Genomic DNA, 47,539 nt, shown 5'->3' with positions numbered 1-47,539 from the left:
AATGTCGCATAAAAAAACTGCACTCCTAAAGTTTTGTGTCCAACTTTTGGGGTGCAGTTCACATCGACTTTTTGAGGGGGATTTTGTAGCATAGAGGCTTTCGGTAAGGAGTGTGTTAGTCCCAATAGTGGCTTATTCCCCTTTTATTATGGCTTCCAATAAATTCTCGCATTAATGAAACTTAAATCTGTCAGTGGTAAATGAGCGGTTGATTGGTGGCGGTCAAGCACCTATTTAGCACCTATAAGCATCCCTATACTTTTGCGGCATCAACTTTAATACGAAGAAAAAATGGCTTATAAAGTAAATTCATTGGAGGAAATGCCGAATGCGCTGTCCTACCTGATTGAGTCCGTAGAAGCACTACAATCCAAAGTAAATGCCTTGCAGCATAAGCAGGCAAGTAATTCACCTAAGTGGATGGATATAGACGAACTTTGCGCTTATCTTCCATCGCATCCAGCCAAACAAACGGTTTATGGATGGGTATCAACCAAACAGATTCCCGTACATAAAATAAATAAGGCGTTGGCTTTCCTGCAATCGGAAATTGATGATTGGTTGAAGAGCAAATCGCATAAGACACAGGATGACTTAATGGAAGAAGCCAGACGATTTGTCGAATCTAAAAAGATTATCAGATGATGGAAACGACAGACTATTGCTTTTCATTCTTTCGCAAGCCCATTCAAAACATCGAACCGATAAGGGCGGTAGGTATTGTGGATGTGTATCGTTATATTATCGGACATTATGCGCAACCGCAAACCGAGGCCCTGCGTTTGATGATGTCTTCTCTCGAAGCCAAAAGATATAAAGCCACTCATTTCGACTATTGTACTTTTTCGGGATTATTCCGAAAACGGAATGAAAAGGAACTGATTATGCACTCAGGATTGATGTGTTTGGATTTCGATCATGTGGAGAACATTGGGGAGTTAAAGCAACAATTACTCAACCATGAGTATTTTGATACGGAACTGTTATTTGTCAGTCCATCCGGTAATGGATTGAAGTGGATAATATCTGTTGACTTGAAAGGCTGGGAACATTCCCGGTACTTTAAGGCTGTTGCCAACTGCATCAAAGCAACAGGTTTGCCATTAGTGGATATGTCCGGCAGTGATGTAGCTCGTTCATGCTTCTTACCTTATGACCCACAAGCATATATTAACCATAAATACAAAGATGATGTCGAAGAAAATATTTTTCGCCCAAGATTGGGAGAATCTCCCTTCTGAAATACAGCAGACATATACAGCAAGTATTACCCCTATATGTAATAAGGTAGAGGAAGATGTGGAATGTGTTGTTCGGGAGATAGAACAACGTGCCATTGATATAGCACCCAGTTATAAAGATTGGGTGGAGTTGGGATTTGCACTTGTGGACGGATTGGGAGAGAATGGACGGGAGTATTATCACCGCATCAGCAGGTTTTACCCTACCTATCAAAGGGAAGAAACGGACAAACAATATACGCAGTGTTTGCAATCCAAAGGACAAGGCATTACTATCCGTTCTTTCTTCCATTTGGTAAATCAAGCTGGAATCTCATTGGCTCCGTTCTGCAAAGAGCATTTATCCATTTTGCCAAATATCCAAAATGGTAAAACGGGTAAATGGATAAAATTAGAAGAAGAACTTCCTGCATTTCCTGAATGTGTGTTTGAACATCTTCCCCCTTTTCTAAATGAGGTTGTCAATAACTCCATTTCGGTAGATGACCGTGATACAATATTGATTGGGGCTATTGTTTCTTTATCTGTCTGCTTCCATAATGTTTGTGGTGTGTACGATGAGCGCATTGTTTATCCGAATCTATATCTGTTCGTGGTGGCAGATGCCGGTATGGGAAAAGGAGCATTGACCTTATGCCGAGAACTTGTAGCTCCTATCAACCGCCATTTGCATGAACTTTCAAAACAATTGGAACTGGAATACAAAGAAGCGATGAATACTTATATCAAAGGCAAGAAAGATAGCAGAATGTCTATGCCAGCCGAACCACCCATGCGAATGCTTGTTATTCCTGCCAATAGCAGCGCAAGTTCCTTCTTGAAGATATTGGGAGATAATGACGGAATCGGACTGTTGTTTGAATCGGAGGGCGACACATTAAGCCAAACATTGAAGTCTGACTATGGTAATTATTCCGATGTGTTGCGAAAGGCATTCCATCATGAACTGGTAAGTTTAAGTCGGCGCAAGGACAGGGAGTATTGCGAAGTAGCTAATCCGAGAGTTTCGGTAGCTTTGGCTGGAACTCCAGAGCAAGTAAGAAGATTGATACCTGATGCGGAGAACGGATTGATGAGTCGCTTTTGTTTTTATATTATCCGCTTCAAACGAGGTATAAGAAATGTATTTGCCACAAGCGACATTTCTCAATCCAAGAATGCCATGTTCAAACTGTTGGGAGATAAATTCTGCCATTTGCATGAGGAATTTGTACGGCAGGGTAATTATTCCTTTTCTCTTCCCTCTGATTTACAGGAACACTTTATTGAATATCTCAGTCGGGTGAATGAGGAATGTTGTGACGAAGTGGATAACAAGATACAAGGAGTAGTCAGACGGATGGGACTGATTGCTTATCGTATAATGATGGTGTTGACCGCTGTCCGACATTTGGGTAATGTGATTCACGAATCTTCTTCTGACGAGACTGTACAATTGGTTTGCCATGAGTTCGACTATTCTATAGCCATGAGTATTTGCGACACTCTGCTTTATCATGCCGTATTCATTTATCAGAATTTGTCAGGAAATCAGTCAAAACGATTCAATACCGCTACGCCAGAGACAGGCGTTTATGCACGAAGGAGTATCCTTTATAATATGTTGCCTGGCACTTTCACAAAGAAAGATTATGATGTGGCAGTTTCAGCTTTGGGTGAGAATGGAAGCACGGCAAACAAGTGGATAGAAGCCTTTATTAAAGATGGCAAGCTATGCCGAATAGAGCAGGGGAAATATAGGAAGATTTTTTGAGTGGCAAGTTTGTGTTTTAGTGTCACTAAAACCTATGCGGAAAACGGATAAAACTGCCACTCTCAAAAAATCAAATTATCAATATCGAAAGTCAATATGAGTATGAAGGAAAAGAAACTTGGTGGTCGCCCTAAGTTGGCGAGTTATCAGAAACGCACGAAATGTTTTCGGGTAATGTTTACTGAGAACGACTACATTTATATCCAATCCAAAGCGGAACAGGCAGGATTGTCTGTCAATGAATTTTGCCATCAGGCGGCAATGGGCTGCCAAGTCGGTCAGCGCATCAGTCCGGAAATGGTATCGGCAATTCGTGACCTTTCCGGTATCGCCAATAACGTCAATCAGATTGCCCATCAGATGCACATCTATGGATTGGAAACAGTCAAACAACAATGCTTTTCAATTATATCAGAAGTCAGCAGAATCATCACCCAAGTAAAGAATAACAATCATGATAGCGAAGATTAAAACAAGAACGGATTTTGGAGGAATAGTGAATTATGCCAATGACCAAAAGAACAAGAAAAAGAGTGCCACACTTTTGGCACACGAAGGAGTTTGTGCCATTAGCAATAAAGCCATAGCTGATTCTTTTCAGATACAAGCGTCTATGCGCCCGAAAGTAAAAAGTCCGGTGAAACACGTATCGCTTGCTTTCTCTTCGCAAGACATTAGCCGTTTTCCCGATAACGAAGAAGGAGATGCACTGATGGTAGAGATTACCAAGAAGTGGATGGAACAAATGGGGATTCGCAATACTCAATATATCATAGCCCGGCATCACGACACGAAACATCCTCATTGTCATTTAGTATTTAACAGGATAGACAATGATGGCAATCTCATTTCTGACAGCAATGAAAGAATACGTAACACTAAAGTCTGTCGGGCTTTGACTAAAGAGTATGAATTGTACTTTGCCCCTAAAAATAGCAAAGCCAGAAATAAGAGCCGTTTGCGTCCTTACCAATTGCGAAAATATAATCTACGTTCTGCAACTCTTGATGCGTTGGCTGTATCTCGTTCATGGCATGACTTTCTTCGTATTCTCAAAGATCAGGGTATAGATATGCGTTTTAATCGTGCTGAGAACTCTGATAAAATTCGTGGTATATCATTCTGTCAAAATGAGTATAGTATAGCCGGTTCTAAACTTGACCGTGATTTGAGCTTTAACAGCCTTTGCGTTACGTTGGGCAATGTGGCATCGGAACTGATTGTTCAACCTCATCAAGCCATAACTTCCGGTGGAGGTGGAGGAACAAATAATGAACAAGGATGGCGAGACGACAAAGACAAGGATAACCAAAGAAACGAACCTTTTTATAAACCCTCAAAACGTAGAAGATAATGAAAGAAGATGTAGTAGCTGCAAATCTTACAAATTTGCGTCAAAGTATTAGTGAATTGAAGGAATGCATTGATAGGCAAAATGTCACTGCTACTCAGCCGGAGCAATTTATAAAAGTGAATTTAGATGAAAAGACCATTTATAATGGAGTCGCCAAAAGTTTCTGTACTTGTTGGAACGATGCGCTATCAGTAGTAAAGAAACATATTTGGAAACAACAGCCGGACACATTGCCGTTTTCACTGTGGTTCCCGAAACTCATTGAACTTTTCAAGCAGAAGTACAAACTTCTTGAATATCTTTATAGGCATGTTTGTGATTACAATCTCAACCGTATGACTATTGAGACAAATACCGAAAGCATATTAAAACGGCAGAATGAGATACTTACGAAAATTAATGAACTGAAAAATCCAGTAACCATTATTCCACCCAATATCAATGGGATGTTTATACGTGGTTATCATATTAAACTCCGATATATTGTAATCTTTATTATCGCTATTATGATGTGGGCAGTTGCTGCTTCTATTAGTAGTATGAAGTATAAAGAAGAATCCTTTGCGCATTATTCAATGTATCGGGCTGTAAAGGAACAATCTGAATTTATATTTAAAATACTGGAGAACTCAAAATAAAGAAATAGAATCTATTACATATAAAAATACTGCTTATTAAGAATTTATTCTTTTATATCTTTATAAATATGGCTAAAAGGATTTTTCTTGTTATTATGGGAAAGTATAAATAATAAAAAAATGAGAATTATGATTTACGGATACATTAGAGTAAGCAGCGATAAGCAGACAGTAGAGAATCAGCGTTTTGAAATTAATAATTTCTGTGAACGTTATAAACTTGTAATTGATGGTTGGATTGAGGAAACCATTAGTGGTATGAAATCATACAATAAACGTGAATTGGGTAGGCTTTTGCTACAGATTCAGAAAGATGATCTCATTATCTGTGCAGAATTATCACGCTTGGGAAGAAATCTGTTCATGATTATGGAGATATTAAATATTTGTATGACCAAAGAATGTCGTGTGTGGACTATAAAAGACAACTATCGTCTTGGTGATGATATCCAAAGTAAGGTTCTTGCCTTTGCTTTTGGACTATCTGCTGAGATTGAACGTAATCTTATTAGCCAGCGCACGAAGGAGGCTTTGGCAAGAAAAAAAGCTGAAGGTGTGACGCTGGGACGACCAAAGGGAAGAAAAAGTTCTGTAGAAAAATACAAACTTCATGGAAAAGAAAATCTTATCCATGAACTTTTAAAGGCAAAAGTCTCTAAGCGTAAAATTTCAAAATTATGTAAAGTTGATAGAAATACGCTTGACCGTTTTATAAAACAGTTTTTGACGGAATGAAACCGAGCGTTTTCGTGCAGCAACAAGGCTTTGCTTGTAATTTCGGAGGCTCTGATTCGTGGGTGATTCTCTCGCCCATTGAGCAGAATATCAAACGCAAGATTGAGGCTACGGGAATACCCTTAAAGGATTGGGACATCCAAATAAACTATGGGATAAAAACTGGCTTCAATGATGCTTTTATTATTAGCACAGAAAAACGTGATGAAATATTAGCGAATTGCCAAACAGAAGATGAACGTGGAAGAACGGCTGAAATTATACGACCGATTCTGCGAGGCAGAGATATAAAGAGATATGGTTATAACTGGACTGGTTTGTGGCTAATCAATACTCATAATGGAGTTAAGGGGAAGCTACCTCGCATTCATATAGAGGATTACCCTGCAGTAAAGGCTCACTTGGACCAACATTGGGATGAAATTTCCACACGTACAGACAAAGGCGATACACCATACAACCTGCGCAACTGCGCATATATGGAGGATTTCTCGCGGCCAAAAATTCTCTATCCAGATATAATGAGGCTACCACGAAGCAAAGAACGAATGGAACAATATCCCTATTTTGCCCTTGACACAGAAAAGTTTGTTCCTGAAGCCACGCTTTTTATGATGACAGGCAATCACATAGAACAGATATGCAGGTTCTTGTGTTCAGAAATAGGATTCTTCGTTTTCGTAAGGTTTTATATGGGCCCTGTATTCGATAATACCGGATTCCGTTATAAGAAAGAATATCTCATGAAACTGCCCATACCTGTGATTCCGGAGTATGCCGAACCTGATTATGAGAAATTACTAGAGAAAAAGCTGGAACTGTCTGATGAAGAAAAGAGTCTTATATACTCATATAAAAACCAGCTTGTTTCAGAGTCACCCAACTCAGAATTGTGAATTGTTCAACTCAACGAGTCGGACAACTCACGGAGAATAGATATATCCAGTGTTGTGCTTTCCTCTACAAGCAGTTTCTCCTCATCGGTCAAGCCATAAAGAGAATACACCGTTTTGTCTATGGCCGTTTCATCTGAAGCATCCACGCATGCCTCAATAAAAAGCATGGTTTCTTTACTGCAATTAGCGGGCACAGGTAATTTCTCCACAAACATGGGCTTATACTCAAAGTAACCGCCATTGCGTGTAACACCGAGTTGCCTAATGTAGTAATCTGCCAACTTAGAGTTGAGTACAGCCAATAGATATTTGCTTGCTGGCACTATCATGGGAGAAGGGGCATTGATGAAACTGTCGTCTTCAACCAGCGCATAACTTGCCGTTAGATTAAGGTTTCCCCACACGATTTTTGGCCGCGAGAAATCCTCCCAATAGCTGATGCTGTCTTGGGTCTCAAACCACTTATTATTAGTTTTTTTACGCGCTTTCACTTTTTCGCCATTGATGATGTGTGTCTCGCCTGTTTGCTCAAGTCTCTCAATACCGAAAGTTAGGAGATAATTCTTTACCGCAGGGTATTGCTCTATGTCATAATGGCGAGATGGGAATGTAGCAATGAGGTATAAACCAGTCCAGTTATAACCATATCTCTTTATATCTCTGCCTCGCAGAATCGGTCGTATAAGTTCAGCTGTCCGAATACGTTCTTCTTCCGATTGGCAGTTGACAAGAATTTCGTTACGCTTCTCTGTGGAAATGATGAATGCTTCATTATAACCAGTAAGCACACCTCGATAGATATTTATATCCCAATCTTTAAGTGGAGTTCCCACCGCTTCAATCTTCTGCTTGATGCTCTGTTCAATGGGAGACAATATCACCCACGGGGCAGAGCCTGCAAAGTCGCACTCCACGCCTTGTTGCTGCACGAAAACGCTCAAATTCTTAACGCTGTCTTTATTCTGTTTGTTAGTAACAGCACACAGCGTCTTATGCTCGTTTGTTCCTTTGTCAAAAAGCAATATATTCGTGTCAACAGTTGCACTTTCAAAGATTTTTACTCCAGCGAAATCAATAAGCAGTTGTGGATTAGTATTCTTGGCAAAAAAATCGCGAGTCTTCTCACCATAACCAGCACGCATCCACTTATTGGATGTTATATAACAAAGGTGTCCATTCGATTTGAGCAACTGCCAACCGCGTTCATAGAAAAGACAATAAATATCTCCTGTTTTGGCATATGTTTTGTATCCACATGTCTCATAAAGCTTTGCTAATTCACCGCCGTTGTTCTGTAACTGGATGTAAGGAGGATTACCTATTACAATGTCAAATCCATCCTTCACATTGAACATCCATTCTGGGTCAAAAAAATCCGCTACAGCATTTTGGTCATAGGGATTCCAAGCAGCCAATTGTTTTGCATCTTCCGGAGCAAAATTTTCATCATCAGCAAGTAATTTTGCTAACTTTTCACGAAGAGATTTATCCTGCTCACGCAGAGTGCTTTTACGGTTAGCTGTCTTTGCAGAAAAATGCTCATGACGTACTCTTGTCAATTTTTCCTTTGTTGGCTGAATTTCTTGATTTTCAAATAAATTTCTTTGTATGTTGCGTTTCTTTTTTGCAATTAAAGAATTAGCAGCCACGAACTTCGTTTCCAGATTAGGCAATGTCGGAATACCAAAATTTGGTTGAGATACGTCTTTCTCACAATTGCAAATAAGTGAGATAAAGAAACGTAATTTGGTTATCTGTGCAGCGATGCTCTGAATATCACTACCATAGATGCAATTCTCTATGATTGCCAATTTCAAATCGTATATGTTTTCATTTGGTGATATACGAATGAGAATATCAATTATACGATTAAGCAACCCCATAGGGAATGCACCTGACCCACAGGCTGGGTCAAGAATCTTGATGGCCTTCAATTTCTCAGCAATAAGATTATAATCCTCTGCCTTACTCTTGTCGAAAGAAAAATCCTGCTCAAACAAGGAGCGAATTAAAGGTGCGTCACCTAAGTATGCAATAAGGCTTTCGTCCACCATATAGTTGACAACCTCACGAGGGGTGTAAAACGAGCCACTTTGATTTCGTGCCGTTTCCTTCGTTTCTGGATTGTATGCGCCTAAAAGATTTTCGAAGACCTTTCCCAACAATTCAGGATCAAGGGCTACTTGTTGTTCTTCTGGAGAATTTTCTTCGATAGTGAAATTGTAGCGACTTAGGATTGAAATTAATCCTTTTTCAGGTTCAAAGAACAGATTATTGGGCACTACTGCACGGTTTCGATAGCGTCCGTCAGCGAAGCATTTTTCGTTTCGACTAAAACCATCATAATTGAAAGCTTGTTCGACCCCATCAATAGTCTTAGTTTTATCAAGACATTCAAAAAGTCCTCCATTAAGAAATGGTACTTCTGAAAACAGATTGATGACCTCATTCTCGCTGATATTAAACATTTCTGCATATCGATATAAGGTTTTAATGTCTCTCTTTACATTAGTGGCAAACTTACGCTTGTTTCCCTGTTCATCCTCAATAGCACGGTTAAGTGTAGCAAAGAAAAGATTTTGAAGAATGGCATTATAGTAATTTCCAACTGTTTGATTGTAGGGATCAAACTCTTTCAGAATAGTTTGTAAATACTCTATGTCAAATAGTTTGTTAGGAATTAAATCTTTTTGTTTGATGAACCATACAAACATAATGCGAGTAATCATGCGGATAATTTTTGTTTCTAAATCCTCACGGTCGTCATCTTCTATGGTTGTATTGTTTGGGAAAGATACATGAGAAGAAGGTTCTATTGCCCATTGGTACCATTCAAACAAGTCTTTGTAGAATTGTTTGGTGAGTGCTTCGACAGAAAAAGCAGCTGTAATGTCGCTGAGGGTTTGTTTGCTGTTTTTTAATACACCAAACTGATCAATTGCAGTACGGCATCCACGCCCTTCACCAAGAAGATAGGTGTAACGCTTGGTGTTGGTCGATATTTTCTCATAATCACCTTGCTTATTGAATCCCCACGTTTCACTTACATATGAAAAACGAAGTACACTTTCATTTTTACGGTAACAGAATATAAATGCACCAGCATATCCCATATTACGCCAATCGGAAGTAAGCATATCACGTATACCTCGACGGTTACGTTCTATATCTACTTTTTCTGTAAGTTCTACTTCGTAGATAGCAATAGCTTCACCATCAGAAAGCGAAATCTTACCCAAATTGAGAGCGTCTTTAGCAAGTCTGCTATTTACATGTACTGCTGAAGGACGATTCCAAAAACTTACTTTGTTGAGAAATATGTCGTGAAGTAATTGTTGCCATGCGTCACGGTTATATCGGGATTCTATAACTTCTTTGTAGTTCATATTAATATCTTTATTATTTATGTAAATGATTCTGATAAAATAATTTCAGCTTTAGTCTCCTGCGGATTTAGTAATGCTTCCTGTGCAGTATAATAAGGAGCATACTTTTTTGCCATCTCAATGATTTCAGCAAGTGCTTCATCATGTGTCATACGAGTTTTTCCACCTATGCGGCGTAAGTCTTTTTGTATGCGTTGCAAGCGTTTTGCAATGTAGGTGATAACGCCGCGTTCTGCTAAAGTTTTAAGTTGAACAACTTTTATGTATAAGTCGTTATCATCAATCTCACGGATAAAGTTATTTAATAGGCTTACCGCAGTGCTGACTTGAGCCCCCATGGTTGTTTGTTCATCATGAGCCGTTTCTTGTGAACGCATTTCATCATCTTGTATCGCACGAAACTTCTGTAATGCTATATTTATGTGTTTATGGTGTTGTCCCATACGCTCTACTGGCTGTTCCTCTTTAACAGCCTTGAAATATTTAAGTGCATCAAGCACGGATAACTCTTCTGCTGTTTCAGATACTAAGAAGAATACTTTACGGAAATTTGTTTTCAAAAACACAAGAGTATCATTTGAAAGTGTTACTCCGTCTATTGTTTTTGCTTCACGACCTGTGCGGCTACGTAACGATAATTTGGCTATACGGTTGTATTCCCTCCGATTGGTTTGATAGAGCGTACGGAGTTCTTCATAATAAGGAAGTTCCTGATTACATTCTTCTTTCTGCTGTTTCATTCCTTCATCAAAGAGTTTACTAAGATCACGATCAAGTATTTCTTCTAGTGAATAAATTTGGTTATCTTCTCCAAATGTAGAATGGAAAGTTTGAATTTTACTCAATGCTATTTGATTGAGATTAATTTCACGATTTCCTTCACGTGACGGATAGAATACATAATTATATATATGTTTGGATACAGAGCCAATACGATTTACACGACCAATACGTTGCATTAACCTTGTGCTGTTCCATGGGGTATCATAATTTACAATTACGTTAGCACGATGCAAGTTCACGCCTTCTGCCAAAACATCCGTAGTAAGTATGATGTTGTAATCGTTGAGATTTGCTTTGTAATTCGCATCAAAATTTTCACGAATAGTTTTGAATTGCTTACTTCTGTTATCAGCAGAGATCACTAATACATCTTTACGGTTGATACGACGAGCTAAATATTTCACCGTATCAACAGATTCTGAAAATACAACAAGTTTTTGTTCGGAATTACGTTCTTTCTTAAACAACTCATGCTTAAGTAATTCATTGAATTTTGCAAACTTAGAATCGTCTTCATCTGTTATATCTTTCCATTCTGCATATAAGTTTTCAAGTATCTTTTGGTCGTTATTGAGCATTTCTATGAATTCAGGTTTGAAATCATCTACTGCAAAGATCGCGTTTTTCGGATTATCTTCCGCTTTGGCATTAAGTTTCTCTTCAATTTCGTCATCACTCAAACCTGATTCTAACAGTACGTTAATGTCGAGATCTGGAGCAATGAAAACTTTATTACGGTCGAACATATCAATCATATTTTGATTCGCTTGTCGGAAATTATCTAAAGATACTTGGAAGGCATAGAAACTACTTTCCAAACGTTTTACTAATCCGTTCTTACGAATACCAGCCAAACTACGGCTTATTAACTCCGCATTGTCATATAGTCCTTGCGCTACTTCTGGTTTAAGATAGGCAATGGCTTGATAGCGAGCGTATGCTAGTTTTTTTTCAAGCGTAAGCATAGCATGTTCAAACAAATCTGCAAGATGCTCATTCAATTCATAACGACTTTCATTAGGTCGTTCGACTTTCGGGAATCCGTTTATATCCTTGTTGTAACGAACAACGCTTTCGATATCTGTTCTTGTTCGGCGAACTGTTAAAGGTTTGATGACTCGGTCACGGACATGTTCTGCCAATTTTTTGAAACGGCTAATGTCAAAATCAGGTTCTCTCCTTAACCGCTTAAACTCTTTGATTAGTGGTGCGAAGAATGCTGTAAGGTTGGAAACTCCGTCAATAGTACAGCGACGTGGGTCTTGAAAGAGTTGTATCTCTGTGTATATATCAGCAGGAGTGTTGTTCATAGGCGTTGCAGATATGAGCATCACCTTCTTTTTATAACCAGATATATTGCCATTTTCAATGCGTGGCATCTTGCAGATTTCCTGTAATTGTTCAAAAGCAGAGGTTGTATGTGACCGGAATTTATGTGCTTCATCCACTAATATTAAATCAAATTCGTCTGCATTCCAATAATTATAATTGTCCTCGTCAAGAACTTTAGATAAACTTCCATTAGAAATAAAGTTTGCATACTTATCAATACCGAAATCTTTGAATGTAGCTTTCCAGTTTTGTTCTACAGCAGGTGGATATATCACAAGAATTTTTGTCTTGTCACGACCATTCTCAATTAAAAACTTTTTGGCTATCATGGTGGCGATGACTGTCTTCCCGAGACCAACAACATCTGCGAGAAAAAAGCCATCATAACGTATAAGTTTCTGAAATCCTTCTTCAACAGCATCCATTTGGTAGTCATATTTTGTGTAACCATCAGGCATATCGAAAGGATTATTGTCATCGGTTGCCATTACTCGGTCGGAGAAATATTCCATGAGCATTTTGATATAAAGATCATAAGGCGAAACATCTCCTTTGAGATAAGTTCTATCAATAGAAATTTTAACATCATCTGCGGTAATCTCACATCCTTCTGCTTCTTTCCACAACAATTCAAATTCATCTTTTGCAAATTTAACATCGTCATACCTATCCAATTTTACATTGAATTCGTATTGTCGTTCTTCTGTAATACCAAGTCCATTACCGGATAAATTACTTGATCCAGTAATAGCCATGCTTTGAGTATACTGGTTAAATTCATCAGGGTAGAGTACATAAATTTTCGCATGAATTCTTTTTGAAGGATGAGCCCGCAGTTCTAATTTTCCATCAATAAGGTCTTGTACCATTTGGAACACACCATCTTCTACTTCTTTATGATAATGTGACTGTTCTATATCTTGACGTATTTTGCGAAGACAGTCTTCTTTAACTTCTTCCTCTGCACCAAAAAATATTTTTCCTTGCCTTGCAGCTTGTGCTATATATTTATCTACATCAATACCTATTAGTATTCTTACTTTATTAATACTATTAAGGAATGGGCGCAAGGAAAAATAACCAGATGCTCGTAAGAATCCGACAACAGCATCAAGATTGCAAATATGAGGATTATGGTGTAGTATGCCCTCAAATTCTTTTATAAGGGTGTTGTTATCTCTATTGGTAAAGAAATTAGAGTGGGTATTTACTTTTTCAGCATTATCCATATTCTTAATAAATTAAAGTTCTATTTCTGACTATTTTCTTTTTCCCTTCTTTCCTTAACTTTTTCCAATCCCGGCATCTTTTTAGCCAATGCACTTTCTCCAGCAGGAAAATAGAGAGGAAAGACTTGAAATAAGAAACTCACAATGTCATTGCGCTTCTTGCCCATGTTGAAAAAAGCAGAGCAGATAAAATACATAAGCTCTTGTTGGCTACAAGTGTCTTGTTGTATGACTATTGAAGGAGTTACTATTAGGTCATGTTCTGCAAATGCGTAAGCGCTTGCAAGAATGGATTTCTGTTCTTCTTCAGTGAACATTTTGATTTTTTCAGCCAACCATTCAAGTTCTTCTCTTTGAAGTGCTTGTTGTTTTTCATTTTGGTGTTCCAGTAAAATAGATACTTTTTCTTGTTCTTTTTCGGTCAATGCATTTTCCAATGCTTGATTCTTCCGTTTAAGAACGTTGAATTTCAGCAATGCTGCAATGTACATACAGAAATATCCTACTGCAATATCGAATATTAGGACAAGCAGATAATTGTTGCTTGAATTTTGGGTATTTCCAGCCATATACTCACTGATAGGAATGACGGCTAATAGCATGATGATGGCTATTACATAAAGCACCCTATATCGCGTTTTATGGCTTACCTGCGGCAAGGAGGCAAACAAAAAGGCGATAATCAAAGCGGCAATTATTGCACAGAGTGGTATGAAAGATGTTCCCATAGGTTTATTGTTCTATTTGAGGACTAATTACAATGCGCCAATAGCCAGTCTTATCCGAACCTTCATGAGCCAAAATTCCCATATCCCTAAGGTTCTTGATGTTTTTCTCTATAGCGCGTTTAGTTACACCAACCTTGTTAGCCATATTATCGGCTGTGATTGATGGGTCAGAAATAACGAGGTCGATTATCTTTTGTGCAGTTTTACTGACTTTCTTAGGTATTTCCGATGTGTCTCCGAACATTTTTGCATTTTCACCGAACTTTTTCACCGAACTTTTGCTGTTTATACCGAACATTTTTGCATTTACACCGAACTTTTCGACCGAACTTTCTTCGTTTATAGGGTACTTTTCGAGGGTGCTATTTACCCTGTTAGCCACTTCCTCAACAGGTATTCTTCCGTTATCACCCCAGTTTAGATTATAAAAAGTGGTGAAGAAAGAAGTTGCTTCCGTCTGATATTGCGGTTCTTTTCCTTGCAGGAAGTTGGGTAGTTTTTCTGTAAGCTCTCGCATTTTACGCAAACCGGAACCACGTTTCTCCATATAGTCCAATTGTGTAAATACATCTGCAATGACAGGATTACGACGCATGGACGGCACTTTGTATATATCACGGTCTTGGATTTGTGTACCATCAAGCATCGCACCGGGTGATACCAATTCTACTCGGTCGTCATAGATATCAATATGTACTTCACCACCCATTACAGTATAATCTCTATGGATAAGATGGTTTACTAACCCTTCAAAGATAGCACGGTCTGAATAGTCGGGGAGGTTCAAGCGATAGTTCGGCATCTTCACCCATCCGCTCATGGTGTAGTTCTTAATGAAGTCCATGCCATATTTCAAAAGCAATACAAGATTTGCTCGATGTTCTACGGAACTGATGGCATCGTCTTTATATAGTCCCGTCCAACGGGTACAGAAAATACGTGATTGGAATACGGTACAATTATCCACAAACAGCAATCCGGCATTGGTTAGTTTACCGTCAGATGCGACCAGTCCAAATGATTCCAAATACTTATCGTTCCATTCCTGATGGGTTTGCTCACGGAATGTATTGGCAAGAATGATGAAAGAGTGCTTGTCTGCATCCACTTGTGTAGGCAACGAATCCCAAGTCATGTGCGTGCCCTTTAATACTAACGAAAGAAGTTGTTGCGAATTGCACTCTACACTTTCATTACCGACTCTTGTATAAGCTGTACGTGTTCCGTCTTGATAATAATAATAAGGTGTCAGCGTTCCTGCCTTTACTTTCACTTCAAGCAGGGTACGTCCTTCGTGTTCAATCGGAATAAGCTGTACGTCCGGTACAGGATCAAGTCTTGCTTTTATCATTTCACTGATAAAGTCGGCATCTGCTTGCGGATTCTCCAAACCTACAATCACTCCGTCATCGTTTACTCCATAGAATAAACTGCCACCGTTCGTATTGGCAAAAGCCGATACGGATTTAAGCCATGATTTTACTTTCTTTCGTTCAAGCATTTCCTTGAAATCGTAAGACGAGCATTCAGCTATCAATGTATTGTTATGAATTTGCATCGTTTTCTTTTTGTTGTTTGGGCATAAAGCCCGATTTTATATACAAAGGTAAGGATAAAACCGAATATTCTGTTAAAATCGCCCCATTGATTTGATTATTATGTGTTTATATTTTATTTAAAATGATAAAATCCATATTTTTGTAATTAAGAAATTCTCTTTGCATGAAACTATAATGTTACATGTGTTAGATTCTAATATGTGAATGATAGATAATGTCTTATATCTGATTTAATTTTTAATTGAAATATTTGATATCAGAGTGACTAACAAAATCGTAAAATTATACTAAAAGATAAATTACTTATGACAGCATATAATAATCCATCAGTTGGTGATATTATTCGCGTAAGAATTACCGGTATAAAACCGGATCTCGGAGCATTTGCAAGAATGCCCAATGGAGTTGACGGTTTGATAAGACTTCATGATATATCTTGGTCTAATCAGTCTGTGATTCTTTCTTCATTATCGGAAGGTGATGTTCTTGATGTAAAAGTTATCAAAGAATTATCAGATGGAAAGTTGAATCTAAGCCGAAAAGATCTTCTACCCAATCCAAGAACAGTTGAAAAAGGTACCATATACAAGGTTACTATAAAATCAGTTGAGAGTTTCGGTCTTATTGTAAACTTAGGAGACAGCACGGCACTTGTTCATATAAGTGAACTTCCAACAATAGAGTACAAAGAAGGTGAAGAAATTACTTGTGTTGTAATTGACAACAATTACGACCCAGAGAAGCATCGAAACAAAATTTCGATGAGTGTGTTGGCTCTACATGATTATTATGCAAAAGTACATACTGAGAATGAACGGGTAAAATGTTTGTTTAAAGGTATCATTAAAAATGAAAACTCTACCTCTGCTCTTATTGAAGCAGATGGATTAATAAAGGTAATTGTACCTTCTAAACGTTTTGTTGAACCTTATAAAACTAGACTATTGAACAATGAAATAGAGATTGATGAAGAACTTGAATTTGTTTTCCTTAAATATAATGAAAAGTTAAAAGCTGTTGTCTTGGATATGCGTCCAATCGAGGCCGAGGAAAAGAAAGCTAGAGTTGATTGGTTACGTTCACAACTAAATAAAGGCGATATCATTGATGCTATTGTTAAGAATGTAAACAACAAATTTGCTATTATAGACATTGGTAATACCGGAATCTTAAGCAGTATATATAGAGATGAACTTTCACCAAATAAAGTTATTCGTGCTAGTGATGAAGTTTTTCCAGGAGAACATATCCGTGTTGCATATATGGGAGAAGACAACGGGCAGCTGATTTTTAGTAGGAAGTTTTTTGTTGAAGATAAGTACGAAGAGAGCCTCTACGAACTTAGTCTTACAGATTTATTGGCTACTATGGGATTAACAACCAATCGTTTTATTGGCAAAGTTACAGAGATTAATTCCAAGTATTTTTTCACAGATTTAATGTCTACAGGAGATATTAAAGAAGAAAACAATGGTAAATTACTAGTAGATCCAATTAATGGAAAGTGTCTTATTGCCATCGTTGATGACCGATTGCGTAATTTTTTTGTTTCTGGTAATTATTATGAGATAGAGATTGACATGCCACGCAAAGAATACCGCATAGAACAAGGTTCTCCTTATATGTTTTGTGTGTCATCAAATAAAATTAAAGAAGCAGAAAATCCATATAAGGAGTCTGTTTCCCTTTCCTTTAAGCAACATACAAGTCCAAACACTAATACAAGTGTAGCTAACTTGCTTGAAGAAGTAGGTCAGAACCTCTATACTAGCAAAAAGAGAATGTTTTTTGAACTTCTTCAAAATGCTGATGATGCTGCACCAGAGAATGGCGTTAAAGTAAAGTTACAACTTAGCGATAATCATTTTGTTTTAACACACGATGGATCTGCATTTAATAAACATGACTTTGAATCAATTACATCTGCTGCAAAAAGCACAAAGAGTGCAAACAATAAGAAAACAGGCTATAAAGGTATTGGTTTCAAGTCTGTATTCACAAATTCTGAGTCTGTATTAATTAAAAGTGCCGGCTACAATTTTTCTTTCGACAAAAAATTACCAATCTATAATGATTTCAAAGCCTTTTACTACCATGTTAACGATATTGAGAATGATGTGGAAAAGCAGAAAGAATTTCTTCACAAATATCTAAAATACTTTAGGGAATTCAAAGGTGTAAAGGATATTCCTTGGCAGTTATTACCTATATGGTATGAATCATTAAAAATTGATCCATATGATTCCATTTTCAATCAAAAAGAAAATGTTGCCATTGCATTAAAAATGGATGAAGAAACACTTTCTGAATATCATGAGGCGATTAAAGAAGTGTTTTCTGAACCACGATTTATGTTATTCCTCAGGAACACTAATCGAGTGCAATTGATAGATAAAGATAAATGTCTTACTATTCAAAAAAAAATAGATAGAAAGAACAACATAGTTTCGCTTGTAAATTCTTTCAATGAGGATCATTTATCTGAAGATTTTTGTATTTATTCGTCAGATAATCTTTTAGTAAATGACGATGAATTCAAAAAGGCAGGTATTCAAATCAGAAGAAAAGAAAGGACTAATAATAGGGGTGAAAAAGAAAACTACTTTATTAAACTTGATCAAGATGGTAATGAATTAACAGAAGTTGCAGGTATTCCAGACCGTATTGCATCGGCTAAAGAAACAACTATCTCATTTGCTATCAAGCTTGATGAAGATGGGCTTGTCACACCAATCGGTGGGGATAACCTCTCATTATATGCTTATCTTCCTATGAATGAGCACAGATTCAAATTCCCATTCTATTTGAATGCTGATTTTATTCCCAAGTCTGATAGAGAAGGAATCCAAAGCGACAATCCATGGAATTTCTTCCTGTTCTATATGATTGGAAAGCAAATTGTAAGTATGGTTTCAAACTATGCTTCTGAACTCAATGTAAATTATCTTAATTTACTTCCAACAAAAGAATTCACCTATTTTAGTCAGGATACAGCAGCATTAGTCGATTCGTTTAATCGTGGATATAAGGATGCTTTAACAAATATATCATTTATACTTAATGATAATAATGATATCGTAGGGCCAGATAATATTATATTTGATGCTTCTGGACTATCTTCTGCAATTGGTGCATCTGATTTCTATAAGCTAATAGGTACAACCAAACATTTACCTCATGAGTCTATTGATTCAAGTTCATTGTCAAAAGAAATATTTGGAATAGAAAAGATTACTACTGAAACTGTTATCACAATTCTATTGAATAATATTGATGCCCTAAAAAAATGGATTATTGATTCTTGTGATGATGGGTTACGTACATCTTTCTATGAATGGTTGGCAAAAGAAGAAAAAGCACATTCTCTAATTCCACTTGTTCCCACGTTTATGTTTGGAAAAGAATGGAAAACAACAAATGAAATTAAGTTAGAAGATAAACTCTTGTTTTCAACAGAGAAAATTTCAACCATAAAGGCAGTATTATCAAAACTTGGTTTTAAATGTTCTAATCATTCTGTTGAAGAACACCCATTATCATTGTTTATTGTTAGCCAAGATGAAAAAGCAATTTTTGAAAAAATAAAGGAAGAATCCTTAGATTCACTCACATTTAATGAGAGATTGCATTTATTTGTTAATATTGCAAAATTTGAAAACATTGGGGTTGAAACACTAAAAAAATGGAAAATCTTTAAAAATCAAAATGGTAACTATAGTCCATTATCTTCAATGTTTGCATATAATTCCAATTGTCCGGTTTGGCTATATGATTATATGTTAAAGCAAGAAGAAAGTAATAACTTAATTACTAAATACCTTGTTGCATCGGCAGATATTTATTCAAGCATTATTGAACCATATATTGATGACTTGATAAGTATTACAGATATTTCAGATATTCATAAAACATTCTTGTCATATTGGAGACCTGGGTTTACGATAACATTGTTTTCGAAAAGTAATATACCTACAGCAAGTTTGCTTCGCATTGTAGAGCAATCTGACCCTAATACTCAGGCAGCATATTCAAAGAGCATAAAAGCTATGCCTCTTTTAAGTACGTCGGAATATGACAAAGAATCTTTCGAATATAGATGGATGAAGATGGCATTATCCAACGATACGGCTGTTACTCATGCACGCTTAATAATAACAATTAATGGTAAAAGTTTGTCAGAATATAATCTTAAAGATGATTTTTCAATAAGTATAGGTGTAAATCTCTATACATTCTCGCTTTCGAAAATACTACCAGCATATTCGTCATCTTCTATACTTAGCAATGTAAGTTCAAAGTTTTCAAGTATAGATGGATTCGAAAAGATATTTGCTCAAAGGGAAGTTAACCCTACTGATGTTCGAAATCAGTTGTATAAGGAACTAACTGCATCAACTCAACTGATCACTGCAGAACAATTTTGTTTTCTTATTGTGTATAGAAAGTTTTGTGGTTACAATTATTTCGATAATATGCTAAAATCATGCATTCGTGCTAATGATCAGGATCTTTTCATCAAAATACTTGATAAGAGTATGACACTAGATATTGCAGATATATTAAGTTCTATTATTGCAAATGGAGGAGTTCAATATCCTTTTGATAAATTGATTGGAACATATTTCGATAGTAATGAATTCACTTTACCAATAGAACAAGTGCCTCCGTTTATTGAGAACTGGGCTAATACGCTTGAAAAAAAACAATTCTTGATTCAACTTGGATTGCATGACAAAGAAAGCAAAGAGATACTGCGGAGAAAATCATTTAAAGAGGACAAATTAGAGAATATATGGAATCTTAATGATACTAATATAATAAAATCTTTCTTTAATTGGGTAGCCAACTCATTCCAACTTCCTATAGAATCAGAAAACCAAGCAAATATATTGTCAAATCTATACAAAACATTACGTCTAATTGGTTCATATTATGAAGATGATTTCTGTAAAGCAGCAGAATGGTCAAATCAATTGTATTTAGACTGGAAACAGAATTCAAGAATGTCAATATACATAATTGAAGGAGAGCTTCCGTATAGGGGCATTTATAATAATACTTACTTATTTAAAGGTTATGCGGGCGAATATACATATTTTGCAAACACCAGACATATCTATATATCAGCGAACAGAGAACCAGCATCTTCTCTAGCGGATATATACTCCAATACTACATTAAAATGTCCTTTCTCTAAAGAGGATTGGAATATGATATTTCTCGTATCAGCGGATATTGTTCAAGAAAAGGATAAACGCATAGCAGAACTTGAGCGAATGCTTGAAGAAACAAGAAGTAAAAAAAGAATAGACGGTGATTATTATGAGGATGAAGAAAGCTACGGCAATGTTTCCGATCGAGATAATCTCGACAAGGAATCCCGTATAGAGATGAATTTGGAAGCACGTAATGCTGCAAAAGATTACCTTGACTCATTAGAAGATTATGACTGCTTAGGATGGGATCCTAATCTTGGGAATGGTTTGGTTAAAGGTATTATTAAATTTAAAGGGAAATTAATAACCGTAGTCGTAACCAGTTCTATAGGACGAAAGCTATACCTTCATCCTAGATTATTCTCAGAATTAATGATAGATCCAGATAATTTGCTACTCAATTATGGCTATGACAGAAGGATACATCGTATTAGTTTTAATGATACTTTTAAAGACAATAAGGATGTCAACCTTATATTTGACACGGATATCATAACTCCTAAAGAATTTGCATATCTGGCTAATAGATATATGTACTCAAAAAAGACATGCTTCGTTATAGAAAATATAACATATTCTATTTCAGACCAAATAAAGGGTTTTGGACTTGACGAAAAGATGTCAGATTCTGATGTTTATACAAATATTGATACAGATGACTTGTTTGACTTTTAGAATAGAAATATAATGTATTATACAAGAGAGCAACATAAGAGATTTCTTGATAAAGAACTTATAGCAATAAGCGAAGAATATTTAAAGAAACTCAATTCTAAAGCAATAGCATTATTAACAGATAATGAAGTGTATGTTACACAGTTTGTAAAGTTAGACTTAAAAATGGCTGATTCCAATAATGCGGACCGTAACGTATTGGGTTCTGGGCAACTTATACTTCGTTTTAAGAAGGATAAAGGAATTCCACGCAAGAATGAATATTTTACTGCAGTCGTATTAGAAAAAGAAATGAGTATCCCAAGGTATTGGGGAGAAATCAGTTGGGGTAACTTGCGTCGTCACCAAGTCGAATTTTCGGAAGTACATTGTGTCTGGCAGGGTAAAACAGATGACAATGGTTTCTTACTGTGTGGTTTTACTGGATTGTCAATAGATATGGCTAAATTCCTAGAAAACAAAGAAGGATGTGTAATAGTTCTTGGCCCTCAAGAGCCACCAATGGATTATTATCAGAACCTTATTGATGTCGTTAACAACAACGACACAAATATGGTAGCCAAGGACATCTTGGACTTTGACAAGAAGCTTATTGTATGGAATCCTATTCATATTAATTCAAATAAAGAACAGGTTGAAGAGATAGTCAAGACGTTAGAATCCACTTCTCAACTGATATTTCAGGGCCCTCCAGGTACTGGAAAAACTTATCTTATGGCTGAACTTGTTGCACATTTGCTGAGCCAAAATAGTGGTGTGCTTGTTACTGCCATGACTAACAGAGCATTGATAGAACTTGCAGAAAAGGACAGTCTAAAAAAATACCTCTCTGAGAAGCGGGTAATGAAAACAAATGTATCTTCTGACGAACTTATTACCTGCAAAAATCTTTGTCCTATAGATAGTAAAAAAGTAACATGTATTTCTGGCAATTTGACACTCTCAACATTCTATAATACAAGTGGTTGGGCTAAACAAAGTTATTATGAACAACCATTTGACTATGTAATTATGGATGAGGCAAGTCAGGCTTTGTTTGGAATGATAGCTGCATGTAAGAATCTTGGACAAAAGGTCATATGGATTGGTGATCAAAACCAGATGCAGCCAATCGTATTGTTAAGCGAAGAAACGCTTATGAGGAACGACTTCGCTATGCTTGCAAATGGTTTTGTAACACTTTGTGAGAACTTTAACTACAAGTCGTTTATTTTAACAGAAACACATCGTTTATTGAAAAAATCTGCGGATTTGACAAGTATTTTCTATCATACACCTATTAAATCGGTAGCTGACTTTAAGTATGAATTAGTAAATACTACTATACACTATATTCCTAAGGAAGGTGGTACAGTTCTTGTTCCTAAGGATATGCCTATCGGTGAGAAAGCAGATAAAGGTAGCTGTGATTTCACTATTAGAATTATTAATGATTTATTATCATCTTATCCTAAATTGAATATTGCAGTATTAACAAAATTTCGTGCAGCAGTTAGAATGTTGCAGAATAGTTTTATAAGTAAATATGGTAGCAAAAACAATGTTCTCATCGACACCGTTGAACGAGTTCAAGGTATGACTTGCGATGTTTGTATCTATTATATTCCTAACACAATGATAGGAATGTCTCTTGATAGAGCACTGTTTAATGTTGCAACAAGTCGTGCAAAACAACTGACAATAATTGTTGCGGATAAATCAATACTCAATACGTCATGCCATAGAGATGTTCGCTCGTACTTAGTCAAAATAACTTCTGGTATTATACCAGAAAGAAGGGAAGATGATTCAAATAAACTTGAAGATAGTATAATTGAAGGCAACGGGGTAAGTTTGCATCTAAAAGGGAAAATTGATCTTTCGCAATTTGAGACTTCAAAACAAAAATCTGTTAAGTCAACCACAAAAAAGAATATATATATCATCGACACTAATGTGTTTGTTAATTGTCCAGATATTATTTCTAAGATTGATGGACATTATCAAGTTGTTATGTCTGCAAAAGTTATAGACGAGTTGGACAAACTTAAAATTAAGCTTGATGCGACAGACAAAAAAAATGTAGAAACAGCTTTACGATTGATAAATAAAGCAATGGATAAGCCGAATGTCTCAATGGAGCTTTCTGATCCTGACTTATTGCCAAATGATTTTAATAAAAAATCTCCAGATAATAACATATTAACGGTGGCACTTAAATTTAAAAATGAAAATCCTATTCTTTTAACTTCTGATAATGGCTTACAAGTAAAAGCGAAAGGACTAAGAATTGCAACTATTACACTTAAAGATTTCTTAAAGCATTAGTTATGTATTCGAATTGTATATTCTATAAAATCGCCCATTGATTTGATTATTATGCGTTTATATTACGATATTTATTGGAAAATTTTATATTTTTGCAGTCAAGAGTTGTTGTTGCTTATGGATGCTTATTTTCGGATTTGCGATATAATTGTAACACGTGTACGCAAGTTGCTCATACTGAGATAATGCTGACTTTGAGGAAGTGAAATAAGATCAGTAAATAAACGATTGATATATAAAAAAGAGCTGAAGGTCATTGACTTTCAGCTCTTTTTGTTTTCGATATTATTGATTGCTAATATCAGCCAAAGTCTACTTTATAAGAACAAAGAAACAATAGAATAGATGCCAGCCGCTAGAAGTCCGCTGACCGGAATTGTGAGAATCCAGGCAATCATCAGGCTTTTGGTAACTCCCCAACGAACAGCAGAAAGGCGTTTGGTTGCACCTACTCCGATGATTGCTCCCGTAATGGTATGTGTAGTACTAACGGGGATTTTCAGCATTTCCGTGATGTAGAGAGTGAAAGCGCCTGCTGTTTCGGCAATCACCCCTTCCAGCGGCGTTACCTTTGTAATTTTTGTTCCCATTGTTTTCACTATTTTCCAGCCACCGGACATCGTTCCTAGTGAAATAGCCGTAAAACAGGAGAAGGCCACCCAGTCGGGAAGGTCATTGATGCTGTTTATCCCCATGCCCAATCCCATCGAATGAGCGGCTATCATAGCAGCGGCAATGATACCCATTACTTTCTGTGAATCGTTTAGCCCATGCCCTACACTGAAAAGAGCAGAGGATACGAGCTGTAACCTCTTGAACCATTGTTCGGCTGTGTGGGGATGTGCACGCCGGCAGATATAAAGAACGAATAAGGTGAATCCGAATGCAATGACCATACCGATAAACGGAGCCAGGAAAATGAAAGCTGCTATCTTCAGGATGATATTCAGCTGAATAGCTTCAAATCCGTTAGCCATAATGGCAGCTCCGGCAAATCCGCCGATAAGGGTATGCGAGGAGGAAGAGGGAATACCTTTCCACCAGGTAACCAAGTTCCAGGTAATAGCCGCAATAATTCCTGCCAGTATGATCGGCAAAGTAATATACTGCTCTACTACGGTCTTTGATACCGTATTCGCAATACCGAAACCACCTATAATATATTTAGCGATGAAAAATGCGACGAAGTTGAAGAATGCTGCCCATAAGACAGCTTGAAAGGGGGTGAGTACCCTGGTGGATACGATTGTAGCGATTGAATTTGCTGCATCGTGAAAGCCATTGATATAGTCGAATATCAGAGCCAGGATAATAATAGTCACTAATAATTCCATGTGTTCCGGCTTCTTTTATGCGTATTTTACAATCAGACTTTTCAGAATCTTGCCTACATGCTCTGCGGCATCGGTAGTCTTTTCCAGTTCATGCATGATTTCCTTAATCTTGATAAGTTCGATGCAGTCTTTTTCTTCCTCAAAGAGCTTGGTGATAAAGAACTCATATACATCATCCGCTTGATTTTCGATCTCATGCAATTTAGAACAATACTCCCGGAGCAGGGTGGGCTTTTTACGGAATGTCTCAAGTTCGTCCATAGCCTTGCAAATATATATGGATTCTTCCTGAATCAGTCGGCTCAATTCTTTTCCACTGTCGGAGATGGGGCGGGGATTATAGATAGAGATTCGTTTGGCACAACTGTTTATTCCGTCGAGAACATCATCCATACAGGAAGCCAGGTCGTGAATATCTTCCCGGTCGAAAGGAGTGATAAACGTAGTGCCCAGTTCATCAAAAATCAAATGCGTCAGCCGATCCCCTTCACGCTCCAAGTCTTTGATTTTTTTGTAGTAGTCCGAACGTTCTGTCGGCAAGTCATATTGCAGGCTCTCTACTAAAACGACAGATGCCGCAGAAAGCACTTCTGACAGTTGCTTCAACAATGGGAAAAACTTGGGTTCCTTTGGTGTGAACCGGCTAAAAAAAGAATTTTTCATAAGTGTAAAAACTTTAAATTGTTTTTTTACTGTGTCTATATAAGTAACAAATGAATACAGATTATAGTTTGGTCTGTTTAAGATTTCAGTTTGGCTCGTACCACTTCTATTATAGCAGGTAATATGGATATGAAGATAATGGCCACAATCAGTAATTTCAGGTTTTCCTGTACAAAAGGAAGGTCACCGAAGAAATAGCCTGCATAGCAGAATATAGCTACCCATATGGCTCCGCCAACTAAATTATACATCATAAAATAATAGTAATTCATCTTCCCCATTCCTGCGACGAATGGAGCGAATGTACGTACTATAGGAATGAATCGTGCCAGGATAATGGTCTTTCCGCCATATTTCTTATAAAACTCATGTGTTTTATCCAGGTGGCTTTGTTTGAATATTTTAGAATTAGGATTCTTGAAAAGCCTTCGCCCGAAGTAATGCCCTATCATGTAGTTACACGAGTCTCCCAGTACGGCAGCGGCAAATAGTATGATAGCGAGAATATGTACGTCGATAGGCATATCCGGCAAGGCAGCGATAGCTCCCGCAACAAACAGTAACGAGTCTCCCGGAAGAAAAGGGGTGACCACTAATCCTGTTTCACAAAAGATGATAACGAATAAGATGGCATACGTCCAGGCATGATAATCACGCACTATTGTGACCATATATTGGTCTATGTGGAGTATAAAATCCAGTATAAAGTCCATTTTATATATTTTGATTGTTATTTGAAAAAATGCTGTTTTACCCGTTTGCAATCCATATTATACGAGATTACGGATGTAAACGGGAAGTGAGACATAGAAGGATTTGATAGTTCTATGCCGGAAAAATATATAAAATGGCTAAATAAGTATGCGCCCTAATGTATAGATATGGTATCTATAAGAGTATTTGATAAGATTGATATAGTAGGAGAATCCTGTCCATTGATTTTGAGGAACCTGAACCTTTAAAGCACTTAATATCCGGATAGTGGCGGAAGGTATGTTGAATCTTAATATCTTTAGAGGGGAGAAATGCCGGAATGAGAATGGGGTTAAAATTCCATTATTGGTTTTATAATCTTGCCTTCCGGTGTATTCCTGTGGTTTGGCGAGTTTTTTTCCTTTTCCCAACTGTTTGATAGTAGCTTTGGATTTGGAATAATGCTTTTGGATACAGGTCTGTATACCGGTACTACCGGTTTCCGACCGGTATGCTTGCTGTACCTCATTGGAGATTGAGTTAAATCCCCCAATCAGAAGTATGCCTACTAATATACAGAATATGTATTTCATCATAACGGTCGCAAATGTAGATATTATTTTTATATGAAATCATTTCTTTTTTCTTTTTTTCTAAAAAGTCATAGGGTATTTCTCGTCCGAACGCTCTTATATATAGAAACGCAAATTATTTACCTTTAAAAAAGAACCAATATGAAGAATTTAGAAAAACACCTGGTTGGATGGCTGGCAGTATGTTTGTTACTTTGTAGCTCTCCTGTATGGGCGCAGGGAGATGCCGGGGATTATCTTACCATCGTTGGTCTGGTGAAGGATAAGCAAAATAAAAAAGCTCTGGAGAATGTGAATGTATCCGTATATGGTAGTAATATTGGTACAGTGACGAATGCAGAAGGAGAATTTGCTTTGAAGATCAAGAAGACGGAAGCGCCGCGCGAACTGGAAATTTCTCATATCGGCTATGCCAATAGTCATATCTCTATAGAGAAAGAAGCTCCTGCTAAATTGACGGTATGGATGACACCTCATGCCAACCTGTTGAATGAAGTCGTAGTGTATGCCAGTGATCCTCGCCTGATTGTGGAGAAAGCTATCAGTAAGATTCCGCAGAATTACAGTGATAAACGTGATATGCTTACAGGATTCTACCGGGAAACTGTGCAGAAAAGCCGGCGTTATATCGGTATATCGGAAGCTGTGCTTGATGTTTCAAAAACTGCATATACCAATAGGAATATTAATTATGATAAAGTACGGGTGATGAAAGGTCGTCGTCTGCTTAGTCAGAAGGCGAGTGATACGCTGGCTGTAAAAGTTATAGGCGGCCCTAACCTGAGTGTAACGCTGGATGTGGTGAAAAACAACGAGGCATTACTCGATTTTGAGGAATTGAACAACTATGAGTTTTGGATGGCGGAATCCGTTCTTATAGATAATCGTATGCAGTACGTCATTAATTTCCGTCCGAAAGTAATTCTTATGTATGCTTTACTATATGGCAAGCTGTACATAGATCGTGAACGACTGTCATTTACCCGTGTTGAAATGAGCCTGGATATGCAGAATAAATCAAAGGCAACCACTGCTATCCTTTATAAGAAACCGCTCGGTTTGAGATTCAAGCCGCAAGAACTCTCTTATCTGATTACCTATAAAAATGTGGATGGCAGAACCTATCTGAACTATATCCGCAACACGATCCGCTTTAAATGTGACTGGAAACGGAAGCTTTTCTCTACAAGTTATGCGATAACTTCAGAAATGGTGGTGACCGATAGAAAAGAAGGTTCATTGGAGACTATACCGAACAAGGAAGCTTTCAGCATGAACCAAATATTCTACGATAAAGTGGATGAATACTGGAGCGAAGACTTTTGGGGGAATTATAATATAATCGAACCTACGGAATCTTTGGAACACGCAGTAGATAAATTGAAAAAGCAATCTAACTAGAATGAAATAGGGATAGTTTTCTTATATTTGAGGTCAATCATAAAAAGAAGCACGTATGCTGAATGAACTGCTCATACTAAAAAAGATAAAGGAAGGTGACATAAAAGCGTTTGAAGACCTCTTCCGCTCTTATTATTTCCCTCTTTGTTGCTATGCGGCAGGCATCACCGGGCAAATGGCAGTGGCGGAAGAAATAGTCGAAGAGCTCTTTTATGTACTTTGGAAGGAAAAGGGACATTTGCAGATTTTTCAGTCCGTCAAAAGTTATCTGTATAGGGCGACACGTAATCAGGCCCTTCAGTATTGTGAACATGAGGAAGTGCGAAGCCGCTATCGCGAAGCGGTATTAGCTACTTCCAGTCCGGAGCAGTCAACAGACCCTCACCAGCAAATGGAATATGAGGAGTTGCAGAAAATCATAAATAATATCCTTAAGAAATTGCCTGCCCGCAGGCGGCAGATTTTTGAAATGCATCGTATGGAAGGGCGGAAGTATATGGATATAGCCGCGCAGCTTTCCCTCTCGGTCAAAACAGTGGAAGCCGAAATGACCAAAGCCCTTCGGACGTTGCGAAAAGAAGTTGAAATTTATATTCACATGGAGTGATGAAAACAGATATATATAAAATAAAGACAGATAAAGCCTGGAACCGATTGTACGACCGGCTGGATAATGACCATTTACTTGCGAAAGTTGATGAAGGTCACCGTACTCGTAAACTTTCGCCGTGGATGCGCTATGGAGTAGTTGCCGCAGTATTGATTGGCATTGTATGCGGGGCGGTATATTGGGTATCGGGCTTCAAAGAACCTATACCGAATCTGCTCACGCAGGAAAATCAAAGTGCCTTTACATTGGCAACCACCCTTGAAGACGGTTCTGTTGTGCTTTTGGCCGGAGAAACCTCGTTATTGTATCCGAAACATTTTATTGCGGATAAACGGGAAGTAAGCCTGGAAGGAAATGCTTTCTTTGATATAGCGAAGAAGCAGGGGCAACCCTTTTGGATAAATACGGAACAAGCCAAAATCGAAGTTTTGGGAACAGCTTTCAGTGTGCAAAGTGGTGAGAATACTCCATTCCGTTTGTCCGTGCAGAGGGGAACAGTGAGAGTCTCCCTTAAAAAAGGAAACCAGGAATGTTATGTAAAAGCTGGAGAAACAGTTACTGTACAATCACAGAAGTTGATAGTACAACGTACCGATAAAGAAGCCGAAGACTGGAGTCGTTTCTTTAAGCATATACGTTTTAAGGACGAACCTTTGGCCAATATTCTGAAAGTAATGAATTTGAGTACGGACAGTTTGCAGATTCAAGTTGATTCACCGGTATTGGCAGAACGCAGATTGACTGTTGAATTTTCAGATGAATCTCCGGAAGTGGTTGCCAACCTGATAGCCAGTGCACTCAATTTGAAATGTATCCGGCAGGGAAATGTTTATAATCTGTCGGAATAAGACTCTTTAAAATTAAAAAAAATGAAACCGGCTTATTACTATCTTTCTATTCTGTTCCTGCTCTTTTTCGGATTTGATACGATGAGAGCAGATGGGGAGGATGTGTTGGAGCAAATAGTCCGGTTACCTAAAACGAAAGCAACGGTATATTCACTGTTGGGGGATGTTTCCCAACAATCAGGATATATGTTTATTTATGATAGTAAAGTCATAGACAATGACGTAGTGGTGAAAATAAAAGAAGGAAAGCGTACCATTCGTCAGGCTGTCTACGATATAATAGGAGATACTGACCTTGAATTTAAGGTTATCGGTACTCATATCCTGATAACTTCTCCTTCCGGACAAGATTTCCGGACATTACAAGACTCTCTTCCGCTTCAGCAAACTGTAAATTTAATTATTGCCGGTACTCTACTGGATAAGGAAACCGGAGTTCCTATACCTTCCGCTACGGTCGGGGTGCGGGGAACATCCGTAGGCAGTATCACCAATCAAGACGGAGATTTTAAACTGTCCTTGCCGGATTCTTTAAAGCAAGCACCGGTTGCTTTTTCACATATAGGTTATATTTCACAGGATATAGAACTCTCCATGCTGCTAGGTCGGCACAACATACTTAATCTCGAACCGAAAGTAGTCCCTTTGCAGGAAGTCGTCATCCGTAGAAGTGATCCCAGGAAGCTGCTGCGGGAAATGATAGAACGCAGGGAACGAAATTATTCGCATTCTCCCGTATATCTGACAACCTTCTACCGCGAAGGTGTCCAGTTGAAGAATAAATTCCAAAATCTGTCAGAAGGAGTCTTTAAGGTCTATAAGACATTCTCTTCTTCTTTACTGTCTGACCAAGTGAAGTTATTGAAGATGAGCCGGCTTAGTAATGTCGAAGTGAAGGATAGCCTGCTTGTGAAGGTAAAATCCGGAATCCAGGCTTGTCTGCAAATGGATCTGATTAAAGATATGCCTGCATTTATGATTCCCAATATAGAGAATAACACATATGTCTATACCTCGGAAGGAATGACATTCCTGGATAATCGCTTTGTGAATATTGTGCATTTCGAACCAAGAAAAGACATTACCGAACCTCTTTTCTGTGGCGAACTGTTTCTTGATTCTGAAACGTGCGCTTTATTGCAAGCCCGCCTTGAAGTTCATCCTAAATATGTAAAAGATGCCGCCGGAATGTTCGTAGAAAGGCGCACGCGCAACATCCGGATGATTCCTCAAAAAGTAGTATATACTATTTCTTATAAACCGTGGCAGGGAACTTATTATATCCATCATATCCGTGGAGACCTTTATTTTAAGGTGAAACATAGGGGGATGCTGTTTGGCAGCCGTGACCTGCATATTTGGTTCGAGATGATTACCTGTAAGGTGGATACGGAACAAGTGACAGCCTTTCCTCGTATTGACAGGCTATCTACCCGTACTATCTTCTCCGATACGAACTTCAAGTATGACGAGAATTTCTGGAAAGAGTTCAACATCATCCCTCTGGAAGCTGAAATCAGCAAGCTGATAGAAAAAGTCTCTTTAAAGATAGAAGAAATAGGTGATTGATTTGTTTTGCCATTCAATGAGATTGCTGTAACTTTGCACCCGGTTTAAAAGATTGTATGTTATGGAATTACCCAAAGACCCGATGATGCTGTTCAGTGTTGTCAATATGAAATTGAGAGATTGCTATTCTTCGCTTGATGAACTTTGCGAAGATATGGACGTAAATAAGGACGAACTGGTGAATCAGTTGAAATCCGTAGGTTTTGAATATAGCGCGGAACATAATAAGTTTTGGTAAACACTTTTTGTACGTAGCTTATAAATAAGTTATTTAAAGCGTTTTCATAGTCTTTGATGAGGCTATGGAAGCGCTTTCTCCATTCATATATACGCTCTCTTTTCTACTTTTCACGTTAATAAAAGCAAAAAGCAGAATCCCCTATTTAACTTCCCCACCTTTCTGCGTTCTAATAATCAAAGCTCAGAAAAAGAACAAATGATAAATGAGAATAAAATCCGGGAAGCTTGTACCTCGAATCGCGAACGGGGATTCAAGATGTTGATGGACGCTTTTCAGGAACCGATATATAATTATATCCGTAGACTGGTCGTATCTCACGAAGATGCGGAAGACGTACTTCAGGAAGTATTTATTCGCGTGTTCCGACATTTGGAGCAGTTTCGCAGTGAAAGTTCTTTGAGTACCTGGATTTACCGGATAGCGACCAATGAAAGTCTGCGTCTGTTGAATGGGCGGAAAGAAGAAGGGGCCATCGCTTCGGAAGAGATTCAGGAAGAACTGATGAGCAAATTGCAGGCTTCCGATTATATTGATTATGAAAACGGACTGGCAGTGAAGTTTCAGGAAGCCATTTTGAGTCTGCCGGAAAAGCAGCGGCTCGTGTTCAACTTACGCTATTACGATGAACTCGAATACGAAGAGATAGCACGGATATTGGACAGTAAAGTGGATACACTGAAAGTGAACTACCATTATGCAAAAGATAAGATAAAGGAATATATATTAAATAGATAGGACGATGAAAAAGGATTTTGATTTCGACGATATTGGTAAACGGACACCTTACCGCACTCCTGACGGATTTTTTGAGGATGTGCAACGAAAGGTGATGGAACGTGCCGGAGTTAAACAGCAGCGTAAATCCCATATGAAGTTGATTGTTTCTACGGTAATCGCTTTAGCGGCCATGTTGACAGGACTTTTATTTGTTCCGTCTTTGCATCAGACAGATGAAACCAAATCACCTTCGAATGTGCTGGCTGCCGACAGGAGCAATGGTACAGATGCGGATAAATGGATTAAAGAATTATCGGATGAGGAGTTGGAAGAGCTCGTCAGCTTCTCTGAAAACGATATATTTTTGAATTAAGTAACTCAATCAATTATTAAAAACGTGAAGATTATGAAGATGAAGTTTATTTATGTAATTTTGGCTGCCCTTTTGATGGGAAGTCAGATGACCCTTTCTGCCCAGAATAAGGACAATAAAGAGAGAAAACAACGTCCTACACAGGAACAAATGATGCAGATGCAAACCAATCAGATGGTGAAAACACTGATGCTGGATGATGCAACAGCCGCCAAGTTTACTCCGGTTTACGAGAAATATCTGAAAGAACTGCGTGAATGTCGTATGATGAACCGTAAACCAAGAGCAGAAAAGCCACAGGGTACGGAAGTGGACGCAAAGAAGGAAGGTCAAAGACCGTCCATGACTGATGCGGAAATTGCGACGATGCTGAAAAATCAGTTTACTCAAAGCCGTAAGATGCTGGATATTCGTGAAAAGTATTACAATGAATTCAGCAAGATACTTTCTCAAAAGCAGATAATGAAGATTTATCAGCAAGAGAAAAGCAATGCGAATAAATTCAAAAAAGAATTTGACCGCAGAAAAGGACAGAAGCCCGGACAAGGACATCATCACCAGGGACAAAAACCTCGTGCTCCGCGTCAGAGCTAAAAGCAAAGATTAGGTTTTTTATTAGAGTTGTATTTTACTAAATCAACACAATTTGAACATAGACAGCCGTATGTATTCTTTTCAGTACCGTTTGATTAGTTGTTATGTCTTCATACTGATTAGTTTGGCTGCTTATGCGCAGTCCGGTGGAGAGCGTTTTGCCGGACGTGTTGTTGACTCCGAAACCTACCAGCCGGTGCCGTTTGCTACGGTCCGGCTTTTGGCTTTACCGGATAGTGCAATGTTGGCGGGAGGGGCAACCGATGCACAGGGTAAATTCCAGTTAGCCGTCACCACTCCCAAGAATAAGTCTTTATTACTTCATGTTTCTTTTATCGGATATGCTCCGGTCTATCGTGCGGTTTCATCCGCAACAAATAAAAAAACTTTAGGGGATATACCTTTGACTTTGGAAGTAATAGCTTTGGATGAGACTGTCGTAGTGGGGCAGGCACCAATGGCAGTGACCGAAGAAGATACAACCGTCTTTAATGCGTCAGCTTATCGTACCCCCGAAGGCTCAATGCTCGAAGATTTAGTAAAACAACTTCCCGGAGGGGAAATTGACGCGGATGGAAAACTTCTGATTCACGGAAAGGAAGTGAAGAAGATACTGGTGGACGGCAAAGAATTCTTCTCCGATGACCCGAAAGCGGCACTCAAGAATCTTCCTGTGGAAATGATAGAGAAACTGAAAGCATACGAGCGTAAATCCGATTTGGCACGTCTTACTGGTATTGACGATGGAGAAGAAGAAATGATTCTTGATTTATCGGTAAAGAAGAATATGAAACGCGGTTGGATGGAAAATTTCATGGGCGGATATGGCAGTAAAGACCGTTACGAGCTTGCCAATACCTTGAATCGTTTTCAAGACAATTCCCAACTGACAGTTATCGGAAACCTGAACAATACAAATAATCAAGGGTTTTCTGAAGTGCAAAGAGAGTCTGCTAGTTCCAGCGGTAATCTGCGTACGCAAAAAGGACTGACTACTTCCCGTTCTTTGGGAGTCAACGCCACTTATGACTGGCAACGGGTTAAATTCCGTTCGAATATTCAATATGTGGGAACAGATCGTCTGGAAGATAGTCGTACGACCGTTGACAATTTCCTTCGGGCGGATAATTCAATTACTCAGAGCACCGGGCGCAATCGTCTGAAAAATGACAATCTGATAGCGAACGTATTTTTGGAATGGAAAATGGATTCGGTTACCACATTGATTTTCCGTCCTCAATATCGTACAGCCGTTAATGACAGGACTAATGAAGGATTCCAGCAAGGGTGGGGAAATGATGTTCTGCTCAACGAGAAAGAATCATCGGGAACAAATCATAATTCCTCATACAATATGACGATGATGTTGCAACTTAGCCGGAAACTTAGCCGGATGGGAAGAAACGTGGCTTTGAAAGTGGATTATGGCACTAACGCTTCTTCAACCGACAGGAAGAATCTTTCTACCACCCACTATTTCAAGAATAATACAGAAAAAGTTCAAAATCAAAAGATAGAAGATGATGTAGACGGTTATAATTATCGGCTGCAATTGGTCTATGTAGAACCGTTGCCCTGGCTACATTTTCTTCAGTTCCGTTATAGTTATCAATATCGTGTGAACAACTCCGACCATTTCGTCTACAACTGGGATCAGGCACTGGAAGAGTTTACACCTGATTATGATGAAGAAGCAAGTAATCAATTTGAGAACCAATACAGTAATCACCTGTTTAATGTTGCTATCCGTACTTCGCGTAAGAAATATAATTATAATATTGGTGCAGACTTTGAACCACAGAAGTCCGTAAGCCATTCCATCTTGAAGGATGACCCGGAAAATCAGTTGGAAAGATCAGTCTTTAATTTTTCTCCTACCGTCAACTTCCGTTATAAGTTTTCCAAGCGTACCCGTTTGCAGATTGTATATCGGGGTAAAAGCCGTCAACCCAATATACGTGATCTTCAACCGGTGACGGATAATACCAATCCTTTGAATATCAGAGTGGGTAACCCTTCTCTGAAACCTTCTTATACAAACACATTTACGTTAAATTTCAATTCTTATAATGCGAAGCATCAGCGAAATATGGTTGCTACCGCTTTAGTCGAGAATACTATAAACAACGTAACCAACCAAGTGACCTATGATAGTGAAACAGGTGTACGAACCACTACGCCACTCAATCTGAACGGAAACTGGCGTGCCCTGGGCTCTTTTTCGCTGAATACTCCTTTCAAGAACCGAAGCTGGATATTCCGTACCTATTCCTATCTGCAATACCGGAACCAAAACGGATATACTACTATCAATAAAGAAGCTCCCGTGAAAAATACGGTGAAACATCTCACTGCCCGCCAACGCTTGCAATTAACATATCGGACGAAGCAGATGGAAATTAGTGCACGCGCCGAATTGCTTTATAATAATTCGCATAACAACGTGAAGGAGACACGCACCGAAACGTATGATTATCGTTTCGGAACGGAAGTGCAATATTACCTTCCATGGGGAATCGAATTGTATAGTGACCTCACCTATTTCCAACGTTCCGGCTATGGATATGAAGGCTATGCCCGTGAGAATCTGATGTGGAACTCTCAATTGTCGAGAGCATTTCTGAAGCGGAAACAGTTACTGCTCCGCTTCAAGATATATGATATGCTCCATCAGGATGTTTCGATGATACGAACGATAACGGCTACCTCTATCCGTGACACGGATTACAATGCATTGGGATCTTATTTTATGGTACACGCTATCCTGCGTCTGAATCTTATGGGGCGCTGATCGGAAATTAAATCTTCATTTGTCTGAAACCACAGCAGGGTTTTGATTGTTGTATGTCATGCGTATAAAACAATGAAACTTTGCTGAATGCTTAATCTTGTCAGTAAATTGAAAGATAAGGGTCGTTGGCGAATCTTTAAACTGAAGTTAATTGATGCCCGGCTTTACTTTGTCAGTATCTTTGTGGGATTACTGACGGGACTTATTGCCGTGCCTTACCATTATCTGCTACAATTCTTCTTTAACCTTCGCCATGATTTCTTTAATTCCCATCCCAAGTGGTATTGGTATCTTCCTCTTTTTCTGTTGATGTGGGGCATTCTTGTCTTTGTCTCCTGGCTGGTGAAAAAAATGCCTCTGATAACAGGTGGAGGTATTCCGCAAACTCGTGGAGTTATCAATGGGAGAGTGGCATATAAACATCCTTTTATCGAACTGGTTTCTAAATTTGTAGGTGGTATACTGGCATTGAGTACAGGACTTTCTTTAGGGCGTGAAGGGCCTTCTGTGCAGATTGGTTCTTATGTAGGATGCCTGGTTTCCAAATGGGGGAGAGTCCTTTCCGGTGAACGGAAACAATTGTTGGCTGCCGGTGCGGGCGCCGGATTAGCAGCGGCTTTTGCCGCACCATTGGCTTCATCCTTGTTGGTTATTGAATCCATTGAACGTTTCGATGCTCCGAAGACTGCTATTACCACAATCTTAGCAGGAGTAGTGGCAGGCGGAGTTGCCAGTTGGATTTTTCCAATCAATCCTTACTTTCATATTGATGCCATTGTGCCGGGAATGACTTTTGGCGATCAGGTGAAACTTTTTCTTTTGTTGGCAGCAATAGTCTCTATTTTCGGGAAGTTCTTTTCTGTCACTACCCTTCAGGTGAAACGCATTTATCCTGCCATCAAGCATCCTGAATACGTGAAAATGTTATATCTGCTCTTTATCGCTTTTTTGATTTCTATGGCCGAAGTCAATCTGACCGGGGGAGGAGAGCAGTTCCTGCTTTCGCAAGCGATGAATCCTGATACGCATATTCTTTGGATTGTCGGCATGATGCTACTCCATTTCGTCTTTAGTATCTTTTCCTTTTCTTCGGGGTTGCCGGGAGGAAGTTTTATTCCTACACTGGTGACAGGCGGGCTTCTCGGACAAATAGTTGCATTGATTATGGTTCAACAAGGAGTCATCGCCTATGAGAATATCAGTTATATTATGCTGATCTGTATGTCCTCTTTCCTGGTAGCAGTAGTGCGTACTCCGTTGACGGCTATCGTCCTGATAACCGAGATTACAGGACACTTGGAAGTTTTTTATCCTTCTATCGTAGTAGGAGGGTTAACATATTACTTCACAGAGATGCTTCAGATAAAACCTTTCAATGTGATTCTATATGAGGATATGATTCATTCGCCTGCATTTACAGAAGAAGCACGTTATACTTTATCAGTAGAAGTTATGAGCGGCTCTTATATGGATGGGAAGACAGTCGATGAACTTCGCTTACCCGAACGTTGTGTTATCATAAATGTCCATCGTGACCGGAAAAACTGGACGCCTAAAGGACAGAAACTGATGCCTGGTGACCAGGTACAGATAGAAATGGATTCACAAGATATAGAGAAACTGTATGAGCCTTTGGTGAGTATGGCGAATATTTATTAGATAGTTTATACAATGACAAAAAAGCTGAAAGATACTGTCTTTCAGCTTTTTCTGCCCTCTTGTGTCTCTATATTAATTATTTCTTCTTATACCAGTCAGGATTTTTACCCAATTTAGCCCAATTTATGAAATCAGGATAAAGTTCACTGATAGCTTTCTGCTCATTGCTTCTATCTAAAAGAGGTGCTATATCTTCTACTGTAGCATTGTCCAAGTAGAAAGCGAAAGGATATATATTTTCTGAATCGGATATATAGTATACTCCTTTTTCGGGTACTGAACAGTCATCCATTGTTCCAAAGAAAGACATATCTACTTTATTAGTAGGTCTTTGTAAAGGGCAATGGATTTCGCGTCGCAAATTATTGCCTGATTCCCGGAATATAAATGGATTAACGCTTGTTTCTTTCGCCTTTTGGGATTCTTTGCCATAGTCGAATGCAACTTTATATTCGGCATTAATTTTTTCTTTTACATTTTTTGTTAGAATAACAACATTTCCGTCCTCGTGAGTGAACTTGGTTAATGCAAATTTCTCGTCTCCACTATACTTTATTGAATCCGCCGGTGTAGGCATTCCTGTGCTGTTGAGTATAACTCCCAGTCCATTATTATATAAGGCCCAATTTGCAAAAGTTTTAAATGTAAATGACTCTTTTAGAATTTTGTTGTTTACATCAAATGTCTTTTGATAAGTATATTGTGCCACTACATCATTCATATCATAATCTTTTGCAGCTGGCCATTCATCTTCAAAAGCGTAAACTCCCGTTTTTTCGATAGTTGTATTCAAATCGGTGTCTACAACAGGCGGAACGTCTGTTATTTCAGGGGTAGCTTTTAATGCGAATATGACATCTGTGAAGTTCTCATCATCTTTGAAATCTTCAAATGCGATAGCAACATTGCCATTAGCATCTTTGAACATTGCGGTATGTGTATTTATACGCTGGTTTTTGGGTTGGCTGAGTCCCTGAGTAGAGCAAGATAAATATTTAGATGTTTCTGTGTAAGTACCATATCCTGTAAAGTAGAAATTCCAGGAATTACATGCCAGCACAAAGCCAATTCTGTATCCTTTTGGAAAATCTTCCCCTACCGTCTTTTCGCCATTATCGCCAAAATATTTTAATTTTACGGCAGTCCCCTCATTGACACCTCTTGGGAGAGAACTCATGTTGCTTTGCCCCCAACTAGTCTGAGTGTTGGGGAATACAGTAAATACCTTTACAGCATCAAGGTTTTCGGGAACTTCGTTTTCTTTATAGTAGTAATATCCCAAAGAACTGTTCCAACAGGTCCATCCACCAATAGATGTCAAGACAATAGCGGTTTTATCATCCGTAGTACGTAAATCCTTATTTGTACGGAACTCGCTTGGGCAACTTCCCATTGTATTCAGGACGGAATATACGGTACTGCGTAAACTGGTCATTTCTTTCTGAGTCAGTGTCAGATTTTTATTTTCCTCTCCTTTTCCGTCATAGGCATACTTAATCATTCCTGTTCTTGAGTCAAAACGTCCTAATTTTGTAGACCATCCTAGTTTGGAGAAGCGATTTTCGTCATAACTGGAATTTGTTTTTCGTGTCACTGCCCTGGTTTCTTCAGTTTCCTCTGATGCAGCTATGACTTTTAGAGTTCCATTTTCAATTCTTCCTTTCAATAAGGCAGGCGCATAAAATGCTTCTGATACGATATATACATCTGAAACGTATGCCGGTAAATTTATCTCTCCGGTAAATTTTCCATTCTCATCTGTCCATCCCCCGTCTAAAGGTTTGATACTTTTGTTCATAGTCATAGTCGGACTTTCGTCTGCTATTTCTAATGGATTTTTATCATAAATAAGAAATGGCACTTTGGCATTTGTGATAGCATAGTCAATATCAGCATTAACTGTACTTGTTGTCGAAAAGTTTGAAGTATTAATTTCTTTTTCCGGTTCCCCCTGGTATAAGTCTTTATCACTGTCTACACAACTGCTTATACCCATTGCAATGAACATTGTGCATGCTAACCAATAATTTTTCATATCTGAATTGTTTTTGTTTATGCGATTTATACGGTTTGTTTTGTTTAAAATAAAGCCCGTAAGCACTTACTCTTTGGAGTTCAAATGCTTACGGGTACAAAAGTATATATTATATTCAATATAATAGTATAAAATTGGGACTTTTTTTGTAAATATGTTCTATAACTTGTATTTTCTGTTCGTTTATTCGACGCTTCTCAACCATGCAATCTCTTCCGCCCACTTGCTTTCATCCGGAGTTTCGAGTATGAGTGGTATATTGTCAAACCTGGGATCTTTCATTAATCTTTCAAAGAATGCTTTTCCAATTAAACCTTCACCAATGCTGTCGTGGCGGTCTACATGACTGCCTAATGCTTTCTTGGAATCATTCAAGTGCATACCACGAAGGTAATTGAATCCTACTTCTTTCTCAAATTCGTCAAAGACTTTATCGTATTCGTTTACAATATCATATCCGGCCGTATAGGTGTGACAGGTATCAAGACAAATACCTACCCGACTTTTGTCATTCACACGGTCGATAATGTATTTCAGTTGCCAAAATTCACTTCCTAAATTACTACCTTGTCCGGCAGTGTTTTCAATAACGGCTGTCACCCCTTTTGTCTTTTCCAAAGTGATATTAATGCTTTCTGCAATAAGAGAGAGACAATCTTCGACTGATATCTTATTAAGAGAACTGCCGGGATGAAAATTTAAGAGTTTCAATCCAAGTTCTTCACAGCGTTGCATCTCATCCAAAAAAGCGGCGCGGCTTTTAGCGAGCCCTTCTTCATCCGGATGGCCTAAGTTAATAAGATAACTGTCATGTGGCAGGATGTACTCCAGTTGGAAACCGTATTTCTCACAATTCTCTTTGAAAAGACTGATACTTTCTTCCGTTAATGGTTTGCTCACCCATTGACGTTGATTTTTGGTGAATAAGGCAAAAGCATTTGCTCCTATTTCGTGCGCATTGATAGGGGCGAATTCTACACCACCTGACGCACTTACGTGTGCTCCTATATATTTCATATATTCTTATGTTTATATTCTACTACTATTATATATAAGGTATTCAACCCGTTTTTGTTTAACGATTATTGGAAAAAGGGATTATTCTTCTTCAAAGTCAATTTCCCCTTTGGCTTCCTGTTCTACTTCAGCCTTGACTGTTTCCGGTCTTAGTGCATTCTTAGGGAAGTATTTGGATAATGGATAGCGGAAGAATTTCATTCTTTTCAATCGGGTAGCAAGTTTGCGATCGGCTGTAAAGAACACTTTTGATAATCGCACGTTATGTGGCATAATGTCGTCCGGATATTCGTAACCGTCGCTTGTGATAGCCACATGGAAAGAACCCAAGTCATGAATGGTTACGGATTCTCCACCTTCCAGGATTTTCTCGATAGCTTTAGGCAGCTCTGTCAGTACGCCAAGCACCTCACCTTCTGTAAGACTGCTGCGTTGGGAAAGCATTCTCGCCAAATCTCTTTCATCTCTTCCACCTCTTTTTTGTAGTTTGCGTTGCACTGCATAGTACAATGACTTCATGCCCCCTTCATGAGGAAACATTTTCTTTCTTACTAAATAGATTAAACTCATATTGTACCTTATTTATTGGGTATATATACCCTGTTTCTTTATTAAGTAATGCTGGCATCCGGTTCTCGTAGAGATACGAATTGCTTGCTACTTTGTTTTATTGTACCAGATGCTCATCTCGTACATTACCGGATGCTCATCTCGTACGATACCAGATGAGCATGTCGTACATGACGAGATGAGCATCTGGTATTGCGTATGTTGCAAAGGTAATGAATATATCTTATAGCTAAACCACTTGTTGGGTGTTATTATTCTGTTTATTGGATATTAATATGTAAGATGTTGGAAAGGAAGATATGGCATGAAGAAGTAAGAAATTTAAAATAAAATTTGTTGTTCTTAATTTAACTCTCTATATTTGCAGCATCCAGCTAGCCCTAGAGGGGGTGGCGGGGACTTTTTATAATTAAGAAAGGCGTTTACCAAACGTTATCTTCTGCATTCGAATCTCGCAAATTTGAAATCTGTAGGGAGATACGGCAACGGGAAGCGTCCACTTAAGGTGTCGTATCAAACATTATGCTGCGCATGGTGTTCTGTATATCTCATCTTGGCGTGGGCTAGCTGCGTTGCTTATCCTTACAGATGGGCAATGCGAGAGCCTGAATGCGGGATAAGCAAAAGTACAGACTCCCATGCCTTTTTTATTTTTTGCCCAATCCGGGGAGGCTATAAGCAGACAAAACAAAAAGCAGGAATGAAACGACGTGATTACTTAATAGTTATTGCTCTGTTCCTTTTTTCTATTAAGTCTATATCAATGTACGGACAAAATGTGAAACAGAACATTGATAGGAGATATGACATTATTTGTGAAGGAAATGGAGTAGAAGGTACTTACCTGGTAAAGGTATGGGTGTATGCAAACAAACTGAATCTGAAACCGGAAACACTCCGGAAGTATGCCGTTCATGGAATTATATTTAAAGGGGTTACTGGCAGCACGAAATGTAGCGGTCAGAAACCATTCGCTAAGAACTTATCTGTAGAAGAAGAAAACAAGGAGTATTTTGACGAGTTTTTCGAGAAGAAAAACGCCTATTTGAATTTTGCAACTATTGTAGAAGGTGCGTTTGAACGTGTCAAAGTAACAAAGCGGCAATATAAAATAGGTGCTGTGGTTTCTGTGGCAAAAGATCAGTTGCGAAAACAATTGGAAGCCGATAATATTATCAGAGGGCTATCATCAGGCTTTTAAAATGAAACTATAAACTATCAGGACATGAAACGGATATATTATGTTTTTGTTTTACTCTTCTTTTCGAGTAACTTGCTAGGACAAGCAAAAAAGCCGGAATTAATGGTTATTCCCAGTTTACCATGGTGTAATGAAAGAGGTTATGTGTTTGACAGAAAAACGGACTTGGGAAGTGAAACGTTCCCGGATTATAAGAAGGCACTGGCGCAAGATAAAGATTTAATGAATGTTATCTCTAAGATAGGCATTTTGATGGCTGATAAGGGATTTCCTTTAAAAGACCTTTCTGCTTCTATAAAAAACATGGAAATGATAAATGCCCGGAACTCCATGACTTTGAGTAAGAATTCGGGTGCCGTGTTGACAGAAACAGCATTGGATATGTTGAAACGAACTGCTAAGTGTGACATTATCCTGGAAGTTGATTGGAGCGTGAATGTATTGGGACCAAAGAAGTCGGTAACATATAATTTGCGCGGTATTGATGCCTACACTAATATGCAAGTTGCAGGGGCACAAGGAACAGGAGAACCCTCTTTTTCGGCGGAGATTCCTGTCTTAATTGAAGAAGCCATCCTTGTCAATATGGATAATTTTACCTCGCAACTACAGGCTCACTTCGACAATTTGTTTGAAAATGGTAGAGAGGTTTCTATTGATATAAATGTATTCGATACGGGAGCAGGTATTGATTTGGAAACTGAATATGGTGAAAATGAATTGATTGATATCATTGAGGAATGGCTGGAGACACATTGTGTGAAAGGACGGTTTTCGAAAATGGAAGGTTCGGAGAATTTTGCAATGTTCAGTCAGGTTCGAATCCCGATGATGAATGAAAACGGCAAAGCAATGGATACGGAAGATTTTGTAAAGGAATTGAGAAAGGTGTTGCGTAAACCTCCGTACAATCTTAACTGTAAGGTAATTCCTCATGGATTGGGAAGATGTCAATTGATTATAGGTGATAAATAAAAAGTATCATGAAAAGGATTATAAGTGTATTTATTGTATTGCTGATGTTTCTCAATGGAATGTCAGCACAAGAAGAATGTGACACTCCTATCGCTGTGTTAATAGCAGAACATATTGACGGAATGAATGAAACACAGCAAGAATACTTGCGTTCAAAAATGGAACAATTAGTTGTTACTCAAGGTATTTCAGCAGATTTCTTTTATACTCAATTCTTCCTCACAGCGGATGTTGTAGGTATGCAGAAAGAGATTGTGCCTACTATTCCGGCAAGTGCGACTTGCCAGTGTGATATTGTTATCAAATTGGTGGATAGGGCAGGTCTGAAAACTATGGCAACTTTGGTTGTCAACGTAAGGGGAGCCGGTGCGACAGAAATAAAAGCTGTGCAAAATGCCATGAGGTTGATAAATCCGCAAAACAAGAAATTGTCGGACTTCATCAAAGGAGCAAAAAGTAAAGTGCTGGATTATTACAATCAACACACAGGGCAAATTGTATTGCAGGCACATCGGTTGGCAGGTCTGGAAAAGTATGAAGAAGCTTTTAACTTGTTGGCTTCCGTACCGGAGTGCTGCAAATACTATAATGAAGTAACTCGTGAAATAACAACTATTTATCCGAAAGCGAGGGATAAAATCGGAGAAAACTATTTAAAGAAGGCTCGTAGGATATGGACAGTTGAACAGACCAGTGCTGCCGCTGAGGAAGCTTGTTATTGGTTGTCTTTAATAGATCCAAAGTCACCTGCTTATTCTAAAGGCGAAACACTGTATGCCGAAATAAAGAGCCGGGTACAAGTAGAAGTACAACATCAAATGAAAGTTTATGATGATAGTGTCGATTTGATGAAAGAGCAAATAAATGCTGCAAAAGAAATCGGAATGGCTTACGGCAGAGGACAGCAGACAGAAATTAATGTGATAAAATAACATACAACTAAAAACTAATAATATGAATCGTATTTGTTGGCTGATTGTTTTCTATCTAGTGATGGGAGCATCAATTTTGAACGCACAAACCCTTGTGCCTGAACAAAACGGGAAAGGAAAATGGGGATATGTAGACCTCGACGGAAAGAAAGTGATTGATTACAAATTCAAGGAGGCTTATCCTTTTATTGATGGTAGGGCGAAAGTTAAAAAAGGGGATAAGTGGGGATATATTGATACGAGAGGTAAAGAGGTGATAAAGATAAAGTATTCGGAGATGTACGAATGGAATGGTGATTATTGCAAGATTGCGGAAGGAGGAAGTGTAAAGGATGGAATTCTTAGCGGTGCGAAGTGGGGGTATATCAATCGGCGTGGAGATGTTATAATGAAAGCTGAGTATGACGAGATTGGCTTGTTTAAGGATGGTCTTGCCTATGTAATGAAAGGAGGAAAATATGGCTATATAGATGATGGGTTTCATGTTTTCATTCCTTGTAAATATGCTGCTGTCGGAACGTTCAATGAGCGTGGATATTGCTGGGTGAACGAAGGCGGCAAATTTGATAAGAAAAAGAATCGGGATGTTGTGAAAGGCGGAAAGTTTGGCGTGTACAAACGTAATGGTGACCTTGTTGTTCCTGTAAAATACAAAGCTATCGGGACTTTTGAAGAATTAGCGCCTGATGCGAATCCGTTGATGGCCTCAATTTATAATGATCCGGAATACATTAAGCAACTTAGAAAAATAAAGAAAGAGGGGTATGCGTTAATGCGGTATACTCCTAATATATTTAGCTTTAGCTTAAAAGTATCATCTTCCGAATTTGATTTCTCTGAAACGAAGAAATATGTGGAAAGTCATACTAAAGAGTTGAATGAGTCCTACTTGAAAAAAATGTCAGAGGCGGAACGGAAGTTGTCAGAAGAGTGTGGCAGTTTTGAATTGCTGACTTATGACTTATTGTCTCCAAAGAAGTTCAGTACATTGTCTATGTCGGAAAACACCTATATAGTAGTGTCTAATAAATTTGGATTCTCTAGTTTGAATGGAGAAATGCATAAATATGACTATAGGAAAGCGAATGAAAAGTATTTTCATAAAATAGGAGTGTTTGATGGGGATGGTAATATGCTGTTGCCGCCAGATAAGTATGATTTGGCGTATTGCCCCAGTGATGGTTTTATTTCGTTGGCTCGCGAGAAAAAGAAAAGAATACAATCGAATTATTACAATATCAGATCGGGCAAATTACTTTTTAAAGATTGGGTGGACGTTGAAGTAGTCACTCCTTTTGAAAAAGGAAATGCTGTCATTGCAACTAATGGGAAACAGTATTTGATAGACAAGAATGGTCGTAAAATATCGAATGACTATAGTTTGATTCTGCCAATGAGGGAGAGTATATATGTAGTTAAGAATGGTGATAAATGTGGTATTATAGATAGTATCGGACACGAAATTATTCCTCCTACTTATAATTTGATTAGCCCTGTCAGCGAGGGACTTATGTGTGCGCAAAAGAATAAAGGCGGATTATATGGATTCCTTGATAAAAAAGGAAACTATGCGATTCCGGCTATGTATGAATCAGCTCGGTCTTTTAAGTACGGGTGGGCTAGTGTGCGCACAAAATCAGGTTGGGGTGAAATAGAACCGGACAATAAGATGGCTGTGGAATGTAAGTGGAACAATACAGCCGTAAAAACAGAATGGAAGCCGAAACTTCTATGGGTGCAAAAAGAAAATAAAGGCTTGTGGTACTGTTGGTCAACCGAAACAAATCAATTGGCTTTCAATGTCGGGTATACAGGCTTTAGAAATTTTAATGCGGACTTTGAGGGAGTTGCTGTGGTTTGGGATAAGAACAATAAAGTCGGATGTATTTCTTCTGAGGGTAAAGTATTGATTCCTTGCATAATGCCAAATGGAGATTTAGCGATTAAGGCTTATTCACAGATGCTCAATCAAGGGATGGAGACATGGAAAGAAATAGATACTTACAGGTTTGTGATTAAGAATAATCAGGAACGTAATAAATGTGAACTGACCGGAACTATAGAAAATGATATGTGGGACTATTAAAGAATAAGAAAATGAGAAAAATAAGACTTTTAATATCGATATTATTGGCAACGTTCGTACTATCTGAATCTGAGGCGCAGGAGACTGCTCAACAGGATATGAAATATCGCCGTAGTTCTATTTATAGTATACTTGTAAGCCATAGTGAACAAGATTTCTGTGACGAGATAAAAGACCAGTTTTTGGCAATTCCTGTTCCTGACAAATATAATGATCATGGATTGAGTATAAATGCTGTTGTTGTAGATTGTAAAGGAAAATATACGGAAGATATTACGGGCTTTGTGAATCGTAATCATATAGCCAGTCGGCTCGTAGGAAAATGGTTTAACAGGAACATCCTGACAGGAGAGTGTGATATGGAACTGGTAAAAGAACGTGGGCTTTATAACGCATCGGAATTTGACAAGGAATTGGCAAAACGTTCAAAAAGAGGAATTGCTATGTTGCAAGATGCGGGAGAGGATTTAATAGGAAATACATACTTATTGGTAAACGAGGTTCGCTATATAGATAAAAATGCCCGTGCCAAAACATGGGGACTTGCTTTGACTGTTCTTGGCGGTGTTGCCGGAATGGCTACGGGGAATAGTGATTATGCTAAACTGGGGCAGAATTATGGCGATATTGTAGCTACGCTGAAAGGTTTCTCTGTTAAAATACATACTCGTCTTTATCAATTGATATGGAATGAAGAGATTGCGAACCAGTTTTATACCCTTTACTATTCGGAAAAAGCGGATGAGCAAAAGAAGCTGGCTTTCGAGAAGAATCGTGGCGCGTTTCAGATGAAGTATATTGGTGA

36 protein-coding genes (1 of these 36 only partly in view) are annotated in these 47,539 nt (G+C 38.3%); 25 read left to right on the top strand and 11 right to left on the bottom strand.

Features of this window, described 5'->3' with window-relative positions; genetic code table 11:
• Positions 1-291 precede the first annotated feature (291 nt).
• The 8 genes from HC965_RS21100 to HC965_RS21065 all read left to right on the top strand — a co-directional run bounded on the left by HC965_RS21100 (position 292) and on the right by HC965_RS21065 (position 6,617).
• Positions 292-645, top strand: a complete 354-nt coding sequence (locus tag HC965_RS21100) for a helix-turn-helix domain-containing protein (protein WP_191033310.1) — start codon at positions 292-294, stop codon at positions 643-645.
• Positions 642-1,241, top strand: a complete 600-nt coding sequence (locus tag HC965_RS21095; RefSeq protein WP_191033309.1) for a BT4734/BF3469 family protein — start codon at positions 642-644, stop codon at positions 1,239-1,241. The genes HC965_RS21100 and HC965_RS21095 overlap by 4 nt, the downstream gene beginning before the upstream one ends.
• Positions 1,192-2,994: a DUF3987 domain-containing protein gene (locus tag HC965_RS21090; RefSeq protein WP_191033308.1), complete on the top strand. Its 1,803-nt coding sequence runs from the start codon at positions 1,192-1,194 to the stop codon at positions 2,992-2,994. Before HC965_RS21095 ends, HC965_RS21090 begins: the two co-directional genes overlap by 50 nt.
• A 102-nt stretch (positions 2,995-3,096) precedes the next feature.
• Positions 3,097-3,465 carry a MobC family plasmid mobilization relaxosome protein gene (locus HC965_RS21085; protein WP_191033307.1) on the top strand — a complete coding sequence of 123 codons (369 nt, stop codon included), beginning with the start codon at positions 3,097-3,099 and terminating at the stop codon, positions 3,463-3,465.
• On the top strand, positions 3,449-4,348 hold the full coding sequence (locus HC965_RS21080; protein WP_191033306.1) for a relaxase/mobilization nuclease domain-containing protein: 900 nt from the start codon (positions 3,449-3,451) through the stop codon (positions 4,346-4,348). The genes HC965_RS21085 and HC965_RS21080 overlap by 17 nt, the downstream gene beginning before the upstream one ends.
• A complete protein-coding gene (locus HC965_RS21075; protein WP_191033305.1) occupies positions 4,348-4,986 on the top strand; it encodes a hypothetical protein in 639 nt (212 codons plus the stop codon). Before HC965_RS21080 ends, HC965_RS21075 begins: the two co-directional genes overlap by 1 nt.
• A 129-nt stretch (positions 4,987-5,115) precedes the next feature.
• Positions 5,116-5,721 carry a master DNA invertase Mpi family serine-type recombinase gene (locus HC965_RS21070; RefSeq protein ID WP_004302103.1) on the top strand — a complete coding sequence of 202 codons (606 nt, stop codon included), beginning with the start codon at positions 5,116-5,118 and terminating at the stop codon, positions 5,719-5,721.
• The gene (locus tag HC965_RS21065; RefSeq protein ID WP_191033304.1) at positions 5,718-6,617 is read left to right on the top strand and encodes a class I SAM-dependent DNA methyltransferase; all 900 of its coding nucleotides are present in this window, start codon (positions 5,718-5,720) and stop codon (positions 6,615-6,617) included. Before HC965_RS21070 ends, HC965_RS21065 begins: the two co-directional genes overlap by 4 nt.
• 5 nt (positions 6,618-6,622) lie before the next feature.
• On the opposite strand, the gene HC965_RS21060 is transcribed toward HC965_RS21065, so the two are convergent.
• From HC965_RS21060 to HC965_RS21045, 4 genes are read right to left on the bottom strand one after another with little or no spacing between them, the layout of a single operon-like run.
• Positions 6,623-10,003 (bottom strand): N-6 DNA methylase, encoded by a 3,381-nt coding sequence (locus tag HC965_RS21060; RefSeq protein ID WP_191033303.1) that lies wholly within the window; start codon positions 10,001-10,003, stop codon positions 6,623-6,625.
• 17 nt (positions 10,004-10,020) lie between these two features.
• Entirely contained in the window at positions 10,021-13,347 is a 3,327-nt protein-coding gene (locus HC965_RS21055) for a helicase-related protein (protein WP_191033302.1), read from the bottom strand.
• 20 nt (positions 13,348-13,367) lie between these two features.
• The gene (locus HC965_RS21050; RefSeq protein WP_191033301.1) at positions 13,368-14,075 is read right to left on the bottom strand and encodes a hypothetical protein; all 708 of its coding nucleotides are present in this window, start codon (positions 14,073-14,075) and stop codon (positions 13,368-13,370) included.
• Positions 14,076-14,079: 4 nt separating this feature from the next.
• Complete coding sequence (locus HC965_RS21045; protein WP_191033300.1) at positions 14,080-15,633, bottom strand: ATP-binding protein; 1,554 nt, start codon at positions 15,631-15,633, stop codon at positions 14,080-14,082.
• A gap of 306 nt (positions 15,634-15,939) precedes the next feature.
• Here HC965_RS21045 and HC965_RS21040 point away from each other — a divergent pair, with 306 nt between their 5' ends.
• Both HC965_RS21040 and HC965_RS21035 read left to right on the top strand, forming a co-directional pair.
• Positions 15,940-21,525: a S1 RNA-binding domain-containing protein gene (locus HC965_RS21040; protein WP_191033299.1), complete on the top strand. Its 5,586-nt coding sequence runs from the start codon at positions 15,940-15,942 to the stop codon at positions 21,523-21,525.
• 12 nt (positions 21,526-21,537) lie between these two features.
• Positions 21,538-23,832: a PIN domain-containing protein gene (locus HC965_RS21035; protein ID WP_191033298.1), complete on the top strand. Its 2,295-nt coding sequence runs from the start codon at positions 21,538-21,540 to the stop codon at positions 23,830-23,832.
• Between the two features lie 317 nt (positions 23,833-24,149).
• Here the strand turns inward: HC965_RS21035 and HC965_RS21030 are convergent, their stop codons facing one another.
• From HC965_RS21030 to HC965_RS21015, 4 genes are all read right to left on the bottom strand, one after another.
• Positions 24,150-25,166, bottom strand: a complete 1,017-nt coding sequence (locus tag HC965_RS21030; RefSeq protein WP_191033297.1) for an inorganic phosphate transporter — start codon at positions 25,164-25,166, stop codon at positions 24,150-24,152.
• A gap of 15 nt (positions 25,167-25,181) precedes the next feature.
• Positions 25,182-25,829 carry a DUF47 domain-containing protein gene (locus HC965_RS21025; protein ID WP_191033296.1) on the bottom strand — a complete coding sequence of 216 codons (648 nt, stop codon included), beginning with the start codon at positions 25,827-25,829 and terminating at the stop codon, positions 25,182-25,184.
• A gap of 77 nt (positions 25,830-25,906) precedes the next feature.
• Positions 25,907-26,542: a DedA family protein gene (locus HC965_RS21020; RefSeq protein ID WP_191033295.1), complete on the bottom strand. Its 636-nt coding sequence runs from the start codon at positions 26,540-26,542 to the stop codon at positions 25,907-25,909.
• A gap of 138 nt (positions 26,543-26,680) precedes the next feature.
• Positions 26,681-27,118 (bottom strand): hypothetical protein, encoded by a 438-nt coding sequence (locus HC965_RS21015; protein ID WP_191033294.1) that lies wholly within the window; start codon positions 27,116-27,118, stop codon positions 26,681-26,683.
• Between the two features lie 138 nt (positions 27,119-27,256).
• Here HC965_RS21015 and HC965_RS21010 point away from each other — a divergent pair, with 138 nt between their 5' ends.
• From HC965_RS21010 to HC965_RS20965, 10 genes are all read left to right on the top strand, one after another.
• Positions 27,257-28,516 carry a carboxypeptidase-like regulatory domain-containing protein gene (locus HC965_RS21010; RefSeq protein ID WP_191033293.1) on the top strand — a complete coding sequence of 420 codons (1,260 nt, stop codon included), beginning with the start codon at positions 27,257-27,259 and terminating at the stop codon, positions 28,514-28,516.
• 55 nt (positions 28,517-28,571) lie between these two features.
• Positions 28,572-29,123, top strand: coding sequence for an RNA polymerase sigma-70 factor (locus HC965_RS21005; protein WP_191033292.1), 552 nt, complete (start codon positions 28,572-28,574; stop codon positions 29,121-29,123).
• Positions 29,123-29,974 carry a FecR family protein gene (locus HC965_RS21000; protein ID WP_191033291.1) on the top strand — a complete coding sequence of 284 codons (852 nt, stop codon included), beginning with the start codon at positions 29,123-29,125 and terminating at the stop codon, positions 29,972-29,974. The genes HC965_RS21005 and HC965_RS21000 overlap by 1 nt, the downstream gene beginning before the upstream one ends.
• 21 nt (positions 29,975-29,995) lie before the next feature.
• Positions 29,996-31,543: a carboxypeptidase-like regulatory domain-containing protein gene (locus HC965_RS20995; protein WP_191033290.1), complete on the top strand. Its 1,548-nt coding sequence runs from the start codon at positions 29,996-29,998 to the stop codon at positions 31,541-31,543.
• A gap of 61 nt (positions 31,544-31,604) precedes the next feature.
• On the top strand, positions 31,605-31,781 hold the full coding sequence (locus tag HC965_RS20990) for a DUF4250 domain-containing protein (protein ID WP_191033289.1): 177 nt from the start codon (positions 31,605-31,607) through the stop codon (positions 31,779-31,781).
• A gap of 198 nt (positions 31,782-31,979) precedes the next feature.
• Entirely contained in the window at positions 31,980-32,519 is a 540-nt protein-coding gene (locus tag HC965_RS20985; protein ID WP_191033288.1) for an RNA polymerase sigma factor, read from the top strand.
• 4 nt (positions 32,520-32,523) lie between these two features.
• The gene (locus tag HC965_RS20980; protein ID WP_022136853.1) at positions 32,524-32,874 is read left to right on the top strand and encodes a hypothetical protein; all 351 of its coding nucleotides are present in this window, start codon (positions 32,524-32,526) and stop codon (positions 32,872-32,874) included.
• Between the two features lie 33 nt (positions 32,875-32,907).
• Positions 32,908-33,468 (top strand): hypothetical protein, encoded by a 561-nt coding sequence (locus HC965_RS20975; RefSeq protein ID WP_191033287.1) that lies wholly within the window; start codon positions 32,908-32,910, stop codon positions 33,466-33,468.
• Between the two features lie 52 nt (positions 33,469-33,520).
• Positions 33,521-36,259: a TonB-dependent receptor gene (locus HC965_RS20970; RefSeq protein WP_191033286.1), complete on the top strand. Its 2,739-nt coding sequence runs from the start codon at positions 33,521-33,523 to the stop codon at positions 36,257-36,259.
• An 87-nt stretch (positions 36,260-36,346) separates the two neighbouring features.
• Entirely contained in the window at positions 36,347-37,918 is a 1,572-nt protein-coding gene (locus HC965_RS20965; protein WP_191033285.1) for a ClC family H(+)/Cl(-) exchange transporter, read from the top strand.
• 76 nt (positions 37,919-37,994) lie between these two features.
• On the opposite strand, the gene HC965_RS20960 is transcribed toward HC965_RS20965, so the two are convergent.
• From HC965_RS20960 to HC965_RS20950, 3 genes are all read right to left on the bottom strand, one after another.
• On the bottom strand, positions 37,995-39,953 hold the full coding sequence (locus tag HC965_RS20960) for an LruC domain-containing protein (RefSeq protein ID WP_223854969.1): 1,959 nt from the start codon (positions 39,951-39,953) through the stop codon (positions 37,995-37,997).
• Positions 39,954-40,136: 183 nt separating this feature from the next.
• Positions 40,137-40,970, bottom strand: a complete 834-nt coding sequence (gene nfo, locus HC965_RS20955; RefSeq protein WP_191033284.1) for a deoxyribonuclease IV — start codon at positions 40,968-40,970, stop codon at positions 40,137-40,139.
• Positions 40,971-41,051: 81 nt separating this feature from the next.
• A complete protein-coding gene (locus tag HC965_RS20950) occupies positions 41,052-41,540 on the bottom strand; it encodes an HU family DNA-binding protein (protein WP_191033283.1) in 489 nt (162 codons plus the stop codon).
• A gap of 700 nt (positions 41,541-42,240) precedes the next feature.
• Here HC965_RS20950 and HC965_RS20945 point away from each other — a divergent pair.
• The 5 genes in view from HC965_RS20945 to HC965_RS20925 are tightly spaced (at most 24 nt apart) and all read left to right on the top strand, a layout consistent with a single transcriptional unit that may run on beyond the window.
• Complete coding sequence (locus HC965_RS20945) at positions 42,241-42,741, top strand: hypothetical protein (RefSeq protein WP_191033282.1); 501 nt, start codon at positions 42,241-42,243, stop codon at positions 42,739-42,741.
• Positions 42,742-42,765: 24 nt separating this feature from the next.
• Positions 42,766-43,716 carry a DUF6175 family protein gene (locus HC965_RS20940; protein WP_191033281.1) on the top strand — a complete coding sequence of 317 codons (951 nt, stop codon included), beginning with the start codon at positions 42,766-42,768 and terminating at the stop codon, positions 43,714-43,716.
• 8 nt (positions 43,717-43,724) lie between these two features.
• The gene (locus HC965_RS20935; protein WP_191033280.1) at positions 43,725-44,648 is read left to right on the top strand and encodes a hypothetical protein; all 924 of its coding nucleotides are present in this window, start codon (positions 43,725-43,727) and stop codon (positions 44,646-44,648) included.
• 22 nt (positions 44,649-44,670) lie between these two features.
• Complete coding sequence (locus HC965_RS20930) at positions 44,671-46,734, top strand: WG repeat-containing protein (protein WP_191033279.1); 2,064 nt, start codon at positions 44,671-44,673, stop codon at positions 46,732-46,734.
• A gap of 11 nt (positions 46,735-46,745) precedes the next feature.
• Positions 46,746-47,539 carry the 5' portion of a hypothetical protein gene (locus tag HC965_RS20925; protein ID WP_223854968.1) on the top strand. Its footprint extends 424 nt past the window's final position, so only the first 794 of its 1,218 coding nucleotides appear in the window; the start codon lies at positions 46,746-46,748; the stop codon falls past the right edge of the window.

This window comes from Bacteroides sp. GM023 (assembly GCF_014750685.1).
In the GTDB taxonomy this organism is placed as follows: Bacteria; Bacteroidota; Bacteroidia; order Bacteroidales; family Bacteroidaceae; genus Bacteroides.
This window is presented reverse-complemented; position numbering and strand designations above follow the sequence as displayed.

What these genes read in the sequence shown, in the direction of transcription:
- HC965_RS21100 (WP_191033310.1), top strand. Translation starts at nt 292, where the DNA reads ATGGCTTATAAAGTAAATTCATTGGAGGAAATGCCGAATGCGCTGTCC.
- HC965_RS21095 (WP_191033309.1), top strand. Translation starts at nt 642, where the DNA reads ATGATGGAAACGACAGACTATTGCTTTTCATTCTTTCGCAAGCCCATT.
- HC965_RS21090 (WP_191033308.1), top strand. Translation starts at nt 1,192, where the DNA reads ATGTCGAAGAAAATATTTTTCGCCCAAGATTGGGAGAATCTCCCTTCT.
- HC965_RS21085 (WP_191033307.1), top strand. Translation starts at nt 3,097, where the DNA reads ATGAAGGAAAAGAAACTTGGTGGTCGCCCTAAGTTGGCGAGTTATCAG.
- HC965_RS21080 (WP_191033306.1), top strand. Translation starts at nt 3,449, where the DNA reads ATGATAGCGAAGATTAAAACAAGAACGGATTTTGGAGGAATAGTGAAT.
- HC965_RS21075 (WP_191033305.1), top strand. Translation starts at nt 4,348, where the DNA reads ATGAAAGAAGATGTAGTAGCTGCAAATCTTACAAATTTGCGTCAAAGT.
- HC965_RS21070 (WP_004302103.1), top strand. Translation starts at nt 5,116, where the DNA reads ATGATTTACGGATACATTAGAGTAAGCAGCGATAAGCAGACAGTAGAG.
- HC965_RS21065 (WP_191033304.1), top strand. Translation starts at nt 5,718, where the DNA reads ATGAAACCGAGCGTTTTCGTGCAGCAACAAGGCTTTGCTTGTAATTTC.
- HC965_RS21060 (WP_191033303.1), bottom strand. Translation starts at nt 10,003, where the DNA reads ATGAACTACAAAGAAGTTATAGAATCCCGATATAACCGTGACGCATGG.
- HC965_RS21055 (WP_191033302.1), bottom strand. Translation starts at nt 13,347, where the DNA reads ATGGATAATGCTGAAAAAGTAAATACCCACTCTAATTTCTTTACCAAT.
- HC965_RS21050 (WP_191033301.1), bottom strand. Translation starts at nt 14,075, where the DNA reads ATGGGAACATCTTTCATACCACTCTGTGCAATAATTGCCGCTTTGATT.
- HC965_RS21045 (WP_191033300.1), bottom strand. Translation starts at nt 15,633, where the DNA reads ATGCAAATTCATAACAATACATTGATAGCTGAATGCTCGTCTTACGAT.
- HC965_RS21040 (WP_191033299.1), top strand. Translation starts at nt 15,940, where the DNA reads ATGACAGCATATAATAATCCATCAGTTGGTGATATTATTCGCGTAAGA.
- HC965_RS21035 (WP_191033298.1), top strand. Translation starts at nt 21,538, where the DNA reads ATGTATTATACAAGAGAGCAACATAAGAGATTTCTTGATAAAGAACTT.
- HC965_RS21030 (WP_191033297.1), bottom strand. Translation starts at nt 25,166, where the DNA reads ATGGAATTATTAGTGACTATTATTATCCTGGCTCTGATATTCGACTAT.
- HC965_RS21025 (WP_191033296.1), bottom strand. Translation starts at nt 25,829, where the DNA reads ATGAAAAATTCTTTTTTTAGCCGGTTCACACCAAAGGAACCCAAGTTT.
- HC965_RS21020 (WP_191033295.1), bottom strand. Translation starts at nt 26,542, where the DNA reads ATGGACTTTATACTGGATTTTATACTCCACATAGACCAATATATGGTC.
- HC965_RS21015 (WP_191033294.1), bottom strand. Translation starts at nt 27,118, where the DNA reads ATGATGAAATACATATTCTGTATATTAGTAGGCATACTTCTGATTGGG.
- HC965_RS21010 (WP_191033293.1), top strand. Translation starts at nt 27,257, where the DNA reads ATGAAGAATTTAGAAAAACACCTGGTTGGATGGCTGGCAGTATGTTTG.
- HC965_RS21005 (WP_191033292.1), top strand. Translation starts at nt 28,572, where the DNA reads ATGCTGAATGAACTGCTCATACTAAAAAAGATAAAGGAAGGTGACATA.
- HC965_RS21000 (WP_191033291.1), top strand. Translation starts at nt 29,123, where the DNA reads ATGAAAACAGATATATATAAAATAAAGACAGATAAAGCCTGGAACCGA.
- HC965_RS20995 (WP_191033290.1), top strand. Translation starts at nt 29,996, where the DNA reads ATGAAACCGGCTTATTACTATCTTTCTATTCTGTTCCTGCTCTTTTTC.
- HC965_RS20990 (WP_191033289.1), top strand. Translation starts at nt 31,605, where the DNA reads ATGGAATTACCCAAAGACCCGATGATGCTGTTCAGTGTTGTCAATATG.
- HC965_RS20985 (WP_191033288.1), top strand. Translation starts at nt 31,980, where the DNA reads ATGATAAATGAGAATAAAATCCGGGAAGCTTGTACCTCGAATCGCGAA.
- HC965_RS20980 (WP_022136853.1), top strand. Translation starts at nt 32,524, where the DNA reads ATGAAAAAGGATTTTGATTTCGACGATATTGGTAAACGGACACCTTAC.
- HC965_RS20975 (WP_191033287.1), top strand. Translation starts at nt 32,908, where the DNA reads ATGAAGATGAAGTTTATTTATGTAATTTTGGCTGCCCTTTTGATGGGA.
- HC965_RS20965 (WP_191033285.1), top strand. Translation starts at nt 36,347, where the DNA reads ATGCTTAATCTTGTCAGTAAATTGAAAGATAAGGGTCGTTGGCGAATC.
- HC965_RS20960 (WP_223854969.1), bottom strand. Translation starts at nt 39,953, where the DNA reads ATGAAAAATTATTGGTTAGCATGCACAATGTTCATTGCAATGGGTATA.
- nfo (WP_191033284.1), bottom strand. Translation starts at nt 40,970, where the DNA reads ATGAAATATATAGGAGCACACGTAAGTGCGTCAGGTGGTGTAGAATTC.
- HC965_RS20950 (WP_191033283.1), bottom strand. Translation starts at nt 41,540, where the DNA reads ATGAGTTTAATCTATTTAGTAAGAAAGAAAATGTTTCCTCATGAAGGG.
- HC965_RS20945 (WP_191033282.1), top strand. Translation starts at nt 42,241, where the DNA reads ATGAAACGACGTGATTACTTAATAGTTATTGCTCTGTTCCTTTTTTCT.
- HC965_RS20940 (WP_191033281.1), top strand. Translation starts at nt 42,766, where the DNA reads ATGAAACGGATATATTATGTTTTTGTTTTACTCTTCTTTTCGAGTAAC.
- HC965_RS20935 (WP_191033280.1), top strand. Translation starts at nt 43,725, where the DNA reads ATGAAAAGGATTATAAGTGTATTTATTGTATTGCTGATGTTTCTCAAT.
- HC965_RS20930 (WP_191033279.1), top strand. Translation starts at nt 44,671, where the DNA reads ATGAATCGTATTTGTTGGCTGATTGTTTTCTATCTAGTGATGGGAGCA.